Origin of the sequence: Bacillus sp. VT 712, assembly GCF_001614195.1 — a bacterium.
In the GTDB taxonomy this organism is placed as follows: domain Bacteria; phylum Bacillota; class Bacilli; order Bacillales; family Bacillaceae_H; genus Priestia; species Priestia flexa.
This window is the reverse complement of sequence record NZ_LWBK01000011.1, coordinates 57672-113075: the sequence shown is the minus strand read 5'-3', so window position 1 is coordinate 113075 and position 55404 is coordinate 57672. Positions and strand designations below refer to the sequence as shown.

The following is a 55404-nucleotide window of genomic DNA, read 5'->3' as shown; positions in this document are numbered from 1 at the left end:
AATCCTCATCTTGCCACCCGTCTGTCATTTCATCTAAATCTTTAAAACCCGAAGGGATACCACTTAATCCTGCTGGAACTGGGGTATCGGGTAACTCGTACAAGTCTGATAACTTTGAAGATAAATCAAAGCGCTCTTTCGTTCCTGTGGTATCAATCTTGTTTAGCTGCTGAATAATGCTTTGAATATCAACATCTTGTGTAGATCCTGATTCAAATGGTTGCAAGACATTTTGAACAGCTCGTTGCTTCCACAGATTTAAAATGACTTCTGCGTAATAGTCGAAATTGGCTGTTGTCGGCACCGCGTTTGTTAGTTGCATCAAGTATGTAACTCCACCGACATTCTCCATTTTTTCATTACCAGCTATGTTTACTAGTGCTACAAAGTCAATAGGCTTCTTCATTTCCGCCAGCTGAAGCATCCAGGAATAGATTTCGCTATTCCTTGGATCATAAAAGTGCTCCGGCTTCACGTTAATTTCTTGCAGAATACTTGGTTGTAGTAAGATACTCCCTAGGAGCGTGCATTCAGCTTCAATACTGTACCTCGTTTCCAAAGTCTGCATAGTAACGCTCATAGAAGTCCTCACCTCTCAATTTACGCATTTTTTCAAGGTGTGCACGGTTTACACGTGATTTTTCTTCCTGTACATAAATCTCAGAAATTGTAGGAGGAAACTTGCACTGCGACACATGTTTCTTAAGCTTGGCAAATGCTTTCTCGTAATCTACTGCTTTAAGCTGTTCAATCCATACCGCAACACGCTGTTCTGTAATATCAAAATGAGGATAAGCTTCTGCTATATAACGTAAGATGTTTATAGTTTCCTTACTGGTCATTCAACTCACTCCATTTCGTATTTCTTAGCAATCTCATCCAACGCATCTAAATTGCTCGCTTTCTTTTTTTCTTTGTGATAGCGATCTAGTACACCTTTTTCGACATATTCGAACTTGGCGATATAATCTAATCGATGTTTCGGCTTATATTCGTCAAAAATTTTATCGATTAAGAATAAAACCTTGTCTACAGGAATATGATCTTCTAACAATCTATAAATAGCTGCTTCATCCATCTTCGATAAGACGAGTCCTTTTGCTCTTCGTTGAATAAATTTATCTGCGATTTTTTGAAAATCACTACTGTTTATCATGAGCACTTCCTCTTCTTCTTTTTTTATATCTTTTATATCTTTATTACATAGACCATTTTTTGTCTGTCTCTCGGTAAAATTTTGTCTATCTCTTGTTTCAGATAGGTCGTTTTTTACCTTTCTCTCATTAAGAGATAGACCATTTCTTGCCTGTCTCTTTGGCTTGAACTTTTTCGAGTTTTTCACATAATAAATTTCTCCGTAAGGTGCACGTTTCGTTTCAATGTATTTGTATTTCTTCAATCGATTCACATGATTCTTCACAGTGCTTTCACTCACACCTAAATCTATTGCAATTTCCGCATGCTTTATCGGCTTCCCTCCAAGAACGATACCCAGCCTTTCATCACCTTCCTGAAACTCTTTGGTTGTCTTTGAGATAAACCAGATAAACTCCCATATTGCAGCACCGATTTGTTCTCTATGCTCTGGTGATAATAGACCTGAGTGGATAGGAAAATAAAAAGGTTCAGGCATCGTCTCACCTCATTTCACTTTACAAATTACTTTATGACCTTCAATTCGAACGGGCTGTAACTCTGGATGACTTCTAGCAACATAGCCTTTAACATATTGGAGATACAGCTTTTTATTACCTTTAGCCATCCATTTATAACAGTGAGGAATTGTAATTGTGTGCTCCATTTACTTACAGAAGCGTTTCTTGCTTAAATTCCTCAAATTCATGTGTTAAATCATCAAAATTTTCTTTTTGAGCAGGCTGTTGTTTCAATTCAAAATCCAATAATTTCAGCAATCCAACAACCTCTTGAAGCGTTAATTCTTTTGGATTCTTTTTCATTTTCGTTTTGATATAATCGCTTGTTTGATTACGATTCCAACCTAACTTCTCTGTTTTGCCGTACACTTCAGTCCATTTTGTTTTTAATTCTTCATCTGGATCAATTACTTCTGTTTCGCCAACTGTAATTTGAGCAGTTGATGGAGTAATATCAACTCGACCAGATTGATAAGAGCTTACTGATTCTGTTGCAGCACTTGTCACCGGCTCGTCTTCTGCAATTTCAATACCATATTGAATTTTAGCTGCACGCTTCATAATGTGTTTTTTGAACATATCTGAGAACCACTGATTCCACATCGTTGAATTTCGACCTTTTTTCATATGTTCTACTTCTGTTGATTCCATCACTACAACCACATCGTCGAATCCTTCTCGCTTTGCGATTGCATATCCCCCAATGATTTTCCCTCGTGGAAATCCAATTTCATGTACAACTTCTTTTTTAGCAGCGTTAAATTTAAACTCATCGTTTTCATGAACGATTTGGGCATCGATTCCTTTATAACCTTCCGTTTTGCGAGCAAGAAATAAGATACCCTCAACCGCAATTTGAATGCTCATTGTTGGTCCGGCTTTTCCGTCATAAACGATGCAGTGTACATGGTTCAAGAAAGGGTTTAATCCAGAGTTAACGCACGTCTGAACAAATAATGAGAATTGCTCATTTGTAGTTCCTTTTGCAATGGTTTGCTTAATTGTATCTAGCTCCGATTGAGTGAAATTCCCTACTACTGCTTGTGTATTAACGTTTGTTACTTGATTTTTACTCATTAATTGCTTCCTCCTTTAGTGAAACACCTATAATCTCAAGCTCTTTATCTACCACTCTAGCAACAATGATTTGTCCAGATGGTTTGGTGAAATTCAAAATACTTTCAGCGTTATCGACAAATGTCGGTGTCACAACCTCTGACTGCTTAGACAGAACCTCAATTAGCTCTAATCCAGCTTTTATCTTTTCAGCCGTAGAAAGCTTGCTATATGGCTTTCCATCCCTTTCAATTTCAAAAGTTGCACGCTCTTCTCCGTTTTTTAATTGCTCATACAGTCGAACAGAAATGGTTGTAAATAAACTATCTATCTTGTGAACCATTAGTTCAGATCGTTTTGTACGGAACGATTTAATTGCATCAATAAGCACAAGCGATTCGTTACGCTCTTTACGGATGCTATGCTGATTTTCTTCAGCAGTCGCAATACTCTCAAGCAGCTCTTTTGTTCGATTTATATCACCTAGTTGATCACGTAAATTATTCAGCTCACCATATATCTTCACAAGGCGTGAAGCTTCTGCAGGATTTTCTTCAACTGGCTCTGGCAGTTCATTTAGCTTTTCATTTACATCTTTAAGCTCCTGCACCAACTTAATGCCTTTGTCAGCTTCAGTGTTATAACGCGCCTGGCGTTGCTGCTTCACCTTAGCTATTGATTTTTCATCCAATGCTTGTCCACACGTAGCACAATGCTCGTCCAGTGTTTCTGTTTTTATTGCTGTTAAAATGTCTTTTTGACGTTGAATTTCACCTTTTAATGATTCGCTTCGAAGCTCTAAACGACTTCTCTCTCTGCTTTGTTGGTGAACATTTATATTACGATTTTCGTATTCCAATAACTCTTTACTCAAAACGTCGATTTTTTCTTTCAATTCATGCTCATTTATATTGTAATCGTTATTACTCACTTGCTCTTTAAGCGTAACCACACGTTCACTCGCTCGCTCTAATGCCTTATCTTGATTTTTAAAGCGATCTCGATGTAACTTTTCAAGGTCATCTAAAGAATGTTTCTTTAATTGAGGCTCCAGTTGACTTTGAGATACACTGGGTAACCCTGCAAGTACTTCTTTATTTAAAGGCTCACTTACATAGCTGAGTAGTTGTTTCCGTTGATCTTGCCAGTGTTGTGTAAAAAAATAGGTTGGATTAAATAACGATAGAAATAATGTTTTATCAAATAACCCTTCAACAATTTCATTAAACCGTGTTGCTTTTTCGGGCACTTCATTCACATAATACTTTGCTGTTTTCTTTTGAATACGGCCAAGGAGAATTTGTTGCTCATCTACTTTCAAGAGCAATTCTACTTTCGTTTCAACCTTATCGTCACAACCAACTGGTCGCGGATCTAGCTTAGTCCCTAATGCATCCGTTCCGTATAAAACATACGTCACTGCATCCCCTATACTGGACTTACCTGCACCGTTTTTGCCTTCAATTTTGGTCATATCATTAAAGTTAACTGTGAGTACATGGTGGTTCTTAAAGTTTTCAATGCGCATTTCTAGAAAAGAAATATTCATGTGCTACCTCCATTTGCTTTTTAAGAACAATTGCTGTACTCTGAAATTGTCTAAGTTTCGGAGCAGCATTGCCTGCTTTGTGCCTTACTTTATTGAGTAAGGCATTTTTATTTTGCTACAACCTTTTCTATACCTAGAGCCTTAAAAAACTCTTCAACTTCCTTCGTTACAACTTCAGCCAGAATAAATTCCTCATCCGCCTGAAAAATCTCTTCTCCTACAAATACTTCATTACCAGCTGCATCAATTCCATATATCTGTGGATCTTTTTCAACATCAGTGACTATTGGATTCTCTACCTGTTGCATCGCTTCACCTCCCTTCAATCATGTGGGTGCTCAAGCATATAACCAACTGTGATAATCTCTCTTAGATCCGTACTGTACTCAATGCTATCCAATTTAATGTGAGTGTCACCATCAGCCACGTAGGACAGAATTTCTTTGCTAATTGTCAACTTCATCACCTCCCTTCGGTTAACTTCTTATCACTTTTGATATAACGAAATACAATATCCACATTGAACCCTTTACGCTTCATATCAGCTACAATTTTTCTATACGTTTTGATACTTGTGCTTTCATGTTGTTACTCCTTGTGAATTTTTTAGTATAATCTTCCTATGAAGGAGGTGAATAGTATGAATCTATCTATTTATTTGAGACTTCAGATAGCATCTATATTTGGAAAAGTAAAAATTAAACCTACATACAAGCACCTACAATACATGGCTGATTATAATTTTATAAGCCCTCTCAATGATCATTGGGTTGAAATTAATGGTTTTCCACTCCCAACTCATAGTGATTTTTACATCATTACTACCGACGGTAAAAAAGCTCTTTGGGAAAAAGGAAATCTTTTAGTAACAAGAATAATTTCAGTTTTTGCATTACTAACCAGTTTAGTTTCTTTACTAATTAATTACTTATCAAAATAATAAGCACCGTAAATATTGACACGATTAAAGCAAATGATGCGATACCGAGATTAATTAAATTTTGCTTCAAAAGGTTATTCCACTTTTCTGTTTCCTCACTTGTTGTCTTCTCAACTTTTGAGGATTTTTTTTGCTTGTGATTAATCATTAACTCCCCTCCTGTTGAATTTTTACGGTTATCCCTCCAACAGTCATTTCAAAAATTTTAATTTCTTTCCCATACTTTCTTGAAAGAGCTCTCTCAACAATGGGTCTTATTTTTCTAATTTTTTCTTCTGTCATTTGAAATGCACTAAGATCCATAAGTTATCACCTCGATAAAGCATATGTGGAAGGAGTGACAGGACAAATCATAAAATTAGATGCTAACGGCGATTACTTTAAAAAGTAGAATCACCGTTAGTCAGTCTACTTAAAGTAGAATCACCACTAAAAAAAATAAAATCATAACTGAACCCCAATATTTCGCTAATTAATTTTGCTTCTCCTATTGTTACATCATCAGGGTTCTTTTCCATGTTACTGTAAGTTTGCACATGGACACCTAGCTTTTTTGCGACTTCTTTTTGAGTGAGACCTTTAAGCAATCTTGCTTGTTTTAAAGTGAATTTCAACTTTATCACCTCACTTATTTTCCTTCACAACCACATAATAATCTACCTAAAGTAGAATGTCAACTAATTAAAAAACATTAAATTCTACAATAAGTTCTCTGTTTTTTCTATAAAAGTAGAATTTTTTCTACTTTTGATTGAATGTTTTCTACTTTTGGTATAATATATTGTATATAAATTAGGTCGGAGGTAATAAAAATGAGCATAGGGAAAAATATTAAGAAATTAAGAGAACTACATAACTTATCCCAAAAAGAATTAGCAGAAATAGCTGGTGTTTCTGATAAAGCTGTATCAACTTGGGAAAATGAAGTTAAAGATCCTAGAATGGGTGCTATTCAAAAAATCGCAGATCATTTTGGAATTTTAAAAAGTGATATTATCGAAGATAAAATGGATGTTTTATCAAAGAAACCACACGCACCTAAAAATATTGAAGGTCATTCAGTAAGAATGCCTTTATTAGGATCTATTGCGGCTGGTTTGCCTTTAGATATGGCTCCAATTCAAGAATGGGTTAATGTTCCAGTAGAAGTAGCAGAAAGATATCCTAATGCTTTTTTAGTAACAGTTAATGGTGATAGTATGAATAAACTCATTCCTCCTAATGTCTTAGCTTTAATTGATCCTACTCAAGAAGTCCGTAATGGTGATGTGGCAGCTGTGGCAGTAAATGGCTATGATGCAACACTAAAAAGATTTTTTAAGTTCCAAAACGGTATTACTCTTGAGCCGGAAAGTTTCAATCCAAAACACAAAACCCAATACTATGATGCCAAAACGCAAGAACATACGCCTATTCATATTAAAGGGAAATTAGTTTGGTACATGCCACCCCTTGATATTAAATTCTAGGAGGATGCTCCATGAAATGTATTGTCTATGTAAGGGTATCAACTGATGAACAAGCCAAACACGGTTTTTCAATTGCTGCTCAAATTGAAAAGCTAGAAGCATATTGCATATCTCAAGGTTGGGAGTTAGTAGATAAGTACATTGATGAAGGTTATTCAGCTAAAGATTTGCAACGACCTGCTTTTGAAAAAATGATGGACACATTGAAGCAAGGAAATATTGATGTTTTATTAGTTTATCGCTTAGATCGGCTGACACGCTCTGTTATGGACTTATATAAAATCTTAAAGATACTCGATGATAATAACTGTATGTTCAAAAGTGCTACTGAAGTATATGACACAACAAATGCTATGGGACGTTTATTTATAACACTAGTAGCAGCTATCGCTCAATGGGAACGTGAAAATTTAGGTGAACGTGTACGTTTAGGTATGGAGAAAAAAACAAAGCTTGGTATGTGGAAAGGCGGCATGGCTCCTTACGGATATAAAATCGTTGAAAAGAAATTAGTCGTTAATGATAAAGAAAAAGCAGTTGTACAAGAAATTTTCAAACAAACAACAACCTTTGGCTTTTATACGTTGGCTAAACATTTAACAAACAAAGGCTTTTCAACTCGTAAAGGTGGAGAATGGCATGTAGACTCAGTAAGAGATATTGCCAACAATCCCGTTTACGCCGGATACTTAACCTTTAATCAAAACTCCAAAGACTATAAAAAACCACCCAGAGAGCAAACTCTATATGAAGGCAGTCATGAACCGATTATTTCTAAAGAAGAATTTTGGGCTTTACAAGATCTACTGGACAAAAGAAGAAATGGTGGAGGAAAAAAGCACACTAGTAATTATTATTTCTCAACCCTACTAAAATGCGCACGATGCGGTCATTCTCTTTCGGGTCATAAATCAGCTGGTAAAAAGACATACAGATGCTCTGGAAAAAAAGCCGGCAAGAATTGTACTAGTCATATTATTTTAGAAGATAACTTAACAAAAACAATTTTTAGCATGTTTGATAAACTGGTTGGAAATATATATAATTCGACTGATTCATCTAATTACTCAGATGAAAAAATCAATGAATTGACTAATGAATTGAAAAATCTTGAAAAACTTTTAGATAAACAAAAGAAGATGTACGAAAATGATATTATCGACATTGACGAGTTGATAAAAAAATCTAACCAACTTAGAGAACGAGAAAAAGAGATCAATAAAGAATTGAAAAGTATAAATCGAAGTAGCAAAACTGCCAATGAAGAAACAAAATATATTATCTCTAACATCGATACTGTATGGGAATACTCTACTGATCATGAACGAAAGCAGTTAATGAATAGCATTTTTACGCAAATCGTTATTGATACCAAAGAAGAATATAAAAGAGGAACAGGAAAACCTAGAGAAATCATTATTGTATCAGCGAAATGATTATATGTCTTTTATGGGCGGCGGTACTCTAATTCCCTGGGCATTGATCCCCGCTGCGGCTATCTGTGGTGTGAGTCCGTTTGAGCTAGCGCGCAGAAACTTAAAGCCCGTGGCAATTGGATTAGTTGTCACGACCGTCGTAGCAATGTTTCTTATTTAAATTTTACATTTTTTATAAAGCATGAGTAATACAGTTAAATTTGGATACGATAAAAATCCTGGTCTAATAATCTAGACCAGGATTTTTTCATCCCATATATTGCTTTGAATCCATTGGAGCAGTTGGTGTTAAATAAGCTTTTACTAACGTATAAAACAGCAAACCCACTGTCAGCCAAAAACCACCTAGTAAGTAGCCACCCAAAACATCTGTCATATAGTGCTCAGCTAATAGGAAACGACTGACACCAATGAATAAAATCAGTAAACTAAAAACGATAATTGAAGCCTTTCTAACCGTCTCATTCTTCACATAAAAAATAATAAAAAACAATAAAAACCCATAAAGCATCAAACCCAGCATGGCATGACCACTTGGAAAGCTGTATCCCTCTACTCCCAATGTCGGACGTAGTCGTTCAATCCATGCTTTTACGGCGTTGTTCAGTAAATAACCGCTTAAAACAAAAGCCAGTACAGTCACAGCACCTACAGTGTCACGCTTGTTGAAACCTAATACTCCAACAAGTAAAAGGGATAGAATAATAATCATTGGCTTTGAAGCAAAAAATGAAGTAACTTCTAAAATTCGAATCACCAGCTCATGATTATGTATGTTTGTAGCAATGGTTAGAAAGAACGCATCTATGCCGTGCACCGGTCCATTAATTGTCATAACGACACCTATAAACATCCCCATCAGTGCAAGTAATAATAAAAGAATAAATCGATATTTCATACGCCACTTCCTCATGTATAAATTTATCTCCTTCTATTATTCATCGAACAAAAGCAAATGTGCAATCAATTTTTATTGGGAACGCTTCATTTGTTTTCATTTTCATCAAATATTGATATAATATAAAATGTCAAATAATTCTAAACTATTTATTTATTTAACAAAAACTCTACAAACAGCTATTATCAATGAAAGGATCTGACTTAATGATTTCAGAACTACACTCTTTACTAGAAAAAAGCTATGATGAAATGGTCCAAATTAGACGTTATCTTCACCAATACCCTGAACCTTCTTTCAAAGAATTCCAAACCGCTACTTATATCCGTAGCTTTTATGACAAAATTGGCGTGCCTTACCGAGCAAACGTTGGTGGAAATGGCATCGTCGCAACGATTAAAGGAGAAAAGCCTGGTCCAACAGTTGCTTTACGTGCCGACTTTGATGCTTTAGCCATCCAAGATGAAAAAGACGTACCCTATAAATCAACTGTTCCTGGCGTAATGCACGCTTGTGGACACGATGGACACACGGCTACCCTTTTGGTTCTCGCTAAATCCATTCAACAGTTAAAAGATCACTTAGAAGGAACGATTGTGTTCATTCATCAGCATGCTGAAGAATATGCGCCTGGTGGAGCGAAACCAATGATTGAAGATGGATGCTTAGATGGCGTAGATGCGATTTTCGGCACACATTTATGGGCTGTTACCCCTACAGGTGTCATTCAGCACAGAAACGGTCCGTTCATGGCGGCAGCGGATCGATTTGAAATTACCATTAAAGGCGCTGGAGGTCACGGTGCTCAACCTCACAAAACCAAAGATGCAATTGTCATTGCTTCTCAGCTCGTGGTTAACTTGCAGCAAATTATCAGCAGACGCGTCAATCCAGTTGAATCAGCCGTCATTACTGTTGGTTCTTTCGTAGCGGAAAATGCCTTTAACGTAATTGCTGATTCAGCAAAGCTTGTTGGTACAGTTCGCACGTTTAGCGAAGATGTACGCAATGATATGGAAAGAGAAATTGAGCGTATCATTCAGGGAACCTGCTTAGCTGCTGATGCTTCCTATGACTATTCGTTTAAACGCGGCTACCCCGCCGTTGTCAATCATAGCGAAGAAAATGCGTTCTTAGCAAAAGTAGCAGAAACAATTCCAGAAGTGGAAAAAGTGGAAGAAACCGAACCGCAAATGGGTGGAGAAGATTTTGCTTATTATCTGCAGCACATAAAAGGAACATTCTTTTTCACAGGAGCGCAGCCTGAAGGCGTCGATACTCCTTATCCACATCATCATCCAAAGTTTGATTTTAATGAAAAAGCGATGTTAATCGCTTCAAAAACACTCGGTACAGCAGCAATTGAATACTTATCTAAAGAACAAAAAGCAGAATCCATTACATCTTAACTAGTTCGCCTCCATCTATTGAGTGTGGAGGCTTCTTTGCATAGGTAGAAACTTTTTGTCTCTTGCTTCGTATATAAGAAAAGCGGTTTTCAAAAAGGGGTGTCTGAATGACTGAGTATGAACAAAGAGCGTTGGCTGATGCAGAACACTGGAAGATTACGCTGTTAAAGCGTCCATCTGCCTTTCAGCGAAATGCCAAGCAGCTGCAAAACAAATTGAATAAAAAAGTACCAGAAAGCATTCATAAAATAATTACGGAAAGCATAAAAAAAATGGTAGAGACCACAATTATTGGCTCTACCATTACCACAAAGAAGGACTATAATCGCCATTTAAGCTTTGAAGAGCGTGAAGCTGAAATTAAGGCAACGATTTCTAAATATCGTAAAACTGCTGCCGTTGAGGGGGCAGGAACAGGCGTTGGCGGACTGTTGTTAGGCGCAGCTGACTTTCCTCTTTTTTTGTCAATTAAGATGAAATGTTTGTTTGATATTGCTACTATTTACGGTTTTGACGTCCGCAAGCAAGACGAACGGCTATTCATTTTATATATTTTTCACCTTGCGTTTTGTAGCGAAGAAAAGCGAACGGAAGTCTTTGCTCTTATACAGGAATGGAATCAATCGTCTCATCATAATCTCGATTGGAAAAGCTTTCAGCAAGAGTATCGTGACTATATTGATGTAATTAAAATGCTTCAGCTCATGCCTGGATTTGGCGCTTTTGTTGGTGCTTTTGCAAATTATCACCTGCTTGATCATGTCACTCAGGTTGCAATGAATGTATATCGTCTGCGGTTATTATCCTCAAACGAAAAAAGTCTGCCCTAGGAGGCAGATTTTTTTATGCAATGGCTTTTTTCTTAATATAAGCAGTAACAAAAAATTGAACAAATAGCCCACCTGCAACAAAAGCAAACAAACCAACAAGCAAGTTAGAAGCTGCTACCACAATACTTAAACAAGCTGCTTGCAAAAATAAGACATTTCGAATAATGCTTAAAAACGCTGCTCTTCTTGTTTGCTCTTGAAGAGGATACAGAGATAACCACAAAACTTGTTTATGATGTTTCCATAGCGGCATGATTTGAAATCCTGTTATATAAAGCGTTAACAGTACAATAACAATATTTCCATAAGCAAAAGGAGTCGCTATCAAAATTAACCCGCTAATGACCGTCAAGCGTACTAGCAGACCTAAATAATCTCCTGCGCGCAAAAACGTACGCGTATATAAATAGCGATGAGTTGCCTGCTGTTGAAACGGGATACTCTTTAGAATAGTGTCCAAGTATGCCCTACGCTTTACCTGCTCCTTTAGTTGCGGAACATCCGTAAATAAGTTAGCCAAGCGATAAAACATTGCCACTCTCCGCTCTTCAAGCTCGATCAATGTTTCCCACTTCAACGGCTTTGCTTTTACAAGGGAACGGTAATATAGGGCTAAGCCGATAATAATAGCTCCTGTAACAGCGGGGAAAAACGCATAAGATCCCACAAATAGAAAATAAACAAACACTCCATTTAACAGGAAACGTACAAGGTAATCGATCCACCTTGCGTACTTTTCTTCAAAATAAACGCTCCACCACGTCATTTTTAAATTGATTGCTTTTAAAATCAGCAAGAGAATTAAATGCGTAAAAATCGTTGAGTACGTCTGGTCCGTTACTTTTACGTGCAGCGGAGCAACAGCGGCTGTTAGTATAAGTAGCACATAAATATATGTGGAAAACGTATAAAAAAATGACTTTTTAAAATACAACTGTAGCTTTGATTCAAGCGCAAGCATAAAGACTAAATCTGGCCTTTTTAAAAACGTACGAATAGAACCGCTCGTGAGTATCAGACTCATGATTACTGCAATTAAAAACGCTGATGGAAAAGCTGGTGTTAACGTATCTAACCACTGCTGATAATAATAAGCAGCTGCCCCAATGGCAAACACGAGCACAAGCTTTAAATGATCGTTAAAAATATACTTCATATAGCGGCGCGTATCTTTTAGATGCTGCTGAAATCGCTGCTGCCACAGCCCTTCAATACTACTCATAGTCCTCTTCCTTCGTCAGTTCAATATAGATTTCATCTAGCGTTGCGTTTGGCTTATTAAACTGGGCTCTTAAATCCGCTAGCGTTCCTTGTGCTCTTACTTGACCGTTATGTAAAATAACAAATTTGTCACAATAGCGCTCTGCTGTGGCTAAAATATGCGTAGACATTAAAATGCCGGCTCCCTGCTTTTTCATATCAGTCATTAAATCTAATAATGACTGAATACCAAGTGGATCTAGCCCTAAAAATGGTTCATCAATAATATAAAGTGAAGGCTGAACTAAAAAGGCACACATAATCATTACCTTTTGCTTCATCCCTTTTGAAAAATGAGCTGGAAACCACTTCAGCTTTTTATCCATACGAAATTCTTTTAACAGCGGCTTTAAGCGAGCTTCATACGTTTTGGAATCTAACCCATAGGCCATTGCCGTCATATCTAAATGTTCTTTTAACGTTAGCTCATCGTATAAGATTGGCGTTTCAGGAATAAATGTAAATTGCGTACGATAGCCGGTTGAATCCTGTTGAAACGTTTTATTATGAATAGCAATGGATCCTTTCTTTGGCTCCATTAACCCAATAATATGTTTAATGGTTGTACTTTTACCTGCTCCGTTAAGGCCAATAAGCCCAACTAGTTCTCCTGCATTAACCTCGAAAGATACGTCCTTTAATACAGGCGTTTTTGTATATCCTCCAGTTAAATGTTGAATTTGTAATAAACTCATTGAATTCTCCTTTAAATACGTGAATTTAGTAAACAAAATAACGTGACATACGCGGTAAATGAAAGCGTTCCATACAACATAGCAATGATGACAAACCGCTCATTTTTATCTATTGTACCAAATCTTCTTCAAGGATACATTTTTTTAACCATCAAAAATAAGGATTATATTTCCAGTTTAAGTTTTTAAATACGTGGACATTCTAATTAGGGAAGAAGGAAAGCAGTTGATGTTCAACATTAGCTTTCTACATCTGAAATGAGGTGTCTACACCAGACATTAATCATGAAGCTCTATGTTAAGCGTTATAATAAGGGGATGTTAGTCATGAGCGTAATTGGAATTGATTTATAAAAGGTAGACAATATTGTTCATTTATCACTGTGTAAATGAGGTGTTTGTCAAAGACCACGAACGACTTCGTTCAATTTATTTATCCATTCTACAAATTGCTTAAATGAGGTGTTTGTCAAAGAGAAGAAACGTTTTATTCTACGTTAATGCTTGTCATTAAAATGTCGAATGAGGTGTTTGTCGAAGACAATTTACATGAATTAGGCACATTATTACGTAAATGAGGTGTTCCTTAAACGCAATATAGTGAAATAGAAGCTTTGTTTCCTTCTTCATAGCGAGGTGCATCATTCGATTGCATCTCGCTTTTTACTGTTCTCTTCTTTTTCCTCTTCTATTTATGCTAAAATTAAGTCGTACAAGCTATTTTATTTTTATGAAAGAAGGGTGAATAATATGAGTAATCTCGATGAAAACTGCATCTTCTGTAAAATTATCCGCGGAGAAATTCCGTGTGCCAAAGTGTTTGAAAATGAACATGTACTAGCATTTTTAGATATTAGCCAAGTCACAAAAGGCCATACGCTTGTTATTCCTAAAGTACATAAAAAAGATATTCATGAGCTTACGCCTGAAATTGCTCGTCATTTATTTGAAGTCGTACCGCAAATTGCCACGGCAATCAAAGAAACATATGAGCCAGTTGGAATCAATATTTTAAATAATAACGGTGAAAAAGCAGGTCAATCTGTGTTTCATTATCATATGCATATTATTCCTCGCTACGGTGAAGGCGACGGCTTTGGTGCAGTGTGGAAAGAGCATACAAGCGACTACACACCTGAAAAGCTACAGAGCATCGCAGCTGAAATTTCGGAGCGTTTATAAGACAAAAGAGTCTGGGACAAAACAAAATGTTCCTTTCTAAAGGACGAATGATGCCTTTTTAAAGTCGTTAGGTTATAATAACCAGTTCGTTCCATTGCGCTACAGACACTCGCTTTCCGCGGGGAGGAATCTGAGCCTCCTCGCTACGCTGCGGGGTCTCAGCCTTTCCTCTATCTCCCGCAGGAGTCACGTGTCTTACGCTCCATTCCACTAATTCTCTAAAATTGGTTTCCCAATCAACAAAAAATCCGAACTATAAAAGAGTCGTTAACTCTCAATGGTTCGGATAGATCATTGACTGAAACACTTATGTCTCAATCTCTTCTTTAATCATATCTACGTGCGGAATCCCGTCGTCATCATACACGTTTGAAATCGCATAAAACCCAAATGATTCATAAAAATGCTGCAGGTGACTTTGTGCCTGAATTTTTACAACCTCTTCTCCCATTTGATCCTTTAAGAACGCTAATCCTTTTTGAACTAACTCTCTTCCCATCCCTGTTTTTCGATAATCTGAGTGAACAAGGACGCGACCAAATGAAGCTTCTTGATAGCTAACTCCTTTAGGCATTAAACGGATGTATGCAATGATTTGCGCATTTTCCACTTTAAATAAATGATAAGAAGCCTGGTCCTTTCCATCCACCTCTAAATAAGCACACTCTTGTTCAACAACAAATACCCTAGTACGCTCCTGTAAGATGTCATATAGCTCATGCGTTGTCAGCTGATCAAATGTTTTAATATGCCACGTCAAGATGATAACCTTCTTCCTGTTTAGATATTTTATGTATTTATCGATTTTAACACCTTTTGTCACGCATTCCTACGTTTTTTATTTTCTATACTGATTACTTAAAATTTTTCAAAAGTTTTCACACATTAAATTATTTTCATGATAGTATAGTGATATTCTTTCTGACAAAGAAGCAAGATACAGTCTGTGATGAATGTGAAAATCTGAGGAGGAATTAACGTGATTTCAGTAAAACGTGCTTACAATTTTAACGCAGGACCATCTGCACTTCCCCTACCTGTCTTACAACTTGCTCAACAAGAGCTAACGGATTTTAAAGGGACGGGCATGTCCGTAATGGAGTTATCTCACCGTAGCAAAGAATTCGAAAATGTTTTGAACCATGCAAAAGAAACATTAACAGAACTACTTTCAATCCCAGACACACATGAAATTTTATTTTTACAAGGCGGAGCTAGCCTTCAGTTTTCAATGATTCCAATGAACTTTTTAGGAAAAGATCAAGTAGGAGCATTTGTGCTCACTGGTGCTTGGTCGGAAAAAGCATTAAAAGAAGCTAAAAAAGTTGGTGAAACAACGGTTGTTGCGTCTACTAAAGAAGAAAATTACCGTTCAATTCCAACATTAGATCGCGCTGCTCTACCTTCAAACACCGCGTATCTGCATATCACATCTAACAATACAATCTTTGGCACACAGTGGGCTGAATATCCAGAATTTGAAAACATTGATTTAATCGCGGATATGTCAAGCGATATTTTGTGCCGTCCAATCGACGTATCTAAGTTCTCCTTGATTTATGCCGGTGCTCAAAAGAATTTAGGCCCATCCGGCGTAACCGTTGTTATTATTAAAAAAGACTTGTTAAAGCGAATCCCAGCAAACTTACCAACTATGCTCGATTACAATACGCATATTAAAAGCAACTCATTATATAACACGCCTCCAACGTTTGGTATTTATATGCTATCTCTTGTTTTAGACTGGATCAAAGAACAAGGGGGCGTCACAGTAGTTGCAGAAAATAATAAGAAAAAAGCAGAGTTAATCTATTCTAGCATCGACAAGTCAAATGGCTTTTACACACCGCATGCAACAAATGATAGCCGCTCACTAATGAACGTGACGTTTACTTTACCAAATGAAGAATTAACCGCTGCTTTCTTAGCACAATCAAAAGAACAAGGCTTTGTTGGCTTAGCGGGACATCGTTCTGTAGGCGGCTGCCGTGCTTCTATTTATAACGCTGTTCCACTAGAAGCATGTCAAGCATTAGCGGCATTTATGGATGAATTTGCATCCGTTCACGCGTAAACTGATTGATTCTGTTTTCACAGATTTATGTTATAATTAGTCTATAAATATATGCAATAGGCACAGGCGCACTATTGGTATATTTAGAGCTTAGCTTAGAAGAGGAGAGATGAGAAATGAACACAAAAACATTAGTATCACTATCTTTATTAGTTGGAATTGGTGCCGTACTGCATGCGATTATGCCACCTGTCTTGTTTGGTATGAAGCCAGACATGATGTTAACCATGATGTTCTTAGGTATTTTACTATTCCCTGGAATCAAAAACGTTTTACTGCTTGGATTAACAACGGGTGCTATTTCTGCCTTAACAACAGGATTCCCTGGTGGGCAAGTGCCAAACATCATTGATAAACCAATCACTGCTTTTATTATTTTTGGTTTATTACTTCTTGTTCGTAACGTTACAACAGTGAAGACACCTGTAGCTGCCGCTCTAACAGCGGTTGGTACACTTGTATCAGGCATTATTTTCTTGTCAGCAGCAGCACTTATCGTTGGGTTACCAGGTGGTTTAATGGCGCTAATTGTAGGCGTTGTATTACCTGCAACGGTTGTAAATACCATTGTTATGGTTGTGGTGTACCCGATCGTAAACTCTGTACTAAAGCGCACAAGTATTTCAGCAAAAGTATCATGATTTGAAAGGGCCTGTACCACGCGGGCCCTTTTTGTATTTAGCAGGTTTATTTCTTAACGGTTAGGAAACATAATACAGTATAAACTCTTTGACTCTTAAAAAAGTTAGATGATGTCATTATGAACAACTTTGTTCATAAAAAGAAATAATATATAGGAGTGATTTTATGAAACGTACTACCTCCCTTTTTACAGGCATTGCGGCTGGGAGCATTGCCGCAGCTGCTGCAACGCTTTTGCTAACCCCTACTTCAGGTAAAACATTGCGCCAACGCATTGCGCAAGAAAGTCATCAAGTAAAAGAAACAAAAGAAGACATCTCTGGAAAGATTAAACATCTTAAAGCGCAGATTCAAACGACTGCTAAAGATGGAAATACTATAGTGAAAAATATCGCAAAAGACCTTTCAAAAACGCTCAACGAATTCCAAAAAGACATTCGTCCACACCAGCAGTCCATCCAATCACACTTAAATGAAATTGAAGATTCACTTTCACACCTAGAAAAGCACATACAAACAACCAAAACTGAAGGGAAATAAAGGAGGTTTTTTACCTCCTTTATTTAATTTTTTAAAATTTCGTAAATTTACATCTTTATAATTTTTTATTTTATTGGCATAATAGAAGATAAATAAAAAAAGCAATTGCGCTAAAGTAGGTGGGGAGAAAATGAAAAAAACAAGTGATCAAGTGTATGATTTGAAAGAAGCACTCTTATTTAGCCAACGTATTGCCCAATTAAGCAAAGCACTGTGGAAGACCGTAGAAAAAGATTGGCAGCAGTGGATTAAGCCCTATGACTTAAATATTAATGAGCACCATATTCTATGGATTTCATATCATTTAAACGGGGCATCAATTTCAGAGATTGCAAAGTTTGGGGTAATGCATGTTTCAACAGCGTTTAACTTTTCTAAAAAGTTAGAAGAAAGAGGATTGTTGGAATTTTCAAAAAAAGAAACCGATAAACGCAACACTTACATTCAACTAACGCAAAAGGGCGAAGATATTTTACTAGCTTTAATGGAGAACTACAAGCCATCCGAGAACTCTGTTTTTAATGGTGCTCTTCCCCTTCGAAACTTGTATGGCAAATTTCCAGAGTTTATGGAACTAATGACCGTAATCCGTAAAATTTACGGGGAAGACTTCATGGATATTTTCGAACGTTCATTTCATCACATTGAAGAAGAGTTTGTTGATAACGATGGCAAGCTAGAAAAAAGAGAAAAAATCGTGACTGATCAAAAAGAAAGCATTTCTAATTAAGAACTAGTCACGAATCCATTGCACGATATTAAAAAGCTCTGTCATTACATCTTGATACGAGCTTTGATTCAGTAAAGACTCGATTGTTTCCTGCGGGTCCAGCTTATAATTAAGCATTCCAACAAATTGTGTAAGAAGCGGAACGAAGTCAGTTAAGCCTTCCGCTTTTTGCTCAATGTACACCTCTTTAATTTCTTCGCATAGAAGTAAAACATCTTCTACTTCTCTTCTCGTTAGCTCTTCTTTAACAACGAGCTCAATAAATGGCTTTGCTTCCTGCTCAGGCGTTCCAGCTAGCAATTTTATGTAGTATTCTAAACGTGACACTCTAGATTCTAAAGTTTCCATCCTTTACTCTACTCCTTCACCGTTCATGTCCCTACTTCATATTGTACATGATTCGAACCCTTTCTTCCAAATAATTCTTTATGTTACAATGCATTTCAACGGCCTTGTCTTTATTTCGCAAGGGCATTTCGATACCCCCTTATTTTCGACAGTTCTTCCGCAATTTACAGGAAGTTTTAGCGAATCTCTATCTATTTTCCTTATTTTTTGGTAATGTTAATATTGACATTACTCGCTAGATATTATTTTCTCATTAGATAAACTACGTATAGTCCAGATAATTGACGTCGATTTTAGGGGGATTCTACTTTATGTACATATTCTTTATACCGTTTGCTTTATTTATTTTATTTTACATTAATACACTAACAAATACATTATGTCTACAAAAAGAAATTCCTGAAGAGAAGCAACCAAAGGTATTTCGTACAATTAATATTTTAATTACAATTTTATTGATCTCTTCCTATGTTGAGGTATTATTCACATAAAACGCGGTGAACCCAGTCACCGCGTTTTACTTTATTGCTTAGTACGCTAAGCCATAGCCGATGATTACTAGTAAAATAAACAGGACTACAATTAAAGAAAAGCCGTTTCCACATCCATGTTTACCCATTTGTTTCTTCCTCCTTCATCTCCTACAGTCTCTGATGTTATTAGTAGTAACAAGCACATCCGATAATTACTAATAAAATAAATAACACAACTAATAACGCAAAACCGTTTCCATATCCATATCCATGACTCATAATATGAGCACCTCCTTCGTTTACTAATACTGCATGTTATGCATGAACACTCTAAAGCGTCTAGGCGTTTATCACGATTTTACTAATTATTTCTGCATTTCTTACTTTCAGAACGGATTTAATTAAGGGAAATAATTACTTTTTATTCTTGTGTTCACTTTATTTCCATATTCATTTCGTTAAATTTGAGAAATATGGTATAGTAAAACGTATGAGTGAACTATCATTACACTTTATATGAAAACAAAGAGTAGGAGTGTGTATATATGAAAAAAAGCTTAATTGCGCTGTCAACTGCTGCAAGTATCGTAGCATTATCAGCTTGTAGTAGCGATGCTTCAGAATCAAAAGGTGACTCAGCAAAAGTCATTGTTGAAACTGATGCAGGAAACGTGACTCAAGGTGAACTATATGAGGAAATGAAGAATTTAATTGGTCAAGACCAATTCAACACTTTAGTGCGCAATGTAGTAGATGAAAAAGTACTTAGCGAAAAATATAAAATTACTGATAAAGAACTTGATCAAGAGTTAGACAATCTTCGTGAACAATACGGAGATCAAATTGACCAAGCTATTGAGCAAAATGGTGAAGATTCCGTAAAAGACATGCTTAAAGTAGACCTTTTACGTGACAAAGTAGCAACAGCTGATATTAAAGTATCAGAAAAGGAATTAAAGGAAGCATATGAAGCGAAAAAGCCTGAAATTAAAGCTAGTCACATTCTAGTTGAAGATGAAAAAACAGCAAAAGAAGTAAAGGCTAAGCTTGATAAAGGTGAAGACTTTGCAAAATTAGCGCAGGAATATTCAACTGATACAGGTTCTGCCGAAAAAGGTGGAGACCTTGGATATTTCGGTGCTGGCGAAATGGTAGAAGCGTTTGAAACTGCTGCTTACAAGCTTAAGAAAGGCGAAATTAGTGAGCCGGTTAAATCAGACTACGGCTATCACATCATTAAGCTAGAAGATAAAAAGAAATTAGCTTCTTTTGAGGATATGAAAGCTGACTTAGAGCAAGAGATTAAGCGTTCAAAAGTTGACCAAGCTGAGCTAGAAGAAAAGCTGTTAAAAGAGCTTGAAGATGCAAATGTAGATGTAAAAGATAAAAAGGTTGAGCCTGCGTTTGAAAAAACAGATAGCACAAATGCTCAGGGTTAATAACTTAACTCAAAAAAAGGACCGTTCGAAGGAACGGCCCTTTTCTTATTCATGTGCTTAGATTGAATTGCCTTCGCGGCGCTCTTTTTCTACATTCATCCGATCAATAAAAATTTGACCTTCCTTTTCAATAAATGACTCATCAATGTGCTTTTCTTGCTGTGCAGAGCGAATGGCCATAAATCCACTAAAAAAGATACCTGCTACAACTAAATAAATCCAAATCGGTAATGTTACCATCTCTTCATCCTCCACATCCGTTATTTACAACCACTATATGTACAAGTTGTCTCGGATATGACTGATACTTTTATTCAACTGTTGGTTTATAGAATGATCTATTGTCCAATGCAAAGATACGCTCTGTAAATTCACCTGGCTTTGTTTTGTCTAAAGCACGATCTAACATATTCATTTTAGCATCGACGTTGTCAATTAAATGGAGCATTTCTGCTTCTTTAATAAGCGGCTTTTTAGGGCTCCCCCACTCTTCTTTCCCGTGGTGAGATAGAACCATATGTTGAAGAAGCATAACTTCTTCACCTTCAATACCTAACTCTTCAGCTGTTTTCCCAATTTCATTCACCATAATTGAAATATGTCCCAATAAATTCCCTTCAACCGTATAGGTTGTTGAAACAGGACCTGAAAGCTCAAATACTTTTCCTAAGTCATGTAAAATAACGCCAGAATATAATAAATCTCGATTTAATGATGGATATAAGTCAGCAAACGTTTTGGCAAGCTTAAGCATCGATACAACATGATAAGCCAAACCTGAGACAAATTCATGGTGATTTTTTGTTGCCGCTGGATATTCTAAAAACTCTGACTGATACTTATTCAATAAATGACGCGTCAGGCGCTGAATATTAGAATTTTTCATTTCAAAGATGCTTTGTGTAATATATTCAACCATTTCTTCTCGAGATAATGGTGCTACTTCTAGAAAATCAGAAACTCGAACTCCATCTTGCGGCTGTGCTGGGCGAATGTTGCGCACCTTCAACTGATTTCTACCGCGATAATTCATTACTTCTCCTGCAACCTTTACGATCTTTTCTGCAGCATACGTTTCTTCATCTTCAGGAGATACATCCCATAGCTTCGCTTCAATATCTCCTGTTTTATCTTGTAAGATTACCGTCAAAAACGGCTTTCCGTTACTTGCAATTCCTCTTGTTGAAGATTTTATTAAAAAGTATAAATCCACTTGTTCGCCTACTTCATGCTGGCCAATTCCTTTTGCCATGTCAGTTCCTCCTTACGTTACGCGTCTATTCTCGCTGTAACCTGTCATTCCTTTACATTTATTTTAACACCATCACTTCGTTAATGCACGACTCGACCGAAAAAGGCATGAACTCACTACGATATGAGCTCATGCCTTTTTCTATTCTTATTTTTTTATGGATTCTTTCTTTGTTAACTGAAGTGCTTTTTTAATATCTTTAAACGATGAAGATTTTCCATACATCAAAACGCCACCTCGGTAAACTCGAGCACCAAACACAGCGAGTAAGCCAATGGTTGCAACGAGTAAGCCAATGGAAAGCGCAATTTCCCACACCGGCACTGTTAGCATTCCAACACGCAAAAACATAATCATTGGTGCAAAAAACGGAATAAATGACGTGATAGTAATAAATGACGCTTCAGGCTTCCCTAAACCAAACATAGCAATCATAAATGCTGCTACAATTACAAGCGTCATCGGTGTAATCATTTGCTGTACATCTTCAATACGGCTAACAAGCGACCCCAAAAACGCAGCTAGGGTTGCAAATAAGAGATAACCTAGAATAAAGAAAACGAATGCATACACAAACGTCTGAATCGGTACATCTGAAAACCCTAGGAAATCAGAAAGTTCGCTGGAACTTCCTTGTAAAGACATATAGCCGACCGCAGCAATAATTGTAAACTGAGTCAAGCTTAATAACGCAATCCCTGCAATTTTTGCAAACATTTGCTTTACTGGAGAAACGCTGGACACGAGAATTTCCATCACTCGTGATGACTTTTCAGTTGCAACTTCCATCGCAATCATGCTGCCGTACATAATAACGGAGAAATAAATAACGAACAGTAAGACGTACACAAGTCCCCTAGCTTGACTTAGTTCTTCCTCTGTTTTGGCATTATCTACTAACGCTTCTTTTTCAAATGCAACTGGACTATAAATCTCTTCAATCTGCTGAGGGTCTAAATCGACCTTCTGAGTAGCATAAGCAACTTTCATTTGTTGAAGTCCCTGCTGTAAGGACGTCGCAACCGCAGATTCTGCTAAAGAGTTTGACTTGTAAACACCTTGTGGTAGCTCTTCGCTATTGATTGATAGCTGAAGATACCCTTCAATCTCTTCGTCTTTGACCTGTTTCTTAGCTTCTGACTCCGACTTAATTTCTTTTAGCGCTAAGTCTTCATCAATAAGTTTCATATTTTCCTTGAATGTGCTGTACGCCTCTTCGGATTCACTGAGAACTCCCACAGTCGTTTGCTCGTCATTATCAAAAGCTTTAATAATTGTATCTAAGTTCGTAATTCCTAATAAAAGCAGGACTGTAATAGCAGTCGTAATGATAAACGATTTTGTCTTAAGCTTGTTTAAATACGTATGCGCTACAATGATCCAAAATTTATTCATACGAAGCACCTACCTTTTCAATGAAAATATCATTTAGAGAAGGTTCTTCTACAATAAATTTTCGCACAAATGAAAAGTCTGCCAGCTCTTTGAAAATAGCTTGAGAGACATCCTCATTCTCGATTTGCAGATTAACACCTTCAACCGTTTGTTTCATTTTGACAACTCCATCTACAGCTTCTAAGCGTTCAAATGGACCTTCTCCGTGAACGATAACATTCTTCTTACCAAAAGAGCGTTTAATGTCCCCTAGCTTGCCGTGCACAACAGGCTGACCATGGTGCATGATGCATAAATGCTCACAAAGTTCTTCCACGTGTTCCATACGGTGACTTGAAAAGACGATTGTTGTTCCTCGCTCTTTTAAATCAATGACCGCTGACTTGAGGAGCTCAACATTAACTGGATCCAGCCCGCTAAACGGTTCATCTAAAATAAGCAGTTCTGGACGGTGAATCACTGATGCGATGAACTGGATTTTTTGTTGATTTCCTTTTGACAACTCTTCTACTTTTTTATTGGCGTAGTCAGGTACGTTAAAACGCTTCAACCAATAATCCATTTCTTTTAAAATATCATTCTTGTTCATCCCTCGTAGTTTACCAAGATAAACAAGCTGATCTCGCACTTTTAGCTTTGGGTACAACCCTCGCTCTTCTGGTAAATAACCAACGATATTGCTTGTTTCATATGTAATCGGTGCACCCTTCCACGTAATGGTTCCCGCCGACTGTTCAATCAAGCCTAATACCATTCGAAACGTTGTTGTTTTCCCTGCACCATTAGCCCCTAAAAATCCAAATATCTCACCTTTTGGAATATGTAACGATAAATTGTTCACGGCTGTAAATGAGCCGTATTGCTTTGACACATCCGTCAATAACAGAGACATATTTCTCCTCCTTTTAATAAATTACTTCGCTAACTATCCCTTGAACCAACAGCCTAGTCACCAGTAAAGAAACAGGATAATAGAAATGAATAAAAAGTTTTAAACAAACCGAAGTTTAAATGTTTTTATCACTTACTAATCTACTTATCCTTGGCGACGTGCTGAAAAAATCACTCAGTTAGACCTACTTCTTATTGTATGGAAATTTTATGTAGTTGTAAACCGAAGCAGGAGTTTTCAATATAAACTTCGAATTTTAATAAAGTGAACAGATATCCATTTTCTAAAGGAGAGGTCTTCATGACAATGTATACGCTAACAGTTTTTGAAAAAGACGGAGAAAAACTATTGGATGAAACGTTTGAAGCTGCAAGTGAACTTGATGCAAAAGAAATTGGAATGAGTAAACTAACGGAGCTAAATTACCATGAAAAAACGCACCGATGCGTACAAGCTAACGGGAAGCTTGTATTATTTCATCGTTAAAATAAAAAGAGTTTGGGACATAACAAAATGATGGCTTCTAAAAGACGAACACTAGCTGTTCCCATCTCTTTGGTTTGTCTCAACTCGTTCGTTCCATTGCGCTACGGCCACTCGCTTTCCGCGGGGAGGAACCTGAGCTTTCTCGCTGCGCTGCGGGATCTCCGTTTTCCCTCTCTTTCCCGCAGGAGTCGAGTGTCTCACGCTCCATTCCACCCTGTTTCCAACATTGTTTTCACAATCAACCAAAAAACCTGAACGATTAAAAGTTATGAACTCTCAATCGTTCAGGTATAGTAGAGGCTGAACTACTTATGTCTCAGTCTCTTTTTTATTCACTTTACAGCTTCTTTTAATTCTTTACCTGCTTTAAATGCTGGTACTTTAGAAGCTGGAATTTGCATTTCTTCACCAGTTTGTGGGTTGCGCCCTGTACGAGCTGCGCGCTCACGAACTTCAAATGTACCGAAGCCGATAAGCTGAATTTTTTCACCTTGACCTAATGTTGTAGAAATTGTGTCTAATAGTGCATCTACTGCTTTTGATGCGTCTGCTTTTGTTAATTCCGATTTTGAAGCTACTGCATTTACTAAATCTGTTTTATTCATCTTTCAATCACCTCATTAATTTCTATTATTATCTTTTGATACCACTGATGCTAATTTTTTAAACATGCTCTATCTACATGATAGACAAAAACACTTGCTTTTAAACTAGTTCACTTAATTTTCGGAAATATCTTTTGAACGCTGATTAAACACCGGCAAACGTTTCGCCAAAAATGCTTCAATCCCCTCTTTATGATCATCACTTTGGCTCATGCTAAACTGACTTCTTTTCTCTAACTGTAATACAGTCTTCAGCTCTTCAATTGACGTTTCAACGAAAATTCGTTTCGTCTCTTTTAAAGCAAGCGCTGGCTTTTTGAGCCAGTATGAAACATAATCTTCTACATGCTTCGCCAAATCTCCTTCTTTTATTTCATCAATTATCCCAATTTTATACGCTTTTTCTGCTGATAGCGTTTCCCCCCGCCAAATAAGCTGTTTTGCACGGTGATTACCGAGGCGTTTTGCTAATAAGAAGTGGCCTCCTCCATCTGGAATAAGTCCGATTCCAATAAAATTCATAGCAATCTTAGCATCTTTTTGCGCAATGATATAATCACTCGCGAGCGCAATGCTAAGCCCTAAGCCAGCCGCTGCTCCGTGAATAGCGCTAATGGTAAGCTGAGGAAGCGTGTATAACCTTAGCGTCACTTCATTGATTAAATCCATTACCTTACGAAATGAGTTTGCTCTGTTTGGATCCAGCATCATTTTGATATCACCACCTGCAGAAAATACGTTTCCTTTTCCTTGCAAGACGACAATATCTGCTTGGCTCTCTTCTACTTCTTTTAAGCATTGAACAAGCTGTTGCAGCACTTCTATATTGAGAGCATTTAATGATTCCGGTCGATTTAAAGATAAAATAGCCACGCGTTCTTTCATTTCTAATTCAACAACTTTTAAATTTACAGTCATCTTCCTTCACCCTTTCAATTCATAGCGTTCTAGTACTTTTTCACGAAGTGCTCGTTTTAGAAATTTACCGACGGTTGTTTTTGGAATTTCATCCATAAAAATCACATCGTCTGGAAGCCACCATTTCGCAAATTGAGGCGAAAGGAAAGTTAAAATATCTTCCTTGGTTACTTGTGCTGTATATCCTTCTTTTAAAACGACGCACGCCACTGGGCGCTCTTGCCATTTTTCATGAGGTACAGCAATAACCGATGCTTCAAAGACACCTTCATGCCCCATCAATGCATTCTCAATGTCGACCGATGAAATCCATTCTCCACCGCTTTTAATCAAGTCTTTTGTACGATCAACAATTTTAATAAAACCTTCTTCATCAACTGTAACCACGTCTCCTGTATATAACCAACCATCTTTAAACGCTTCGCTCGTACGGTCATCTTCACAGTATTCTGAAGCAATCCAAGGTCCCCTGAGCAAGAGCTCCCCCATTTCATTACCATCCCAATCTACTTCTCCATTCTGACCGATTACTTTCATTTCAACGCCAGGAACAAGGAATCCTTGCTTAGCTTTTAACGCTAATCGCTCGGGAGCAGACTTCTCTTCTTGATAACTTTTTAATCTAGATATCGTGACAAGGGGACTGGTTTCCGTCATGCCGTACGCATGCATAAATGGAATATTAAACTTTTCTTCAAAACGCTGAATAACGCTCAGCGGTGCCGCAGACCCTCCGCATAAAAACGCACGCACATGACTGGTATCATACTCACCTTTTTCAAGCTCTTGCAGCAAACCTAGCCATATTGTTGGTACTCCAGCTGCAATCGTCACTTTTTCATTTTGAATCATCTCCGCTAAGATAGTCGGAGTGAAAAAAGCTCCCGGCATTACAAGGGTTGTGCCAAGCCAAACAGCAGCAAACGGTAAGCCCCATGCATTAACGTGGAACATTGGAACTACCGGCATAGCAATATCAGCTTCAGACAGCTCTGCACCATCTCTTAATCCGAGTGCCATGCAATGCAAATAAATGCCTCGATGTGAGTAAACAACGCCTTTTGGCTTACCTGTGGTAGCGGAAGTGTAGCAGATTCCTGCTGGCTCTTCTTCTTGAATATCTGAAAGAAAAGCAAACGTTTCATCTCCACGCTTTAGCAGCTCTTCGTAATGATAAATTGGCTTTACACTACTTTCAGGGAGCGAGGGTTCGTCAGACATAATAATATAAGCTTCTACGTGAGGTAATTCTTGGTGGATTTTTTCAAAGAGCGGTAAAAAGCACTCATCAATTAAAAGTACTTTATCTTTTGCATGATTAATAACATAAATAATTTGCTGAGGATCTAAGCGAATATTAATCGTGTGCAACACGGCACCGATTCCTGGAATTGCAAAATAAGCTTCTAAATGGCGATGATGATTCCAAGCAAACGTTCCAACACGGTCACCTCGTTCTACTCCCAGCTCTACTAGCATGGAAGACAATTTTCGCGTTCTCTTTCCCGTTTCTTCATAGGTAAAACGTTCCATACCTTTTGTGGACCTTGAAATAACCTCCTTCTTCTTAAAAAACGTCTCTGCTCGCTCCATCATTGAAGGAATCGTTAATTGTACATTCATCATTGAACAGCACCTCACTTATTTTTAGAAAACGTTTGCAACAAATTATATATTCAATCGTCTTCGACATATTTCCTTCTCTTTATGCAAATTAAAAAACTGCCATGTATTTTCGGAATAAATACACGGCAGTTTCTATTAAACATTGAATAAATCAGTTAGAATTTTAATTTTTTCTTCTGTATAATGCTTAAACCCATCATTATATGACTTCGGATCTTTCGGATTAGCAAAACGCGTAATCACACCTGTCTTTGGATGAACAAATTTACTAGAAGCCCCGCAACCTAATCCAATAATCGTCTGTTTCTCTTCCATAATCATGATATTATAGATACTCTCTTGGCCTGGAAAAGCATAGCCCACATTTTCAAGATTACCTAAAATATTTTTTTGGCGATATAGATAGTAAGGCTTATAGCCGTTTTCTTTTGTCCACTCTGTTGCCATATCCATCATTTGGCTGATTTCATAACGATCAGCCACTTTATATTTACGCTTATTTTGCGTCATTTCAGATGCACGCTTAAAGGAAAGCGTATGAACCGTCAGCGATTCAGGCAACAGCTTCTGTGATTCTTTTAACGTATGTGAGAACTCCGTTACGCCTTCATTTGGTAACCCAATAATCAAATCCATATTAATATTGTTCATGTTCATTTCACGAGATAAATGGAATTTTTCAATCGTCTCTTCAACCGTATGATGACGCCCAATTGCTTTTAACGTCTCTTGCGTATACGACTGTGGATTGACGCTAATGCGGTCGATATTCCATTTTTGCAGCACTTTTAACTTATCAGCTGTAATGGTATCAGGGCGCCCTGCTTCCACCGTAATTTCACGAATGTTTTTCACATCAGGAAAAGATTCATACATTTCTTCATACAGCATGTCCATTTCCTCAGCAGTAATGCTTGTTGGCGTCCCTCCACCGTAATAAACAGTTGTAATTTTGATATTGTTTTCTTTTAACCATTTTCCAATTTCACGCATTTCGTAGTGAAGGCCACCCAGAAATGAATTAACCGAACCTTGACGCCCGTTAATCGCATAAGCAGGAAACGTGCAGTATGCGCACTTTGTCGGACAAAAAGGAATGCCAATATAAATGCTTACTTCACCAGATAACTCATGAAGATCAGGAACAGCGGCTAGTTGGCGATCGACGATATCCTGCATCAGCTGAATTTTATCGTCCGTAATTAAATACTGCTCTTTCAACTCCTGGTGAGCTTCTTCTTTTGTTTTTCCAGCTTGAAGCTTCATATGAAGAAGCTTTGTTGGACGAATTCCCGTTAGAACTCCCCACTTTTGTACGATATTCGTATATTCTTGGAGCACAGATAAAAAGACGCGGAGGACAACATTTTTCACTTGCTTGAACTGTTCTTTTTCAGATAAACCTACTAAGTTTGGCTTTGATAGTTCTTCTTTATATACTTTATCATGGTCTCGAGCCTTTAAAGCAATATGTGCTGAAATCTGCTCATTGACAGTTAGTGTAAACGTAATTTGTAGGTCTTCTTCTTGATTTGAAGTAAAAGAAACATCGCTCTCTTCAAAGAATAAGTCAGAAATGAGCTGAAGCGGTCGAAGAAATCGTTCGTCTTCTAACCCTTGAACATATATTTTCACGATAATCACCTTTCAATTTTAAACATAGATAAGCTTCTATCAGTTTACAGAACATCAATGACTCGGTCAATTGCTGCTAAATTAAAAAACGAATTATGCCTTTTCTAACATATTTAGGTTATCATAACTAGTTCGTTCCATTGCGCTAGTTCTCTAAAATTGGTTTCACAATCAACAAAAAATCCGAACCATAAAAGAGTCATTACCTCCCAATAGTTCGGATTGATGATTGACTGAAATACTTATGTCCCAGCCTCTATGCCTTAGTTTAGTCTCGTTCCATCAAGCTGGTTCAAGTAACCTAATCGCTGCTGTTTTCTAAACAGCTCTTTAATCATATATGCCACTCCGTTTTCATTGTTTGACCTTGTGACCCAATCGGCCAGCATTTTGAGATTTGTTGGCGAATGCCCCATAGCTACACCCATACCGGCTTGCTCAATCATTTCGATATCATCATAGCAATTGCCAATTGAAACGACATCTTCCATCGGAATGCCTAGTTGACTTGCTACATAGCGAATACCGGATGCCTTATTCGCTCCTTTTGGCGTAATGTAGCATCGATTTTCGTTGGGGTAAGAAAACCATTCAATGTCCTTCACCGCAGATGCAATGGTTTGTTCTGCATATTCCTTTTCTCTTTTATCTGCAAAATACACTTCAATTTTTGGAGTCGATACTGGCTCATCCCTTAGCGCATCTCCCAATGAGTCTACAAACTGAACAGGATAAAAAAGTGGTTCTCCTGTTTTTAACATCGTTTTAGCCACGATATTATTTGGAAGCTTGACACGATTACCAATTGAAAAGCGTTCATGTAAAATTCGAATATGACAGTTAAAGTTCTCTAACAGTTGAATAAGGTTAAACGTTTTTTCTTCGCTTAATCTTCGGTCTAATACCGGCTTATCAACGGAAGAAGCGATAAACCCTCCACTGTGCGTAATGAGCATTGTTGGATGAATTTTCAAGGACCTTGCAATCTTTCGCGCAGATGGAAAATGGCGATTTGTTACGAGCGTAACGTAGACGCCTTTATTTTTGACGAACTGAATTGCTTCTTTCGTTTCTTTTGTAATACGGCCTTGACTATTTAAAATGGTACCATCAATATTTAACGCCAGTAATCGATATGTCATTGTTAAATCCCTTCCTTCTTAGATGTCTCTCAGCTTATTACCACGTTAGAACGTTGGTATTTATTTAAAAAAACTTGATAATTAGTTATATGAGCATATGACTATAATTAGAAGGGATTAAAATGTGATTTTATCGTACGTTATACGAGATCGTTGATGCTTTTCTGAGCAATAGCCATGTTGGAATAACTGTTAAAACGGCCAATACCGATATTGTACCTAGGTTAGGAGTGACCTGAAACGAGTCATTTATTGTGACAAACAGTTCAACAATCCAGTCTCTTGTAGTTGAAAATAAAAACAGCCCAAATAGAAAAGCAATGACACTTGCTCCTCCAATCAAACCCGTTCGGTAAAAGACGCTTCCTAACAAAAGCCCCGCTGATAGCAAAAAGAAACAAAGAATGCAATCAAATAGAAGTTGGTTATACCAAGTAGAATTCATAGTAGTAGCTTCAATGGTACTAAAAATCCTGACCTGTGTAGATGTAATGTCAATGACTAGACGAAATAGTGCATTTACAAAAGCTTGAATAATGGATATCCCCGCCGCTAACAGTATGTTGAATAAAAAAACGCTTGTTAAAAAACTTTTTCGCGTCATGCCCATTTTAATACAAAAAGGTAGCGACTCTTTCACCATTACAAACCCTGCAATCCCGCAGAAAATAAGGATTGGTAAGCTTGGTGATACGACCATAACAGAAGTATCAGCAGCCGTCGTAATTGTTAAAATAGCCAAGATGCTCCCAATAAAAATGCCCCAAAAGATCAAAATTGACGAGCGATGGTCAAGAAATAAATAATACAGCATTGCTTTTGTATCTTTAAACATAAAGCTTTCCACTCCTGTTCTCTTCTGTGAGATAAACCATCAACTGCTGAACGTTAATACTCTCAATCGTTAATCTATGCTCACCTACTTCAGCAAGGTTATATGGTCCTCCAAACAACACTGCTGATTTTCTACCTGCGATAACAGATTGATGGATGACGTTTTGGTTTTTAATAAAAGCGTCAACTACATCTTCTTTCCCGCTAATATGAAGAGCCTTATTCATCATATTTTCTGCTGTTTCATGCAGCAACTTCTGTCCTTTTTGAATAACGACTACTTCTTCAAATAAATTGCTTACTTCATCAATTAGATGGGTAGATAGAATAATCGTTCGTGGCTTTTCTTGATATGCTTCCAAAATCAAGTCGTAAAACAAATAGCGTGCCGACGCATCTAAGCCGATGTATGGTTCATCGAAAATGGTAAGCGGTGCTTGACTAGCCAAGCCAATTGTAATACCTAAAGCAGACTCCATTCCTTTTGATAAACCTTTGGTACTCATTTTGCCACTAAGATTAAAGCGTGCTAATAAGTCATTAGCAACCTCTTGTGACCAGTTTGGATACACAAGAGATGACACCTTCAAGACATCTTTAATTTTAAGCTTTTTCTTGAAGTTGTTATTTTCACTAATAAAGCAAATATTCTTCAAAACCTCACGATTTTCAAAAGGTGATAGCCCCTCAACTTTTACCTCACCATCAGTTGGCGTTATGTGTCCTGCTAGCATTTGCATAAGCGTGGTTTTTCCTGCTCCATTTCGTCCAAGCAGACCATAGATCTTATTAGCTTCTAGACTTAAACTTAAGTCATTTAATGCTTTTTTCTCCCCAAACGTTTTTGTAACGTGTTCAACCGTAATATTCACCCTTATTCCTCCCTCTTTAATAAAGACTGTAGTTCTTCAAGTTGAATTCCTAACTTTTCAGCTTCCTGCTTTAGCGGGACAATATATTGATTAAAAAATGCTTTTTTTCGCTTTTCTAAAATAATACTCTTAGCTCCATCTGCTACAAACATCCCTACGCCCCTTTTTTTAAACAAAATCTCTTGGTCAACAAGCTGGTTAACCCCTTTAGCAGCAGTGGCTGGATTAATTTGATAGTACTTGGCAAACTCATTCGTAGAAGGAACGCGATCACCTTCCTGAATGGATCCGTCCAAAATACTTGTTTCAACCTGCTCTGCAATCTGCTGGAAAATTGGCAGATCCTCTCTTAATTTAAAATCCATACGACCACCTTCTAAGTTAATTGGTTAGTTACTAATGTAACTAACTATATAACATATGTATTTATTTGTAAATAAGTTCCTGTTATTTTTTTGAAATTTTTGCATGTACATGATCAAGCCCCTATCTTCTAGCAAAAAGGTACAAAGATGAGTGCTTCTTTTCCTATAACAGAAGCTGGTGATTGAAACGAAGGATGCGTGACTCTTATGGGACTAGCGAGGCTGCTTGAGACCCCGCAGGAGCGTAGTGACGAGGAGGCTCAACGCTCGCCCCGTGGAAAGCAAGCAATCCGGAGTGAAGATCAACCTTTTTGCATGTGTTCCTTCTATACAAAAAAGCGACTAGAACTAAAATTAGTTCTAATCGCTTTGATTTTTTAAGCTATTATTCAGCGTATAACTCTTCTAATGGCTTCATGATAACTTTGTTTAGCTCACCGATTACCATGCTCATACGTTGCTCAGCTTCCATTAACTTCGCGATATTTTCATCTTGTTGAACAATCGCTACTGTTTGCTGTGCTCGTTGAACTTCTTCTTCCGTAATCTCTTGACCCGTCATTTGTTTTTGCTGTAACTCCATTTGTAATGTACGAAAGCGCTCAAATAATTGTTTTGAACCTTCGTCATTGTTTACAGCCCCATACAGGCTCTTTAGATTTGTATAATCGTCGCTTTGACGAATGGCTCTTTCTAATTCATTTGCTACATCGTACAAGTTTACAGACATATAAACGTCCTCCTAAATTTTTTTACTATAATCATCTTCCCAACTACTATAACAAATTATGGCGAGAAATTCAGCTTAAGACCTTTATTTCTCAAAATCAATCAAATAAAGTAAAAGCTCAATTAGTAAGATCGTTTTTTCTCTCTTGAAGTAAATACTTAAGCAATAAACAGAGCAATAACTCCTTGAACCACTCCAATTATCCCTCCAAGTAACGCTCCTAGATACGTAATCATCTTAAACTCACGTTTTGAAATCCCTAAAATCAATTCCTCAATGCGCTCCACTGAAAACGACTCTACCTGTTCACGAACAATATCTTCTAATTTAAGCTGGCTCATTAACGAATCAATGCGCTCTACTAAAAAATCCCCTGCTTTTTCAACGACTACCGGAACAACCTTCTGCACATACGAATGAGCAGGTGCCACAAGCTCAGAAACAGGCTTCGCAAATAAGGTATCTACCGATATAGTTCGATCAACAATACTCTGAATGCCTTCTAACATTGTTTCTCTGCCAATAAACTCTTCCGCTTCATCCACCGTCTTCTCTTGCAGCTTCTTCCACTCTTTTTCAATCAAGCTTTCAAAAAGCTCACTCGTTCCTTCATGCTTGAAAAACTTAATAATTTCTGGCTGGACCTTATCGATGACTTTTGTATTTCCAAGAAACATTTGAATCATGTTTCCAAGCATCCCTTTTTTCATTAAAAAGTCATCAATCATGCGTTCTAAGCGACGTTTTCCCTCTTCGCTTTCAAAATACTCCACCGCTTTTTCACAAATTTGCTTTGCGATAACAGGAATGACTTGATCTACCTTTTGCTTTGTTCCCTCACTTAATAAAGAAGAAAGTGACTCACCTGATTTGCTCGTCATAAACTCAATATACTTCTTTTCTACAAGCTTACGAACAGCGTTCTTTGTTTTATCTTGAGCTTCTTTAATACCAATAGCGTCAAGCACCTCGGCTAACGTTTGCTTCGTTGTAAATACCTTTTCAAGCCCGTCATTTGCCATTCGTAATAAGATTTGATGAAAGGCTGGATCTTTTAACTTTCTCTTTAAACTTTCTGGTGTTAATAAATGATCAACCACCGTTTTCCCAAGCTGAACAGCAAGTTCATCTCGCCTTTTTGGAATAAGCCCAGGAGTAAATGGAATTCTTTTCCTAAATAAATATTTGGCTTCGTATGGGTGAAACAACATTTTAATAGCCAAGTGGTTCGTAACACCACCGATGACCGCCCCAATGACGGCCATAATAATGATTGTAATAAACTGTTCCATTATTTTCTTCGACCTTTCTGTAACAAATTCTCTCACATATTCTCTTTGCAAATCATACCATATATCAGCATTCGCCTATAAAATTAAAAAATGAGGACGTATTTATGAACCCTCCATGCGTAATGATTAAAGCATCTCAGTCAAAACTGGGTAAGAATCAGATCTACATGAGTCAGGGACTTTGCCAACAACTTAGCTGCGATACTCATATTACCATCACATTCGGTCGTATGCACCAAGAAGTAAGCATTATACCATTTACAAGCTCTGATTACTCTATTATGTGTTGCAAAACCCTTTTACAAGAATGGGGGCTATTTGAAGACGAAACCGTTCTACGATTTTCTTCTCCATCTAAGGAGGAACTATTAATTGGTCCCGTTATTTGTGTCGTCACGGAAATTAAGTCATCGCTAGATCTCTTTGGAAGTATAACAACCTTCTGTGAAGAGTTTGCATCTCTTAGCGATTTGGAAAACTGCTTCTTTTATGTCAGTACACTAGATGATTTACTTAACGGAACGAAAAAAGGCTATACGCTTCAATATAATTCTTGGGTACTACAAAATGTACCTCTACCAAATGTCATTCATAACCGAATCCATAATCGAAAAACGGAGCATACGGCTAAATTTCAAGAGCTTACTACAAAAGCGATTGAAAATGAAATTCCCTTTTTTAACGCTCACTACTTAAACAAGTGGAAGGTGTTCGAACGCTTGTCTCAAACAGTGCACTTAAACACCTATTTACCCGATACGTATCAGCTCCGGTGTAAGCAAGATCTATTGGATGCACTATCATCTTACCAAACCATTTTTCTAAAACCCATACACGGTAGCCAAGGTAAACATATTTTTAAAATCGCGCACGTCAATGAACAATATCACCTTGATTATACTACGATTGGACACGAGTATAAAAAAGAATACGATTCTGCACACGACGTATTTGAAACTTTATTTCACACGTTAAAAAAACAAGGGTTTATTATCCAAGAAGGAATCGACCTTCAAACATATAAGGGGTGCCCCTTTGACTTTCGTATCCTTTGTCACAAACACTCCCACTCCAAATGGAAAGTAACATCGGTTATAACGCGAGTTTCTCAAAGAGGTTGTTTTGTTTCAAATGTTGCACGTGGAGGAGAAATCTATTCACCCAAACATATACTCACTTCGTTATACGATGAGCATACTGCTAAACATATCATCGCTTTATTAAAAGAGATTGCGCTTGAAATTTGTATTAATTTACCATATCAAGACGAAATTTATGCGGAGTTTGGCATTGACTTAGCTATTGATGCCAACGGGCAGCCTTGGATTATTGAAGTGAATACAAAACCTTCTAAACAAAGTGACGAAGCTTCTCAAACGATTCGTCCATCCACTAAAGCCCTTATGAATTATTGCCTTACCATTACACGTTTTCATTAAGATGAGGAGGTCTTTCTTATGATTTCATTAGGTTTTATTACCATTCATCCCGAACAGGAAGTAGAATATGCAACCAATCTTGCAAAATACGCAGCTGCGTACAATATTGAATTTTATCGATTTACTCCCTTTCAACTTCAGCCGGTATCGCAGAAAATAACAGGATATAAATATAATTCAGAAATAAATGAGTGGCAGTACGATACATTCTCTCTTCCTATGTTTATTTATGATCGATGCTTTTATCGCGGTGATTCCCTCTCTAAAAAAGCTATACCCATTGTCAACTGGCTGAAACAAAATCCAACGATTACGTTCCTTGGATATGGTCTACCAAATAAATGGGATGTTTACACAGAGCTCATAAAAGATGATGACCTGTCTCCTTATCTTCCTTCGACAACTAAAATCACGGCTGAAGAGCAGATAACGCAGCTGTTACGCTTACATGACGCTCTTATTCTAAAACCGATTGCAGGTGCACAAGGAAAAGGAATTGTTAAGCTTGTTCAACGCTTTCGAATCATTGAAGCATCTTTTCATTCCAAAAAAGGTCTTCAAACAAAGCAGTTCACACAGCTAGCGGATTTTCATGCTTGGCTATTTAACATCATGCAAAATGCAACTTATCTCGCTCAGCCTTTCATTCCACTATTATCACTTCAGTACTCTCCTCTTGATGTTCGCGTTTTATTGCAAAAAGATGCAAGCGGAGATTGGAATGAGATTGGAAGAGGCGTTCGAAAAGGAAAAGAAGACTCATTTATTACAAATATTAGCCACGGGGCTTCTATTTCACCATTTGAAGAGTTAATGAAGCGACTTCCACCTCATAAAGCTACATTTATCACAGATGAAATTAGCAGCTTATGTGAACGAATACCGCTTGTGCTAGAAGCTCAGCTCCCTTCTCTTTTTGAACTTGGCTTAGATATTTGTATCTCTAGAGACTATAGCATTTGGCTTCTTGATTTAAATTCAAAGCCTGGAAGAAAAACAATCATTGAAACAACTCCAGAATCTACTGAAAAGATGTATGAAAATGTGATGGCCTACTGCTCATATTTGGCTACTTTACCTTCATCTCAACATAAGGAGTAGAACAATGACGAACTTACTTTTTCAATTAAAAGTGTTACCAGAACAAGAGGATGTACTCTATGTACCATCCTCTCTTTATCATCATCAACTAAACACTATTTATTTCGGTACGTTTTCTTCTATTTGTCAGGTTTACGAAGACCCTGAAGCGGTGAATGAAATCAAAATCTCACAAAACCTGTTGGACTTATTACACCTTCCTATCCATAATGATGTTCACATCTATACCGATGAACATAGCATCTATATCGGTCCTTTAATCGGCATACTATCAGCAGGATTTACCGGTTCGTTATTACGCCCAATCGGCAAACGATCTTTATTGTTTGCAAAGCTTTTGTCAACTGCTTCCATTACGGGAGGAATTCCATTTTTATTTGGCATTCATCATATTCAATGGGATTCTGGCACAATCTTAGGTTATTTTTATACATCAAACGGCTGGGAACAACGTGAAGTTCCTCTTCCAAACGTAATTTACAATCGATTACCGAATCGAAAAACAGAAAGCCTTGATGCCTTTCAAACGATTAAAGAAAAATTAGCCGATGAATATCAAATTCCACTCTTTAATCCTAACTTCTTTAACAAATGGACGGTCCACACCCTGCTACAGAAAGATGCGACGGTAAGAGATTTCTTACCTTATACAATTGATGCACCTAGCCTCGAGCAGCTGTCTGAGATGTTAGAACAGTACGAATCAGTCTATTTAAAGCCAAAAAACGGTAGTCTCGGACGTGGTATTTATACACTTTCTTATTGTTCTACTCAGCACGTTTATCAAATTTGTTTTAAAGAAGAGAAACTCATAAAAAAAACACATGCTTCGTTAGCTGTCTTAGTCGATGAAATATTTAAAACAAACGAGCGCGAACACTACATTGCACAGCAAGCAATCCCACTATTTAAAAAGGATAACCGAATTGTTGATTTTCGCGTCCATACGAATAAAAATTTACACAATGAATGGGAACTATCTGCCATTGCAGCAAAAATTAGCGGTGGCGAAACGGTCACGACGCACATGACAAACGGAGGGGAAATTGAATCCTTACAGCGGGTTTTTACGAATCCAGAAACACGAAAGAAAACAGAAAAGCTATTAGAAAGTACGGCTCTTCTCATCAGCTTAGCATTAGATCACCAGGTAGAAGGCCTTATTGGTGAAATCGGATTCGACTTCGGCGTTGATACGAGAGGAAACGTGTGGATGTTTGAAGCTAACTCAAAACCAGGTCGTTCTATCTTCTTACACCCATCTCTACGAAAAGAAGATCAATATACAAGAAAGCTGTCGTTAGAATATGCCATTTTCTTGTCAAAGCAAGCCATTTTATCCCTTGAGGCTTCATATCCATGATTACTGTTTCTTACAGTAAAACAGACGACACTTGGTATCATCAAGAAGCACATTCCTCCTACGTATGGGGTTCACAAAACATCGAGCTTCCTGTTAAGCTTGAACCTACTGAGGCTTCCGTTCGCTTGCGAACTAGAGGAAATAAAGCAGGTCCCATAATTGGGATTGTTACGAGCAGCGCTGTTTTAAACAGCTTGAACCAGAAGCAACACCTCTACTTCAAGGAAATCCATCGAGCGCTTCAGACAACCGGAGGAATCCTTGTTTTATTTTCTCCTGAACAGTTCTATGAGCGCTACGTATATGGTGTTTATTTTGAGGAGATAAGCGGTGAATGGCGACAAGCCACGCTTCCTCTTCCTGATTTTATCTACAATCGCTTTCCCAATCGCTATACCGAACGTGAAAAACTTAAAGAATTAATGTCTCAAAGCGAGCATCTTCATATTCCTTTTTTTAACACCAGCTTTTTTTCAAAATGGGAAACGTATGAGCTATTATCAAAAAACACCGTTACACAAAAGCACCTCCCTGATACTCGGCTACTTTTATCGATTGAAGATGTACGTATTATGCTTAAAAAACATCAAAAAGTTTACTTAAAACCAATTCATGGTAGCAAAGGGAGAGGAATTTTCACCTTAACAACTCTTCAAGATGGAAGCATTCACTATGAAAGCTCTCGTCAAAAAAAGATTTATTCTTCCCTTGAACATGTGCCTCTCCCTACTCGTTCTTACATTGTCCAAGAAACGATTGAAACCGATACCCTTCAAGACATGCGCTATGACCTTCGCATACTAGCTAATCGCTTTAAGAAGCGATATATCATCAGTGGAATCGGAGTTAGACAAAGCGAGCGTCAGAGTGTAACAACTCACACATTAAATGGAGGAATTCTTAGATCTATTGAGGAGCTACCTTTTGATATAGACACTTCTTTTTTAACATCTCTAATAGATGCATGCGGTCAGCAGCTTCATCAGCATTTTCAATTTGTTGGAGAATTTTCGCTTGATATCGGAAGAACAAAAACCGGTGATTATTATATCTTTGAAATCAACGCAAAGCCGATGATTTTTGATGAACCTCACATTCGATCCATTGGAATTAAGCATCTGATAAGGTTATTCTATAAATTAACGAATTTTTAAAATAGTTGCTTTCCATTTCCTCTTCTCATGATAAGCTTATTAAAAAGCAGTGAAAATGAGAAAGGGGATTTTTTATGATTACACACTTTCGAATCAAGCCTTTGTATCAGCAAAAAGAAATGCCAGGATGGTTTATCTCCTTTTATATAAGCGGTACTTACTACGAAGCGAACTATCTAAAAACAGGAGAAATTCAGTTTAAACATCAACTCTCTCCCGCTATCAATCAAGAGGAAGTTACTTCCCTTATTCATGAACTAATGTTATTTCATGTCTATCAAGACTAGTTAAAAGTACAGAGCAGAAAGGAGTTTCATGATGGAGCAACTAAAAAGCATCTTTGGCAATAAACTACTATATTCAGATGTTCCCTACCACTTTCACCAATATAAATGGTTTCGAAGCGATGAATATCATTTTATTGGAATTGAACAAGACGCACTTTCTGAGAAGGAACTTGCTCTACTCTCAGCGTTTCTTATTCCTTACGAAGCAATGACCACCACGCTGTCAGCAGAACAATCATATTGGTATCAGCTACTATTCGAAGACAAGCCTGCGGTGATAGATGAGCTGGATAAATTCAAGCTTATTCGCTTTACTTACTTTTCAATTAAACGTTTGTTTGAACAACGCACAGAGTTTGAAGATGCCCTTTCATCCATGTATGCAACGCCCATTACCATCTTATGGGACAACTTACAAAGCGGAGTAATTATTGAAAAAGTAGCGGACTCATCAGAATTAACAAGAGATTTACAGGACAGCGTAACAATTTTATCACATGACTTTGAAAGTGATATGCAGTTTTTTGAAGGACAGCTGCACTCTTTTCCTTTCTCACCCTCTCGTGCTTTTCACATGGAGAAAAGCTGGTTTGAACAAGTTCAAAAAGTGTTTGAAAAAGAAAAGGTGATCAAGCTTTCAACGACGCTCCCCTATTGGTTGATTAAAGAGATGTCTCCCGCTGCCAAGGAACAAATGAATACCATTTTATCGTTAATAAAAGATGATGAAACTTTGCTTAACACTGTTAAATGTTATTTAGAGTGCAACCTGAATGTATCACTTGCTGCAAAGAAGCTATACATGCACCGGAACAGCTTGCAGTATCGCATTGATAAGTTTATTGACCGAACGGATTTAGATATTAAAAACTTTCAAGGGGCCGTTTCAGCTTACCTTGCTATCTTAGCAGCTGAGTCTCTAAATCAATAAAATGAAAAGGTTTTCGTAAACATGCACGAAAACCTTTTCATTTTTTTGTGCACATCTTCCATTTACCAGTTTTTCTATTCATCGTACACTATTCATACAGAAAGCGGTTTCATAATAACAAGGGTACATATTCAAGGGGGAGAATGAGAAATGGCTGAATTAAAATTAGAGCATATTTATAAAATTTATGATAAAAACGTAACGGCTGTAAAAGATTTTAATCTTCATATTGAAGACAAAGAGTTTATCGTATTTGTTGGGCCATCTGGCTGCGGTAAATCAACAACTCTACGTATGGTAGCAGGTTTAGAAGAAATTTCACAAGGTGATTTCTATATTGATGATAAGCGCGTGAACGACGTTGCTCCAAAAGACCGCGATATTGCGATGGTATTCCAAAACTACGCATTATATCCTCATATGACTGTATATGACAACATGGCGTTTGGATTAAAGCTTCGTAAACTTCCAAAAGATGAAATTGACCGTCGTGTAAAAGATGCTGCGCGCATTCTTGGGTTAGAACAATACCTAGATCGTAAGCCAAAAGCTTTATCAGGAGGTCAGCGTCAGCGTGTAGCATTAGGACGTGCAATCGTTCGTGATGCAAAAGTATTTTTAATGGATGAGCCGCTATCAAACTTAGATGCAAAACTTCGCGTGCAAATGCGCTCTGAAATTGCTAAGTTGCACCAACGCTTAGGTACAACAACAATTTACGTTACGCATGATCAAACGGAAGCAATGACAATGGCTAGTCGCTTAGTTGTTATGAAAGACGGTATTATCCAACAGGTCGGAACGCCTAAAGAGGTATATGAAAAGCCAGAAAACGTATTCGTAGGCGGATTTATTGGTTCACCTGCAATGAACTTCCTAAAAGGAAACTTATCAGATGGTAAAATTACGGTAGGCGATTCTGTTCTGGCAGTTCCAGAAGGAAAAATGAAAGTATTACGTGACCAAGGTTATGTAAATAAAGAAGTTATCCTAGGTATTCGTCCTGAAGATTTCCATGACGAGCCTGTCTTCATTGAAGCTTCAGCTGGCACAAAAGTAACCGTTAATGTTGATGTGTCGGAGCTAATGGGAGCTGAAACAATGGTTTATGCTAAAATTGGCGAACAAGACTTCGTCGCTCGCGTAGACGCTCGTTCTGAAGTAAAAGCCCAGCAAAAGCTTACTTTAGCATTAGACTTAAATAAAGCTCACTTCTTTGACGCGGAAACAGAAAGCCGCATTCGTGCAGAAAAAGAATAAGAATAAAAAAGAGAAGAGGAAAAACTCTTCTCTTTTTTATTCTTTAATGAACTTAATCTCTTCGTGCTGACATCTCTGACAATAGAAAAAATGTGTGCACATATGCTGCACGTAATCATTTGAAATGCCATTTTCAAGCTTTAATTCATCAATTTCCATATACGCGCTGTAATCATCGAAATAGTCGCTAACCTTTCCCATATCGCTTAACTCATAGCCACATACCTTACAATATTCAGATAAAGTGGACAGCCCATTGCAAAGCTCACATATATGCATCATTTCCTTACCCCTTCTTCACTTCGATAAGATATACATAATATGTGCAACTCCATTATTTCTACTCTACTGATTTTCCTTTAATTTACCAATAATTACTAATATTTTCTGATGTATAAACTTTTGAATGCTTTATCATACTACTAGTAACAACAAAGCAAACATCTACTACTGGGCTACGCCTAGGTAGGCAGATAAGTTTCTTGCTAAACTTATCCACGCTGGTTCAATTCCAGCTAGCTCAACCATACTACTATTATTTTATCTAACGAGGAGATGAATAAACATGGCAAACTACCAAAAAGCATCAAACAGCAATTCATCAAACAAGTTAGTAGCACCTGGAGCTCAAGCTGCTATCGATCAAATGAAATTCGAAATCGCAAGTGAATTTGGCGTAAACTTAGGGCCAGACACAACAGCTCGTGCAAACGGATCTGTTGGTGGCGAAATCACTAAGCGCTTAGTACAATTAGCTGAGCAACAATTAGGTGGCGGCAAGTACTAATATTTACACAATTTTATAACATGGCTAGAGCACCTCAACAGCTGTTGAGGTGCTCTTTATTTTCACGACAGTAAGATACCGTCTTTAGTCTGCTACTTCCATTTCGCTTTCGTTGTTTAACATTGACTGAATTTGAACGTTGACTTTACGAATCCGACGATTTTCAACCTCTTTAATTGTAAACGTTACGCCTTCATAACTAAAGAAATCTCCTGCAACAGGAACTCGTTCAAATTGTTCGAAAATCCAGCCGCCAAGCGTATGGTAAGAACTTTCTGGTGCCGGTACCTCAACATACTTTAAGAAATCATCAAGCGGAATTTCTGTATTAAATTCAAATTCTGTTTCACTAATTTGATCAACATAGCGAACAGCTTCATCATGTTCATCCCAAATTTCGCCTACTATTTCTTCTAAAATATCTTCAAGCGTCACTAGACCGGAAGTGCCACCAAATTCATCTACAACGATTGCCATATGTACTTTGTTCTTCTGCAATTCAGGTAGTAAAACAGAAATCTTCATTGATTCGACTACAAACATTGGCTCACGTACTAATTCACGAAGATTTACTTCTTTTTCTTGAACTAAGTATGTTAAAAAATCGCGCTCTGATAAAATCCCAATAATATTGTCAATATTGTCCTCATAAACTGGAATTCGCGAATATCGTTCTTCTAAAAAGATTTCTTTTATTTCATCAATCGGCTGATTGACCTCTATCGCTACCATATCGATTCTTGGTTTAAGAATTTGTCCAACAACAATTTCATTAAACTCTAACGAACGATGAACAAGCTCTTTTTCTTGATTATCAATAACGCCTTCTTCTTCACTTAAATCAACCATTACTTTAATTTCTTCTTCAGTAACCGAAGGGCTATATTCTTTACCTGTAAATAGCTTTGACACACCAGACTTCAGCAAAACAAAGAGATAAGAGATTGGTGTTAGTACTTTGATTAAAAAGTATAAAATACCGGATATCATCAATGTGAAGCTTTCTGCATGCTCTTTTGCTAATGATTTAGGTAATACTTCACCAAAGATTAAAATTAAAATGGTCATAACTACTGTACTGATGACAAGCGCTGAATTACCGCCGAATAAATCAATTGCTACTTTCGCCGAAATAGACGATGCAGCAATATTTACAATGTTGTTTCCAATTAAAATGGTGGATAACGCTTGGTCAAAGTTTTCAGTAATCAACAGCGCTTTTTTGCTTCCTCGTCTTTTTTCATCAGCATAGTTTTTCAGACGTATTTTATTTACGCTCGAAAAAGCTGTCTCAGCAGATGAAAAGAAAGCTGATAATAAGATAAGAACTGCCAACAAAATAATTTGACTCAGGGGTAGGTCTACCAAAGGTCATTCACTCTCCTAAAAAAATAATAAAATTTTATACTACATAATTGCGTTTACCTTTTAGTGCAAAATAGTACAAATATATCATATCAGAAACCTTCTTATTTGAAAATGAATGTCAACTGCTATTACAAACCATTTTTCATTTGGTTATTTCTAGAAACTACTTTATTATATTCTATGAAAAAAAGATTCATGCCCTTCGTATATTTACATAAAGGAGAGATGAGATATGAACATTGCTTTATTAGGCACAACAGACCGCGTTGGCCAACAGCTTCTTGAACTATTATTGGAAAACAATCACAAAGTAAAAGCTTTGGTTCGGAACATACAGCGCCTATCTATTTCACATGCTAACCTCACAGTCATTGAAGGAGACGCTCGTGAAGAAAAAGTGCTGGATTGCTTATTTCACGGGCAAGACGTTGTCATTAGTACACTTGGTACAGACGGAGCTAACGTTATTTCAGAAAGCATGCCTGTTATTGTGAAAGCAATGAATAATCAAGGTATTGAACGAATTATTACTGTCGGCACAGCAGGGATTTTACAAACACGAACGGAACCTTCACTATACAGATTCAGTCTAGTGAATCAAAGCGTAAGCTTACAAGAGCTGCTGAAGATCACCTAAAAGGGTTTCTGACTTTGAAAGAGAGTAACCTTCTTTGGACGATTGTATGCCCTACTTACCTGATGGACATATTACAGAGCGCTACCGCGTTGAAAAAAACGTCCTTCCCTTAGATGAAAAAAAATATCCACAGGTGACACCGCTCATTTTATTTATAAAGAACTGTTAGATCCTCAATTTATCCGTTGCCGAGTGGGTCTGAGTGAATAGTAAACAGCATCTCAAAAGTAGAGATGCTGCTTTTTGCTGTCATGTTGTTTTACGTAAGCTTGCGATAAGCCCAATGGTTTGTAGGTCCATGCCCGCTTCCAATTTGTAACGTGTCCTTAATCGCAGCATGAACAAAATCTGAAGCAAGCTGAACGGATTCTAGAAGAGTTGTCCCTTTAGCTAACTCGGCTGCTATACAAGCAGCAAACGTACAACCTGTTCCATGCGTATGCTTCGTATCTACACGCTTATGAACAATTTCATGAAAGAACTGACCGTCGTACACTAAGTCAACCATCTCCTCTTGTGATTTGTCATGTCCCCCTTTTATCACCACATTTTTCACTCCAAGGCTATGAAGACTTTTGGCTGCTTCTTTGCGCTGTTCCATCGTTGTAATTTCATATCCCGTCATAATTTCTGCTTCAGGAATATTAGGCGTCACGACTTCAGATAATGGTAACAGTACATCATTTAGCGCAGCAATAGCTTCTTGCTGAAGTAGTGATTGTCCCCCTTTTGCAATCATAACCGGATCCACTACTACATTTTTCAGTTCATACTTACGTAGCTTATCCGCAACAATACGAATAATATCAGAGCTAAAAAGCATGCCAGTCTTAATAGCATCCGGACGCAAATCAGTAACAACTGAATCAATTTGCGTGGCAATTGCTTCTTCAGTTAACGGATACACACCTTGAACACCTAAAGTGTTTTGAGCCGTTACTGCTGTGATAGCGGACATTCCAAATACCTTACGCTCTTGAAATGTTTTTAAGTCTGCTTGAATTCCGGCTCCTCCTCCGCTATCAGAGCCAGCGATTGTCAATGCTTTTGCTACACTCATAAAAATCTTCCTTTCGTCATTTACCCGATATAACGGTGATAAAGATTCTTTGCTTCTACGGTATCTTTTGTGCCGTGTACAAAGATTCTTCCATCTTGAAACACAACAAGGCGATAATCATCAATTGCTACGGACAAAAGATACGGATTTCGGTCCACTCGGTACCCTTTACCTTTTAAATGCTGTTCTAACTCCACTATGTTAGGTGCTTTTGTTGCCTTTGCAGGGCGAATTTGTACAGTATCACGTCCGCATAGTACCGCTGTTTTTAACTGGTTTTCAAATTGAAGCGCAGGAAAAACTGGGTGTTGACCACACGATGAACATTCATCCGATTTTAGAGCATGAACATTTATGGTACGGTATTCATTTCTCCAAACGTCAAATGATACTAGCTGTGACCGTAGCGCCTCATGATCTTCTACAAGAATCTTTAGTGCCTCCGTGACTTGATGTGAAACAACCATTTGGACAGCAGGGCTAATAATCCCTACCGTATCGCACGTAACTCCACCTAAAGGTACTGATTCCAGCAAACATGCTAAGCATGGGGTTTCTCCAGGAACAATCGTATAGCTAATTCCATAGCTCCCCACACATGCTCCATAAATCCAGGGAATTCGGTGTTTTTGTGATAAGTCATTTATCACAAGCCGTGTATCAAAGTTATCCGTAGCATCGATTATTAAATCCACGTTTACCAACAGCTGTTCAATAAATTGAGGAGTCCCGTCCGCTACGTGCGCTTCAATATCAACATCTCCGTTAATTTCGACGAGCCTTTCCGAAGCAGCTACTGCTTTTGGAATACGATTAGCTGCATCCCTCTCGCTATAAAGCTGCTGACGCTGCAAATTACTCCACTCCACATAATCTCGGTCAATTATTGTTAACTTTCCAACTCCGGCTCGAACAAGCGCTTCCGCATTTCCTGTCCCTAACGCACCTGCTCCAATTAATAAGACATGCTTTTGTGATAACTTTTTCTGTCCTTCTTTACCTATTGGAGAAAAGAGCTCTTGACGTGAATAGCGCGCTGTCACCCGATGCTCATCCCTTCTGTTGGGCTACTGGCTACCGCATATTCTTTAAATGGAATGCGACCAGCTAAGTAAGCATCACGCCCCGCTTCGATTGCAAGCTTCATCGCGCGAGCCATTTTTACAGGATCTTTTGCACCTGATACAGCCGTGTTTAATAGAACACCATCTGCACCTAACTCCATTGCTTTGGCAGCATCAGAAGCTGTACCGATACCCGCATCTACAATCACAGGCACATTAGATTGCTCAATAATAAACTGCAGGTTCAGCGGGTTAATAATTCCTTGTCCTGATCCAATTGGAGAAGCTCCAGGCATAATAGCATGAACGCCTAATTCCTCGAGTCTTCTAGCAAGTACAACATCATCAGACGTATACGTTAACACTGTAAATCCTTCTTTTAGCAATTCTTCACTTGCTTTTAATGTTTCAATTGGGTCTGGCAATAGCGTTTTATCACAGCCAATTACTTCAACCTTGACCATATCACACAGCCCAGATGCTTTTGCCAACTTTGCAATCCGAACAGCTTCTTCAGCATTTTTGGCTCCAGCTGTATTTGGTAAGAGCGTAAATCTTTTAACATCAAGAGCTTCAAGTAAGTTAGGCTGAGACTGATCAAAAATATCCATTCTTCTCACTGCAAATGTTAAAATTTCTGTTTCTGATTCTTCCACTGCTTGACGCTGCGTTGTGTAATCTGGAAACTTCCCTGTACCTAAAAGCAAACGAGATGCAAATTCATATTTTCCTATTTTCAACATAACTTTCATCCTCCTCCTACAAATGAAACAATCTCTAATAAATCGCCTTCTGATAGCAACGCTTTTTCATGATCTTGCTTTTGTAAAATTTTTTTATTTAACTCGACAATAACCACTTTCTCGTGTAAATCTCTTGATTCCAATAGTTGAGAAACCGTCTGAATTGAGGAATCTATATCAACGCTTTTCCCATTAATTATTAAGTTCAATACGTTCCCTCCATTTCTCTTTGTAAGCGAAAAGCCGTAAAAAAGGAATGTTTTGGATGTTCACCCATCATTTGTTCCGCCATAATTTTCCCTGTAATCGCACTTAGTAAAATACCGTTTCGGTAGTGCCCACAAGCTAAGTAAACATTATCTAGCTCAGGGTGCTGTCCTAAATACGGCCACCCATCTACTGTTTGCGGACGAAGTCCTGCCCATGCTTTTTCAAACGATGCATTTGCAAGTGATGGAACGAGAGAAATCGCTTTGCTAATTAGAAATTCAATAGCTTCTGCAGATACGTGCTTCGTGTAATCATGGGCGCGCTTTGTAGCTCCAATCACTACTCTTCCTCCTGCTTTTGGAACAATATAAAATCCTTCATCTAAAAAAATAGTCTTTTGAATGCTTGGCTGATTCGTCGTGAGAGATATACACTCACCTTTAATAGGAAACAGATGCTTTGGATGAATAGCGGCCACCAGCTCTTTTGTCCAAGCACCTGCACTTACCATCACTTGGTCGCTGTAAAAGTTGCCCGCTGATGTCCGAACGCCAACTACCTTTTTGTTATCGTATATAAAGTGATGGACATGACAGTTCTCATAAATTGCCGCTTGATGGTATAAAGCTCCGTGTGCCAAAGCATGAGTTAGCTTAGCTGGCATCAGCTGTCCATCTTTTGGGATGCTAATCGCCCCGTATGTATCAGGGGTTAAGAGCGGTTCAGCTTCACTTGCTGCGTCAGGAGATAACCACCTAACGTCTGAATCCCACCGTCTGTGGCGCTCCGCTTTGTCTTGTAGCACGTTTGCTTCAGCTTCAGTTGTTGCTACTTTTAACAAGCCTTTTTGAATGAGCTCAACATCAATATTTGTTTTTTCTTTTAATTCAGCTACCAGATTCGGAAAAAGTGCTCTACTTCGAATGGCTAGTTCCAAAAGAGGCCCTTCTTCATCAATTTCAGCTTGTGCTCCTAATATTCCAGCAGCTGCTCCCGATGCTTCACAACCAATCTGATTTTTTTCCAAAATGGCTACCTTATACCCCATTTTAGAAAGCTGATACGCAGTTGAAGCTCCAATAACTCCACCACCAATAACGAGCGCATCATAATGTGCCTCCATATGTATCACTCCACTTTCGTAGTTGTTCACCGTATTCCTTTGCCGCTTGTAACGGGTTTTCATCTTTAAATACACCAGCCATGACAGCGACGCCATGTGCCCCTGTACTCAATACCTCTCTTACATTGCAAGGCATAACTCCCCCGATTGCAATTACCGGTATCTGCACTGAATCAACGACTTGTTTCAGCTGTTCAAGTCCCCGAGGTGTTTGACCCAGTTTTGATTGCGATGGATAGATATGACCATAAATGACATAGTCGACGCCTGATTGTTCAGCTTCCTTTGCTTCTTTAACGCTGTGTACAGATTTACCAACAATCAATTGCTGAAAATGTGCTTTTACTCCTTGAGCACTTAGACTGTGATAAGCCAAATGCACACCTTTGACTTGAGCAGCAAAAGCTACATCTACTCGATCGTTAACAATTAGCTTTGAAGCCGGAACTTCTTTTTTCAGGTCTCCAATAAGCACTTCTAACTCTCGTGCCGTTCGCTCTTTTTCTCGAATATGGATAGCTCCTACATATGGTTCAATGTCTCTGATAATTTTCAAAAGCTGTTCAAGAGGCTGTTTCCCTGTTGACACAGCGTGTAACTTGGGTACCATAGCATCCTCACCTTTATTTCGACATAAACGTAAAAAACCACTCTACAACGTAGAGTGGTTTGGCATGCATTAATTATGTAAACATGGCTCATCCACTTCCCTACGCTGGTACAAACCAGATCAGGTTCAAAGGGTCCGAATTTTTCGTCTCAGCCATAAAGGCTCCCCTAGTGATTTTTTCTAATATTTTCACTTTTCATTTAGAAGTATAACATATTTGTGAGTGATTACAACCTACTGGACCATTTTTCTCATGTATTGAGCTAATAATCTTCGAGCTCTTTTTCTTTTTCCCTATGCTCTTCCCACAGAAATGAGCTCAGTAAGATGGCAAATGTTAAAATATAAAATCCGTAGAATAACAAAGCAGCTATACTGTTGACCATTAAAAAGATAAAACTAATGACTTGTCCCGCAATTGTTACAATCAATAAAATATATTTCCATACTTCACGTTTTCTCATTAAACTTATCTCCACTTTTCAAATCCTAATTTCAATGCTCTTCTCTCTATTATAACAAGTTTCGAGTATGAGTAAGGAATATCTGATCAAAATAAAACAATTGTCCCAAAAACGATAAGAGAAGAGCGTCACGTTTGTTAAAGTATCATCGGCTATCTACAATGTTTCGTCGAGCACAAGAGATTGCGGCCACAAACTATGAATTTTTACTACTTTATACGGAAGCAGCTCTCTTATATTGGATTATGTGTACCATTCTTTCCATTGTTCAAGGACGCATTGAAGCAAAGCTTGACCGTTATGTCTCAAGATAGATAACCGTATTAAAAAAGGAGTTTATTAGCGTGATTAACATTACGAACCTTCATAAATCATTTGATGATTTACACGTATTGCGAGGAATTGATTTAAACATAGAGCAAGGTAAAGTAGTGGTTCTAATTGGTCCTTCAGGTTCCGGAAAAACAACGTTTCTTCGCTGTTTAAACTTACTGGAACTTCCTACTAATGGTAAAATCATCATCGATAACCAAGAGGTCAGCTTTGAGAAAAATTTACCGAAGCAAAAGATAACGTCTTTTCGCAGCTTAACGGGAATGGTTTTTCAAAGCTACAATTTGTTTCCTCACAAAACAGCGCTTGAAAATGTCATGGAAGGACCTGTTATTGTAAAAGGTGTTCCAAAACAAAAGGCAAAAGAGCGCGCTGTTTCCCTACTACAAAAAGTTGGTCTAGGAGACAAAGTGAACTTTTATCCATTTCAATTATCAGGAGGACAACAGCAGCGTGTGGGTATCGCGCGTGCAATGGCTATGGATCCTAAAGTCATGCTATTTGATGAGCCTACATCTGCTTTAGACCCTGAGCTTGTAGGTGATGTGCTAAAAGCTATGAAAGATTTAGCAAAAGAAGGTATGACCATGGTCGTGGTTACACATGAAATGCGCTTTGCTCGCGAAGTGGCAGATGAAGTAATCTTTATGGACCAAGGCGTTATTATGGAGCGTGGAACACCAGAAGAGATCTTCCAAAAACCTAAAGAAGAGCGAACTCGTCGCTTTTTAAATATGATTCAGTAAAAGGCTGCTTAACCGCAGTCTTTTTCATTATCTGCATTACATTATACTTTTGACTTTTTGTCTTTTATAATAAACATAAGATTTATGATATGAAAGGAGACAAGAGGACATGCAAAATTTTAAAGCTCTTGTATTAACAAAAGAAGAAGAACAGGTTCATTCTCATATCAAAACGCTCACACTTGATGATTTACCACAAGGTGATGTCCTCATTAAAGTTCACTATTCAGGTATCAATTATAAGGATAGCCTAGCTAGCATTCCCAATGGAAATATCGTCAAAGCGTATCCATTTGTACCAGGAATTGATTTAGCAGGTACGGTTGTTACTTCGGATAACCCTCGCTTTAAAAGCGGTGATGAAGTGATTGCAACCAGCTATGAAATTGGAGTGTCTCATTACGGTGGCTATAGTGAATACGCTCGTATTCCTGCCGACTGGATTGTTCCTCTTCCCGATGGATTAACCTTAAAAGAAGCTATGATAATTGGAACAGCTGGTTTTACGGCTGCTTTATCTGTAAAGAAGCTAATTGATTCGGGCTTGAAACCACAAGATGGTCCTGTCCTAGTCACTGGCGCTACAGGTGGTGTGGGAAGCTTTGCGGTTTCTATTTTATCAACGCTGGGCTATGAGGTTGCTGCGAGCTCTGGAAAATCTTCTAGTGCCACCTATTTAACCAATCTTGGGGCTACCACTCTTTTAACTAGAGAAGATGTTTACAACGGAAAGGTCAAAGCACTCGCCAAAGGAAAGTGGGCTGCTGCAGTCGATAGCGTAGGCGGTGAAACGCTCGCAAGCGTGCTATCACAACTTCAATACGGTGGGTCTGTTGCAGCTAGTGGCTTAACGGCTGGAACAGCTGTCCCAACTACAGTTTTCCCATTCATTTTACGTGGTGTGAACTTACTCGGTATTGATTCTGTCTATTGCCCAATGTCCCTTCGAAACGAGACATGGAAGCTGCTAGCAACAACTTTTAAGCCATATCAGCTTGAAGACTTCATTCAAAAAGAAATCTCTCTTAATGATGTACCGAACCATCTTCCAACACTGCTTGAAGGACAGGCTCAAGGTCGTATCCTCATTAAACTCTAAACACGCTAAAAGGAGAAGCGAATGCTTCTCCTTTCATTATAAGTGCTTTCGATGCACCGTTTTCCCGTCGTACGTAAATGCAATTGGCTTTTCTTCCATTACGGTTTCTAGATGCACTGGTCTCCCCCACAATTGATACAAGTATGGCACAACTTTTTCTAGATATTTAACATCTAGTTCAATTCCTTCATACCAATGTTTTAAGTATAACTCTCCATTTTTTAAGTAATCACCATTCGTGACTGTAATATATGGAAAACCACCATTTACGCGCATGTTAACAAGCTGATCTCGCACTTCTGTCCAGTCTTTATCCACAATTTTATAATCTTTCCCCTGTTTTTGAAATAAGTACATATCCTCTCTCATGACAAGGTCTTTTGTTAGGTAGTTTCGAATGAATGAAATATCAGATTCAACTTCCCTGACTTCAAACATTTTCTCTCGCCCTGAGCCTTTTTGAATACCACGTCGTTGCATTTCAGCAGTAGGATTATCATAACGTTCTTCAATATCCTCAAAGATCTTCAAACCTAAATAATAAGGGTTGATGCTTGTTCTGGACGGTTGGACAACACCTGCATTTAGCTTTGCAAACTCAATGGCCTCATCGCTTGTTAAGTCCATCTCACGAATGATTCGCTGATGCCAATAGGATGCCCAGCCTTCGTTCATAATTTTTGTTTCAAGCTGTGGCCAAAAATACAGCATCTCTTCTCTCATCATCGTTAAAATATCGCGCTGCCATTCTTCTAAATATGGGCTGTATTGTTCGATAAACAAAAGAATATCCTTCTCAGGTTGAGGTGGAAATTTCTTAAACATTTCTACTTGACGGCTCTTCTTTTTCCCGCGTGAATCCAGGTTCCATAAATCATCGTATGGTGATGACACCTCTTCCTGTTCTTCTTCTACATCATCCATGCTCCATGACAGCTTTGCTCTCATTAAGGATGGGTCAATATGCTCTTGAACCGATAGAATGGCATCTAAGAACTTCTCCACTTCTCGCTTTCCATATTGTACTTCATATTCTTTAATACGATCTGCAGTTGCAGCCATGCTTTCAACCATATCTCGCTTCGAGTTTGCAAAACGGCTGTTGTTTTTAAAGAAATCACAATGAGCTAAAACGTGGGCTACAATAAGCTTGTTTTGAATCAGTGCATTTGAGTTAAGTAAGAATGCATAGCAAGGATCTGAGTTAATAACCAGTTCATAAATTTTGCTTAAACCAAGGTCATAGTGGAGCTTCATTTTATAAAACTGCTTTCCAAAGCTCCAGTGAGAAAATCTTGTAGGCATGCCATATGCACCGAATGTATAAATAATATCAGCTGGACAAATTTCATATCTCATTGGATAAAAATCTAAACCAAAACCTGTTGCAATTTCAGTAATTTCGTCAATCGCTCGATGTAGTTGTTTATAGTCCGCTTCCTTCACTACAACTCCCCCTTTATATCCCTTAATTCAATCTATGTCCTAATGACACAAATCATGTGTTTTGAATCAGGTTCTTTATAAGAAATTAGGAAGGTAGTGTTTTACTTTTAGAAAAAATAATCGATTCTAATTTCATTTTGGCCCCCTAACCTTTATTTATACATTGGTCTTTTGACCAACATTTACAGGGGAACAAATTTCGTAAATGTCATACACTAATTTCAACTCCTCAAAAGGAGGACTGTTAATGGACACAATTGATTATGACCGTGCTTTATATTACACGAATCGATCACAATGGGATAACTTGTTAATTTTAATGGTTCGTACTGAAGATGATTTTCTTTCAAAGAAAATCGAACATTTTTTACACGCCTACAACTTTGAACGAAACTATCGAGTAATTCAAGAAGAACTGTATTCGTTATTGCGTTATATTGACCATGCCTCAGAGCTTTCAGAGCACAACCTGAATGATTTTATGGCAGTGGATCCCTTAACGTAACATTACCTATAGATAAAAGAAGAGGCTTTCCTCTTCTTTCTTTTTTGTGAACCTGAATAAAAAATAAGTTGACATAAATAATCATTTACACGTACAATTTGAGTATCATTGACTATCTTACATATGAAGGAGAAGATTACTTTGAGTGGAAAACTTCGTTTTCGTACACTTGATTTAACATTAGCAGGGATGTTCGCAGCTCTCATGGCTATTGGTGCAAATATTACATCTTGGGCACCATTCTTACAGGTAGCTGGCGTTCCACTGTCTATGCAGCCATTTTTCGTAATACTAGCAGGGATTTTATTAGGAAGTCGCTTAGGGGCTATTTCCATGATTGTATACTTCCTTGTGGGGCTTGCAGGAGCACCTGTATTTGCTCAGTTTAAATCAGGAGCTAGTGTTTTATTTGGCAGTACGGGCGGCTTTTTATTATCATATATCGTTGCTGCCTATGTGGTGGGGAAAATTATTGAATGGAAAGGGAAACCTCACCTTTCAGTATTTATAAGCGCTTCGCTTGCAGGTATTGCCATTATCTATATCATTGGAACAACGTATATGTACATGGCCGTTAACTATTGGTTAGAAGCTCCAGCAATGAGCTACGCAACAGCTTGGAAAGTTATGCTTTGGTTTGGTGTAAAAGACATTATCTTTACGATTATAGCGGCGTTAATTGCGCCTCGAATTTATAAAGCTTTAACAGCTTCTCCTTATTACAAAGGAATTCATTCAAATAAAGCTGTATAGAAAAGGCTGAGCAAATAAGCTCAGCCTTTTTTTAAGCGTTCACGCGATTAATAACTTCTTCTACTTGATTCATAACGGCTTTTTGAACCTCAGCTAACTGGTTAGCGCTCGCTTGCTCATCCTTGGTTACGACACCAAAATAAAACTTAACTTTTGGTTCTGTACCAGATGGACGTAAGCAGAACCATGAACCATCTTCTAGTACATATTTAAGTACGTTTGATTTTGGAAGCTCAATATCTTCTACTTTTC

At 37.8% G+C, this 55404-nt stretch carries 68 protein-coding genes, 1 tRNA gene, 2 pseudogenes and 1 riboswitch (2 of these 72 running past the window's edge); of the genes and pseudogenes, 29 read left to right on the top strand and 42 right to left on the bottom strand.

What is annotated here, in order from left to right; genetic code table 11:
* From dnaB to A2U94_RS22085, 7 genes are all read right to left on the bottom strand, one after another.
* Window positions 1-580 carry the 5' portion of a replicative DNA helicase gene (gene dnaB / locus A2U94_RS07620; protein ID WP_051567054.1) on the bottom strand. 743 nt of this gene lie to the left of the window's left edge, so only the first 580 of its 1323 coding nucleotides appear in the window; the start codon lies at window positions 578-580; its stop codon lies beyond the left edge, outside the window.
* Complete coding sequence (locus tag A2U94_RS07615; RefSeq protein ID WP_025907766.1) at window positions 537-842, bottom strand: replicative helicase loader/inhibitor; 306 nt, start codon at window positions 840-842, stop codon at window positions 537-539. The genes dnaB and A2U94_RS07615 overlap by 44 nt, the downstream gene beginning before the upstream one ends.
* Before the next feature lie 5 nt (window positions 843-847).
* Window positions 848-1633 (bottom strand): helix-turn-helix domain-containing protein, encoded by a 786-nt coding sequence (locus A2U94_RS07610; protein ID WP_025907767.1) that lies wholly within the window; start codon window positions 1631-1633, stop codon window positions 848-850.
* 172 nt (window positions 1634-1805) lie between these two features.
* Window positions 1806-2732, bottom strand: a complete 927-nt coding sequence (locus A2U94_RS07605; RefSeq protein ID WP_025907768.1) for a RecT family recombinase — start codon at window positions 2730-2732, stop codon at window positions 1806-1808.
* Window positions 2725-4260 (bottom strand): AAA family ATPase, encoded by a 1536-nt coding sequence (locus A2U94_RS07600; protein WP_025907769.1) that lies wholly within the window; start codon window positions 4258-4260, stop codon window positions 2725-2727. The genes A2U94_RS07605 and A2U94_RS07600 overlap by 8 nt, the downstream gene beginning before the upstream one ends.
* Window positions 4261-4367: 107 nt before the next feature.
* Window positions 4368-4568 (bottom strand): YqaI family protein, encoded by a 201-nt coding sequence (locus A2U94_RS07595; protein WP_025907770.1) that lies wholly within the window; start codon window positions 4566-4568, stop codon window positions 4368-4370.
* A gap of 14 nt (window positions 4569-4582) precedes the next feature.
* Complete coding sequence (locus A2U94_RS22085) at window positions 4583-4717, bottom strand: hypothetical protein (RefSeq protein WP_257788891.1); 135 nt, start codon at window positions 4715-4717, stop codon at window positions 4583-4585.
* Between the two features lie 183 nt (window positions 4718-4900).
* Between A2U94_RS22085 and A2U94_RS07590 the strand changes: the two genes are divergently transcribed.
* Window positions 4901-5200, top strand: a complete 300-nt coding sequence (locus tag A2U94_RS07590) for a hypothetical protein (RefSeq protein ID WP_025907771.1) — start codon at window positions 4901-4903, stop codon at window positions 5198-5200.
* Here A2U94_RS07590 and A2U94_RS21105 read toward each other — a convergent pair.
* From A2U94_RS21105 to A2U94_RS07585, 3 genes are all read right to left on the bottom strand, one after another.
* A complete protein-coding gene (locus A2U94_RS21105; protein WP_156413450.1) occupies window positions 5181-5348 on the bottom strand; it encodes a hypothetical protein in 168 nt (55 codons plus the stop codon). The genes A2U94_RS07590 and A2U94_RS21105 overlap by 20 nt on opposite strands.
* Entirely contained in the window at window positions 5348-5503 is a 156-nt protein-coding gene (locus A2U94_RS21475; protein WP_197414232.1) for a hypothetical protein, read from the bottom strand. Before A2U94_RS21475 ends, A2U94_RS21105 begins: the two co-directional genes overlap by 1 nt.
* A gap of 77 nt (window positions 5504-5580) precedes the next feature.
* On the bottom strand, window positions 5581-5823 hold the full coding sequence (locus A2U94_RS07585; protein ID WP_309599123.1) for a helix-turn-helix transcriptional regulator: 243 nt from the start codon (window positions 5821-5823) through the stop codon (window positions 5581-5583).
* Window positions 5824-6012: 189 nt separating this feature from the next.
* Between A2U94_RS07585 and A2U94_RS07580 the strand changes: the two genes are divergently transcribed.
* The 3 genes and pseudogenes from A2U94_RS07580 to A2U94_RS22300 form a co-directional block, all read left to right on the top strand.
* Window positions 6013-6669 (top strand): XRE family transcriptional regulator, encoded by a 657-nt coding sequence (locus tag A2U94_RS07580; protein WP_025907773.1) that lies wholly within the window; start codon window positions 6013-6015, stop codon window positions 6667-6669.
* An 11-nt stretch (window positions 6670-6680) separates the two neighbouring features.
* On the top strand, window positions 6681-8105 hold the full coding sequence (locus tag A2U94_RS07575) for a recombinase family protein (protein WP_025907774.1): 1425 nt from the start codon (window positions 6681-6683) through the stop codon (window positions 8103-8105).
* A 10-nt stretch (window positions 8106-8115) separates the two neighbouring features.
* A pseudogene (locus A2U94_RS22300) lies at window positions 8116-8265 on the top strand (hypothetical protein); the annotation flags it as partial.
* Between the two features lie 87 nt (window positions 8266-8352).
* Here the strand turns inward: A2U94_RS22300 and A2U94_RS07570 are convergent.
* On the bottom strand, window positions 8353-9018 hold the full coding sequence (locus tag A2U94_RS07570) for a phosphatase PAP2 family protein (protein WP_062954501.1): 666 nt from the start codon (window positions 9016-9018) through the stop codon (window positions 8353-8355).
* A gap of 191 nt (window positions 9019-9209) precedes the next feature.
* Here A2U94_RS07570 and A2U94_RS07565 point away from each other — a divergent pair, with 191 nt between their 5' ends.
* Together A2U94_RS07565 and A2U94_RS07560 are read left to right on the top strand one after the other, a co-directional pair.
* Complete coding sequence (locus A2U94_RS07565) at window positions 9210-10412, top strand: M20 family metallopeptidase (RefSeq protein ID WP_025907776.1); 1203 nt, start codon at window positions 9210-9212, stop codon at window positions 10410-10412.
* 107 nt (window positions 10413-10519) lie between these two features.
* Window positions 10520-11242: an EcsC family protein gene (locus tag A2U94_RS07560; RefSeq protein WP_025907777.1), complete on the top strand. Its 723-nt coding sequence runs from the start codon at window positions 10520-10522 to the stop codon at window positions 11240-11242.
* A gap of 13 nt (window positions 11243-11255) precedes the next feature.
* On the opposite strand, the gene A2U94_RS07555 is transcribed toward A2U94_RS07560, so the two are convergent.
* Window positions 11256-12464 carry an ABC transporter permease gene (locus A2U94_RS07555; RefSeq protein ID WP_025907778.1) on the bottom strand — a complete coding sequence of 403 codons (1209 nt, stop codon included), beginning with the start codon at window positions 12462-12464 and terminating at the stop codon, window positions 11256-11258.
* Window positions 12457-13197 carry an ABC transporter ATP-binding protein gene (locus A2U94_RS07550; protein WP_025907779.1) on the bottom strand — a complete coding sequence of 247 codons (741 nt, stop codon included), beginning with the start codon at window positions 13195-13197 and terminating at the stop codon, window positions 12457-12459. The genes A2U94_RS07555 and A2U94_RS07550 overlap by 8 nt, the downstream gene beginning before the upstream one ends.
* A gap of 750 nt (window positions 13198-13947) precedes the next feature.
* Between A2U94_RS07550 and A2U94_RS07545 the strand changes: the two genes are divergently transcribed.
* Entirely contained in the window at window positions 13948-14379 is a 432-nt protein-coding gene (locus A2U94_RS07545; protein ID WP_025907780.1) for an HIT family protein, read from the top strand.
* A gap of 307 nt (window positions 14380-14686) precedes the next feature.
* Here A2U94_RS07545 and A2U94_RS07540 read toward each other — a convergent pair whose 3' ends face one another.
* A complete protein-coding gene (locus A2U94_RS07540; RefSeq protein ID WP_025907781.1) occupies window positions 14687-15139 on the bottom strand; it encodes a GNAT family N-acetyltransferase in 453 nt (150 codons plus the stop codon).
* 222 nt (window positions 15140-15361) lie between these two features.
* On the opposite strand from A2U94_RS07540, the gene serC reads away from it, so the two are divergent.
* The 4 genes from serC (at window position 15362) to A2U94_RS07520 (ending at window position 18365) form a co-directional block, all read left to right on the top strand.
* The gene (gene serC / locus A2U94_RS07535; protein ID WP_025907782.1) at window positions 15362-16453 is read left to right on the top strand and encodes a 3-phosphoserine/phosphohydroxythreonine transaminase; all 1092 of its coding nucleotides are present in this window, start codon (window positions 15362-15364) and stop codon (window positions 16451-16453) included.
* Window positions 16454-16569: 116 nt separating this feature from the next.
* Window positions 16570-17094 (top strand): tryptophan transporter, encoded by a 525-nt coding sequence (locus A2U94_RS07530; protein WP_025907783.1) that lies wholly within the window; start codon window positions 16570-16572, stop codon window positions 17092-17094.
* Between the two features lie 166 nt (window positions 17095-17260).
* On the top strand, window positions 17261-17635 hold the full coding sequence (locus A2U94_RS07525; protein ID WP_025907784.1) for a YtxH domain-containing protein: 375 nt from the start codon (window positions 17261-17263) through the stop codon (window positions 17633-17635).
* A gap of 130 nt (window positions 17636-17765) precedes the next feature.
* Entirely contained in the window at window positions 17766-18365 is a 600-nt protein-coding gene (locus tag A2U94_RS07520) for an HTH-type transcriptional regulator Hpr (protein WP_025907785.1), read from the top strand.
* A 3-nt stretch (window positions 18366-18368) separates the two neighbouring features.
* On the opposite strand, the gene A2U94_RS07515 is transcribed toward A2U94_RS07520, so the two are convergent.
* Window positions 18369-18713, bottom strand: a complete 345-nt coding sequence (locus tag A2U94_RS07515; protein ID WP_025907786.1) for a DUF1878 family protein — start codon at window positions 18711-18713, stop codon at window positions 18369-18371.
* Between the two features lie 311 nt (window positions 18714-19024).
* On the opposite strand from A2U94_RS07515, the gene A2U94_RS07510 reads away from it, so the two are divergent.
* A complete protein-coding gene (locus tag A2U94_RS07510; protein ID WP_025907787.1) occupies window positions 19025-19204 on the top strand; it encodes a hypothetical protein in 180 nt (59 codons plus the stop codon).
* Between the two features lie 38 nt (window positions 19205-19242).
* On the opposite strand, the gene A2U94_RS20575 is transcribed toward A2U94_RS07510, so the two are convergent.
* Together A2U94_RS20575 and A2U94_RS20570 are read right to left on the bottom strand one after the other, a co-directional pair.
* Window positions 19243-19332: a YjcZ family sporulation protein gene (locus A2U94_RS20575; protein WP_081801800.1), complete on the bottom strand. Its 90-nt coding sequence runs from the start codon at window positions 19330-19332 to the stop codon at window positions 19243-19245.
* A gap of 40 nt (window positions 19333-19372) precedes the next feature.
* Complete coding sequence (locus A2U94_RS20570) at window positions 19373-19465, bottom strand: YjcZ family sporulation protein (RefSeq protein WP_076513325.1); 93 nt, start codon at window positions 19463-19465, stop codon at window positions 19373-19375.
* Between the two features lie 266 nt (window positions 19466-19731).
* Between A2U94_RS20570 and A2U94_RS07505 the strand changes: the two genes are divergently transcribed.
* Window positions 19732-20625 (top strand): peptidylprolyl isomerase, encoded by an 894-nt coding sequence (locus A2U94_RS07505; RefSeq protein WP_025907788.1) that lies wholly within the window; start codon window positions 19732-19734, stop codon window positions 20623-20625.
* Window positions 20626-20682: 57 nt separating this feature from the next.
* Here A2U94_RS07505 and A2U94_RS07500 read toward each other — a convergent pair whose 3' ends face one another.
* The 4 genes from A2U94_RS07500 to A2U94_RS07485 form a co-directional block, all read right to left on the bottom strand.
* Window positions 20683-20865 carry a sporulation YhaL family protein gene (locus A2U94_RS07500; RefSeq protein WP_025907789.1) on the bottom strand — a complete coding sequence of 61 codons (183 nt, stop codon included), beginning with the start codon at window positions 20863-20865 and terminating at the stop codon, window positions 20683-20685.
* 70 nt (window positions 20866-20935) lie between these two features.
* Window positions 20936-21877 carry a 3'-5' exoribonuclease YhaM gene (gene yhaM, locus A2U94_RS07495; protein WP_025907790.1) on the bottom strand — a complete coding sequence of 314 codons (942 nt, stop codon included), beginning with the start codon at window positions 21875-21877 and terminating at the stop codon, window positions 20936-20938.
* Between the two features lie 147 nt (window positions 21878-22024).
* A complete protein-coding gene (locus A2U94_RS07490; RefSeq protein WP_025907791.1) occupies window positions 22025-23272 on the bottom strand; it encodes an ABC transporter permease in 1248 nt (415 codons plus the stop codon).
* Window positions 23265-24164, bottom strand: coding sequence for an ABC transporter ATP-binding protein (locus A2U94_RS07485; protein ID WP_025907792.1), 900 nt, complete (start codon window positions 24162-24164; stop codon window positions 23265-23267). Before A2U94_RS07485 ends, A2U94_RS07490 begins: the two co-directional genes overlap by 8 nt.
* 300 nt (window positions 24165-24464) lie before the next feature.
* On the opposite strand from A2U94_RS07485, the gene A2U94_RS07480 reads away from it, so the two are divergent.
* Window positions 24465-24650 carry a YhzD family protein gene (locus A2U94_RS07480; protein WP_025907793.1) on the top strand — a complete coding sequence of 62 codons (186 nt, stop codon included), beginning with the start codon at window positions 24465-24467 and terminating at the stop codon, window positions 24648-24650.
* 332 nt (window positions 24651-24982) lie between these two features.
* On the opposite strand, the gene hbs is transcribed toward A2U94_RS07480, so the two are convergent.
* From hbs to A2U94_RS07430, 10 genes are all read right to left on the bottom strand, one after another.
* Window positions 24983-25255 (bottom strand): non-specific DNA-binding protein Hbs, encoded by a 273-nt coding sequence (gene hbs, locus A2U94_RS07475; protein WP_025907794.1) that lies wholly within the window; start codon window positions 25253-25255, stop codon window positions 24983-24985.
* A gap of 114 nt (window positions 25256-25369) precedes the next feature.
* Entirely contained in the window at window positions 25370-26173 is an 804-nt protein-coding gene (locus tag A2U94_RS07470; protein ID WP_025907795.1) for an enoyl-CoA hydratase, read from the bottom strand.
* A 6-nt stretch (window positions 26174-26179) separates the two neighbouring features.
* Complete coding sequence (locus A2U94_RS07465; RefSeq protein ID WP_025907796.1) at window positions 26180-27799, bottom strand: long-chain fatty acid--CoA ligase; 1620 nt, start codon at window positions 27797-27799, stop codon at window positions 26180-26182.
* A gap of 135 nt (window positions 27800-27934) precedes the next feature.
* Window positions 27935-29434 (bottom strand): coproporphyrinogen III oxidase, encoded by a 1500-nt coding sequence (locus A2U94_RS07460; RefSeq protein ID WP_025907797.1) that lies wholly within the window; start codon window positions 29432-29434, stop codon window positions 27935-27937.
* Between the two features lie 263 nt (window positions 29435-29697).
* Window positions 29698-30576 (bottom strand): Cof-type HAD-IIB family hydrolase, encoded by an 879-nt coding sequence (locus A2U94_RS07455; RefSeq protein ID WP_025907798.1) that lies wholly within the window; start codon window positions 30574-30576, stop codon window positions 29698-29700.
* A gap of 130 nt (window positions 30577-30706) precedes the next feature.
* On the bottom strand, window positions 30707-31411 hold the full coding sequence (locus tag A2U94_RS07450) for a hypothetical protein (RefSeq protein WP_025907799.1): 705 nt from the start codon (window positions 31409-31411) through the stop codon (window positions 30707-30709).
* Window positions 31404-32282, bottom strand: a complete 879-nt coding sequence (locus tag A2U94_RS07445; protein WP_025907800.1) for an ABC transporter ATP-binding protein — start codon at window positions 32280-32282, stop codon at window positions 31404-31406. The genes A2U94_RS07450 and A2U94_RS07445 overlap by 8 nt, the downstream gene beginning before the upstream one ends.
* Window positions 32283-32284: 2 nt before the next feature.
* On the bottom strand, window positions 32285-32647 hold the full coding sequence (locus A2U94_RS07440; RefSeq protein ID WP_025907801.1) for a GntR family transcriptional regulator: 363 nt from the start codon (window positions 32645-32647) through the stop codon (window positions 32285-32287).
* A gap of 385 nt (window positions 32648-33032) precedes the next feature.
* Entirely contained in the window at window positions 33033-33377 is a 345-nt protein-coding gene (locus A2U94_RS07435) for a YlbF/YmcA family competence regulator (RefSeq protein ID WP_025907802.1), read from the bottom strand.
* Between the two features lie 158 nt (window positions 33378-33535).
* The gene (locus A2U94_RS07430; protein ID WP_062686563.1) at window positions 33536-34669 is read right to left on the bottom strand and encodes a DUF445 domain-containing protein; all 1134 of its coding nucleotides are present in this window, start codon (window positions 34667-34669) and stop codon (window positions 33536-33538) included.
* A 104-nt stretch (window positions 34670-34773) separates the two neighbouring features.
* Here A2U94_RS07430 and A2U94_RS07425 point away from each other — a divergent pair, with 104 nt between their 5' ends.
* From A2U94_RS07425 to A2U94_RS07395, 7 genes are all read left to right on the top strand, one after another.
* The gene (locus A2U94_RS07425; protein ID WP_062686562.1) at window positions 34774-36108 is read left to right on the top strand and encodes a YheC/YheD family endospore coat-associated protein; all 1335 of its coding nucleotides are present in this window, start codon (window positions 34774-34776) and stop codon (window positions 36106-36108) included.
* 18 nt (window positions 36109-36126) lie between these two features.
* Window positions 36127-37209 (top strand): YheC/YheD family endospore coat-associated protein, encoded by a 1083-nt coding sequence (locus tag A2U94_RS07420; protein ID WP_025907805.1) that lies wholly within the window; start codon window positions 36127-36129, stop codon window positions 37207-37209.
* A 4-nt stretch (window positions 37210-37213) separates the two neighbouring features.
* The gene (locus A2U94_RS07415; protein WP_062686561.1) at window positions 37214-38572 is read left to right on the top strand and encodes a YheC/YheD family endospore coat-associated protein; all 1359 of its coding nucleotides are present in this window, start codon (window positions 37214-37216) and stop codon (window positions 38570-38572) included.
* Entirely contained in the window at window positions 38569-39726 is a 1158-nt protein-coding gene (locus tag A2U94_RS07410) for a YheC/YheD family endospore coat-associated protein (RefSeq protein WP_062686560.1), read from the top strand. Before A2U94_RS07415 ends, A2U94_RS07410 begins: the two co-directional genes overlap by 4 nt.
* Window positions 39727-39800: 74 nt before the next feature.
* Window positions 39801-40013, top strand: coding sequence for a DUF5342 family protein (locus A2U94_RS07405; protein WP_025907807.1), 213 nt, complete (start codon window positions 39801-39803; stop codon window positions 40011-40013).
* A 31-nt stretch (window positions 40014-40044) separates the two neighbouring features.
* Entirely contained in the window at window positions 40045-40944 is a 900-nt protein-coding gene (locus A2U94_RS07400) for a PucR family transcriptional regulator (RefSeq protein WP_025907808.1), read from the top strand.
* 150 nt (window positions 40945-41094) lie between these two features.
* Window positions 41095-42204, top strand: coding sequence for an ABC transporter ATP-binding protein (locus tag A2U94_RS07395; RefSeq protein WP_025907809.1), 1110 nt, complete (start codon window positions 41095-41097; stop codon window positions 42202-42204).
* A gap of 36 nt (window positions 42205-42240) precedes the next feature.
* Here A2U94_RS07395 and A2U94_RS07390 read toward each other — a convergent pair whose 3' ends face one another.
* Window positions 42241-42483 carry a hypothetical protein gene (locus A2U94_RS07390; RefSeq protein WP_025907810.1) on the bottom strand — a complete coding sequence of 81 codons (243 nt, stop codon included), beginning with the start codon at window positions 42481-42483 and terminating at the stop codon, window positions 42241-42243.
* A gap of 172 nt (window positions 42484-42655) precedes the next feature.
* Between A2U94_RS07390 and A2U94_RS21095 the strand changes: the two genes are divergently transcribed.
* Both A2U94_RS21095 and A2U94_RS07385 read left to right on the top strand, forming a co-directional pair.
* Window positions 42656-42731, top strand: a tRNA-OTHER gene (locus A2U94_RS21095).
* A 38-nt stretch (window positions 42732-42769) separates the two neighbouring features.
* Entirely contained in the window at window positions 42770-42991 is a 222-nt protein-coding gene (locus A2U94_RS07385; protein WP_025907811.1) for an alpha/beta-type small acid-soluble spore protein, read from the top strand.
* Between the two features lie 84 nt (window positions 42992-43075).
* Here A2U94_RS07385 and A2U94_RS07380 read toward each other — a convergent pair whose 3' ends face one another.
* Complete coding sequence (locus A2U94_RS07380; protein ID WP_025907812.1) at window positions 43076-44359, bottom strand: hemolysin family protein; 1284 nt, start codon at window positions 44357-44359, stop codon at window positions 43076-43078.
* A 232-nt stretch (window positions 44360-44591) separates the two neighbouring features.
* Here A2U94_RS07380 and A2U94_RS07375 point away from each other — a divergent pair, with 232 nt between their 5' ends.
* Window positions 44592-44996: an NAD(P)-dependent oxidoreductase gene (locus A2U94_RS07375; protein ID WP_374699986.1), complete on the top strand. Its 405-nt coding sequence runs from the start codon at window positions 44592-44594 to the stop codon at window positions 44994-44996.
* A gap of 259 nt (window positions 44997-45255) precedes the next feature.
* Here A2U94_RS07375 and thiD read toward each other — a convergent pair whose 3' ends face one another.
* From thiD to A2U94_RS07340, 7 genes are all read right to left on the bottom strand, one after another.
* Window positions 45256-46056, bottom strand: coding sequence for a bifunctional hydroxymethylpyrimidine kinase/phosphomethylpyrimidine kinase (thiD, locus tag A2U94_RS07370; protein ID WP_062686559.1), 801 nt, complete (start codon window positions 46054-46056; stop codon window positions 45256-45258).
* A 20-nt stretch (window positions 46057-46076) separates the two neighbouring features.
* Complete coding sequence (locus tag A2U94_RS07365) at window positions 46077-47099, bottom strand: thiazole biosynthesis adenylyltransferase ThiF (protein WP_062686558.1); 1023 nt, start codon at window positions 47097-47099, stop codon at window positions 46077-46079.
* Window positions 47096-47863 (bottom strand): thiazole synthase, encoded by a 768-nt coding sequence (locus tag A2U94_RS07360; RefSeq protein ID WP_025907816.1) that lies wholly within the window; start codon window positions 47861-47863, stop codon window positions 47096-47098. The genes A2U94_RS07365 and A2U94_RS07360 overlap by 4 nt, the downstream gene beginning before the upstream one ends.
* A gap of 5 nt (window positions 47864-47868) precedes the next feature.
* Window positions 47869-48072, bottom strand: coding sequence for a sulfur carrier protein ThiS (gene thiS / locus A2U94_RS07355; RefSeq protein WP_025907817.1), 204 nt, complete (start codon window positions 48070-48072; stop codon window positions 47869-47871).
* A complete protein-coding gene (gene thiO, locus A2U94_RS07350; RefSeq protein ID WP_025907818.1) occupies window positions 48069-49196 on the bottom strand; it encodes a glycine oxidase ThiO in 1128 nt (375 codons plus the stop codon). The genes thiS and thiO overlap by 4 nt, the downstream gene beginning before the upstream one ends.
* Window positions 49180-49806, bottom strand: coding sequence for a thiazole tautomerase TenI (tenI, locus tag A2U94_RS07345; RefSeq protein WP_025907819.1), 627 nt, complete (start codon window positions 49804-49806; stop codon window positions 49180-49182). The genes thiO and tenI overlap by 17 nt, the downstream gene beginning before the upstream one ends.
* Window positions 49807-49886: 80 nt before the next feature.
* Window positions 49887-49985: riboswitch (TPP riboswitch) on the bottom strand.
* Between the two features lie 84 nt (window positions 49986-50069).
* Entirely contained in the window at window positions 50070-50270 is a 201-nt protein-coding gene (locus tag A2U94_RS07340; protein WP_035319942.1) for a hypothetical protein, read from the bottom strand.
* Window positions 50271-50422: 152 nt separating this feature from the next.
* Here A2U94_RS07340 and A2U94_RS07335 point away from each other — a divergent pair.
* The 3 genes and pseudogenes from A2U94_RS07335 to A2U94_RS07325 all read left to right on the top strand — a co-directional run.
* A pseudogene (locus tag A2U94_RS07335) lies at window positions 50423-50584 on the top strand (cysteine ABC transporter permease); the annotation flags it as partial.
* Between the two features lie 30 nt (window positions 50585-50614).
* Window positions 50615-51349, top strand: a complete 735-nt coding sequence (locus A2U94_RS07330) for an amino acid ABC transporter ATP-binding protein (protein WP_025907822.1) — start codon at window positions 50615-50617, stop codon at window positions 51347-51349.
* 109 nt (window positions 51350-51458) lie between these two features.
* Complete coding sequence (locus A2U94_RS07325; RefSeq protein WP_025907823.1) at window positions 51459-52448, top strand: acrylyl-CoA reductase family protein; 990 nt, start codon at window positions 51459-51461, stop codon at window positions 52446-52448.
* A gap of 36 nt (window positions 52449-52484) precedes the next feature.
* Here A2U94_RS07325 and A2U94_RS07320 read toward each other — a convergent pair whose 3' ends face one another.
* The gene (locus tag A2U94_RS07320) at window positions 52485-53894 is read right to left on the bottom strand and encodes a SpoVR family protein (RefSeq protein ID WP_025907824.1); all 1410 of its coding nucleotides are present in this window, start codon (window positions 53892-53894) and stop codon (window positions 52485-52487) included.
* Window positions 53895-54141: 247 nt separating this feature from the next.
* Here A2U94_RS07320 and A2U94_RS07315 point away from each other — a divergent pair, with 247 nt between their 5' ends.
* Complete coding sequence (locus tag A2U94_RS07315; protein ID WP_025907825.1) at window positions 54142-54399, top strand: YhdB family protein; 258 nt, start codon at window positions 54142-54144, stop codon at window positions 54397-54399.
* 141 nt (window positions 54400-54540) lie between these two features.
* Complete coding sequence (locus tag A2U94_RS07310) at window positions 54541-55152, top strand: biotin transporter BioY (protein WP_025907826.1); 612 nt, start codon at window positions 54541-54543, stop codon at window positions 55150-55152.
* Between the two features lie 31 nt (window positions 55153-55183).
* On the opposite strand, the gene A2U94_RS07305 is transcribed toward A2U94_RS07310, so the two are convergent.
* Window positions 55184-55404 carry the 3' end of a phospho-sugar mutase gene (locus A2U94_RS07305; protein ID WP_025907827.1) on the bottom strand. The gene runs 1531 nt beyond the window's last position, so the window shows 221 of its 1752 coding nt (coding positions 1532-1752); its start codon lies beyond the right edge, outside the window — the gene reads right to left on this strand; its stop codon occupies window positions 55184-55186.

Bases quoted from the DNA above. Each gene is read 5' to 3' on its own strand.
- A2U94_RS07615 (WP_025907766.1), bottom strand. From the start codon at position 842: ATGACCAGTAAGGAAACTATAAACATCTTACGTTATATAGCAGAAGCT.
- A2U94_RS07610 (WP_025907767.1), bottom strand. From the start codon at position 1,633: ATGCCTGAACCTTTTTATTTTCCTATCCACTCAGGTCTATTATCACCA.
- A2U94_RS07605 (WP_025907768.1), bottom strand. From the start codon at position 2,732: ATGAGTAAAAATCAAGTAACAAACGTTAATACACAAGCAGTAGTAGGG.
- A2U94_RS07600 (WP_025907769.1), bottom strand. From the start codon at position 4,260: ATGAATATTTCTTTTCTAGAAATGCGCATTGAAAACTTTAAGAACCAC.
- A2U94_RS07595 (WP_025907770.1), bottom strand. From the start codon at position 4,568: ATGCAACAGGTAGAGAATCCAATAGTCACTGATGTTGAAAAAGATCCA.
- A2U94_RS07590 (WP_025907771.1), top strand. From the start codon at position 4,901: ATGAATCTATCTATTTATTTGAGACTTCAGATAGCATCTATATTTGGA.
- A2U94_RS21105 (WP_156413450.1), bottom strand. From the start codon at position 5,348: ATGATTAATCACAAGCAAAAAAAATCCTCAAAAGTTGAGAAGACAACA.
- A2U94_RS21475 (WP_197414232.1), bottom strand. From the start codon at position 5,503: ATGGATCTTAGTGCATTTCAAATGACAGAAGAAAAAATTAGAAAAATA.
- A2U94_RS07580 (WP_025907773.1), top strand. From the start codon at position 6,013: ATGAGCATAGGGAAAAATATTAAGAAATTAAGAGAACTACATAACTTA.
- A2U94_RS07575 (WP_025907774.1), top strand. From the start codon at position 6,681: ATGAAATGTATTGTCTATGTAAGGGTATCAACTGATGAACAAGCCAAA.
- A2U94_RS07570 (WP_062954501.1), bottom strand. From the start codon at position 9,018: ATGAGGAAGTGGCGTATGAAATATCGATTTATTCTTTTATTATTACTT.
- A2U94_RS07565 (WP_025907776.1), top strand. From the start codon at position 9,210: ATGATTTCAGAACTACACTCTTTACTAGAAAAAAGCTATGATGAAATG.
- A2U94_RS07560 (WP_025907777.1), top strand. From the start codon at position 10,520: ATGACTGAGTATGAACAAAGAGCGTTGGCTGATGCAGAACACTGGAAG.
- A2U94_RS07555 (WP_025907778.1), bottom strand. From the start codon at position 12,464: ATGAGTAGTATTGAAGGGCTGTGGCAGCAGCGATTTCAGCAGCATCTA.
- A2U94_RS07550 (WP_025907779.1), bottom strand. From the start codon at position 13,197: ATGAGTTTATTACAAATTCAACATTTAACTGGAGGATATACAAAAACG.
- A2U94_RS07545 (WP_025907780.1), top strand. From the start codon at position 13,948: ATGAGTAATCTCGATGAAAACTGCATCTTCTGTAAAATTATCCGCGGA.
- A2U94_RS07530 (WP_025907783.1), top strand. From the start codon at position 16,570: ATGAACACAAAAACATTAGTATCACTATCTTTATTAGTTGGAATTGGT.
- A2U94_RS07525 (WP_025907784.1), top strand. From the start codon at position 17,261: ATGAAACGTACTACCTCCCTTTTTACAGGCATTGCGGCTGGGAGCATT.
- A2U94_RS07520 (WP_025907785.1), top strand. From the start codon at position 17,766: ATGAAAAAAACAAGTGATCAAGTGTATGATTTGAAAGAAGCACTCTTA.
- A2U94_RS07515 (WP_025907786.1), bottom strand. From the start codon at position 18,713: ATGGAAACTTTAGAATCTAGAGTGTCACGTTTAGAATACTACATAAAA.
- A2U94_RS07510 (WP_025907787.1), top strand. From the start codon at position 19,025: ATGTACATATTCTTTATACCGTTTGCTTTATTTATTTTATTTTACATT.
- A2U94_RS20575 (WP_081801800.1), bottom strand. From the start codon at position 19,332: ATGGGTAAACATGGATGTGGAAACGGCTTTTCTTTAATTGTAGTCCTG.
- A2U94_RS20570 (WP_076513325.1), bottom strand. From the start codon at position 19,465: ATGAGTCATGGATATGGATATGGAAACGGTTTTGCGTTATTAGTTGTG.
- A2U94_RS07505 (WP_025907788.1), top strand. From the start codon at position 19,732: ATGAAAAAAAGCTTAATTGCGCTGTCAACTGCTGCAAGTATCGTAGCA.
- A2U94_RS07500 (WP_025907789.1), bottom strand. From the start codon at position 20,865: ATGGTAACATTACCGATTTGGATTTATTTAGTTGTAGCAGGTATCTTT.
- yhaM (WP_025907790.1), bottom strand. From the start codon at position 21,877: ATGGCAAAAGGAATTGGCCAGCATGAAGTAGGCGAACAAGTGGATTTA.
- A2U94_RS07490 (WP_025907791.1), bottom strand. From the start codon at position 23,272: ATGAATAAATTTTGGATCATTGTAGCGCATACGTATTTAAACAAGCTT.
- A2U94_RS07485 (WP_025907792.1), bottom strand. From the start codon at position 24,164: ATGTCTCTGTTATTGACGGATGTGTCAAAGCAATACGGCTCATTTACA.
- A2U94_RS07480 (WP_025907793.1), top strand. From the start codon at position 24,465: ATGACAATGTATACGCTAACAGTTTTTGAAAAAGACGGAGAAAAACTA.
- hbs (WP_025907794.1), bottom strand. From the start codon at position 25,255: ATGAATAAAACAGATTTAGTAAATGCAGTAGCTTCAAAATCGGAATTA.
- A2U94_RS07470 (WP_025907795.1), bottom strand. From the start codon at position 26,173: ATGACTGTAAATTTAAAAGTTGTTGAATTAGAAATGAAAGAACGCGTG.
- A2U94_RS07465 (WP_025907796.1), bottom strand. From the start codon at position 27,799: ATGATGAATGTACAATTAACGATTCCTTCAATGATGGAGCGAGCAGAG.
- A2U94_RS07455 (WP_025907798.1), bottom strand. From the start codon at position 30,576: ATGACATATCGATTACTGGCGTTAAATATTGATGGTACCATTTTAAAT.
- A2U94_RS07450 (WP_025907799.1), bottom strand. From the start codon at position 31,411: ATGTTTAAAGATACAAAAGCAATGCTGTATTATTTATTTCTTGACCAT.
- A2U94_RS07440 (WP_025907801.1), bottom strand. From the start codon at position 32,647: ATGGATTTTAAATTAAGAGAGGATCTGCCAATTTTCCAGCAGATTGCA.
- A2U94_RS07435 (WP_025907802.1), bottom strand. From the start codon at position 33,377: ATGTCTGTAAACTTGTACGATGTAGCAAATGAATTAGAAAGAGCCATT.
- A2U94_RS07430 (WP_062686563.1), bottom strand. From the start codon at position 34,669: ATGGAACAGTTTATTACAATCATTATTATGGCCGTCATTGGGGCGGTC.
- A2U94_RS07425 (WP_062686562.1), top strand. From the start codon at position 34,774: ATGAACCCTCCATGCGTAATGATTAAAGCATCTCAGTCAAAACTGGGT.
- A2U94_RS07420 (WP_025907805.1), top strand. From the start codon at position 36,127: ATGATTTCATTAGGTTTTATTACCATTCATCCCGAACAGGAAGTAGAA.
- A2U94_RS07415 (WP_062686561.1), top strand. From the start codon at position 37,214: ATGACGAACTTACTTTTTCAATTAAAAGTGTTACCAGAACAAGAGGAT.
- A2U94_RS07410 (WP_062686560.1), top strand. From the start codon at position 38,569: ATGATTACTGTTTCTTACAGTAAAACAGACGACACTTGGTATCATCAA.
- A2U94_RS07405 (WP_025907807.1), top strand. From the start codon at position 39,801: ATGATTACACACTTTCGAATCAAGCCTTTGTATCAGCAAAAAGAAATG.
- A2U94_RS07400 (WP_025907808.1), top strand. From the start codon at position 40,045: ATGGAGCAACTAAAAAGCATCTTTGGCAATAAACTACTATATTCAGAT.
- A2U94_RS07395 (WP_025907809.1), top strand. From the start codon at position 41,095: ATGGCTGAATTAAAATTAGAGCATATTTATAAAATTTATGATAAAAAC.
- A2U94_RS07390 (WP_025907810.1), bottom strand. From the start codon at position 42,483: ATGCATATATGTGAGCTTTGCAATGGGCTGTCCACTTTATCTGAATAT.
- A2U94_RS07385 (WP_025907811.1), top strand. From the start codon at position 42,770: ATGGCAAACTACCAAAAAGCATCAAACAGCAATTCATCAAACAAGTTA.
- A2U94_RS07375 (WP_374699986.1), top strand. From the start codon at position 44,592: ATGAACATTGCTTTATTAGGCACAACAGACCGCGTTGGCCAACAGCTT.
- thiD (WP_062686559.1), bottom strand. From the start codon at position 46,056: ATGAGTGTAGCAAAAGCATTGACAATCGCTGGCTCTGATAGCGGAGGA.
- A2U94_RS07360 (WP_025907816.1), bottom strand. From the start codon at position 47,863: ATGTTGAAAATAGGAAAATATGAATTTGCATCTCGTTTGCTTTTAGGT.
- thiO (WP_025907818.1), bottom strand. From the start codon at position 49,196: ATGGAGGCACATTATGATGCGCTCGTTATTGGTGGTGGAGTTATTGGA.
- tenI (WP_025907819.1), bottom strand. From the start codon at position 49,806: ATGGTACCCAAGTTACACGCTGTGTCAACAGGGAAACAGCCTCTTGAA.
- A2U94_RS07340 (WP_035319942.1), bottom strand. From the start codon at position 50,270: ATGAGAAAACGTGAAGTATGGAAATATATTTTATTGATTGTAACAATT.
- A2U94_RS07325 (WP_025907823.1), top strand. From the start codon at position 51,459: ATGCAAAATTTTAAAGCTCTTGTATTAACAAAAGAAGAAGAACAGGTT.
- A2U94_RS07315 (WP_025907825.1), top strand. From the start codon at position 54,142: ATGGACACAATTGATTATGACCGTGCTTTATATTACACGAATCGATCA.